This is a genomic window from Pedobacter zeae (assembly GCF_014196715.1).
Classification (GTDB): domain Bacteria; phylum Bacteroidota; class Bacteroidia; order Sphingobacteriales; family Sphingobacteriaceae; genus Pedobacter; species Pedobacter zeae.
On the sequence record NZ_JACIEF010000003.1, the window covers coordinates 115,344 to 173,014 of the forward strand.

Genomic DNA, 57,671 nt, shown 5'->3' on the forward strand with positions numbered 1-57,671 from the left:
AGTGGTTTTATGTATACTTGTTTTTATCTCTACCATTGGCATAGGTGGGTGGGAAGCCATCGTTTATAAAAACGGGAAATCGGGCGAAACTTCTGATTCGCCTTTGCCCCTCGCCCTTTCCATGATTACCGGCGATAACCGGTTCATGTACCACCTGCTGATTACCGTAGGCCTGTTCGGCTTAATAGCGTCGTTTCACGGATTGGTTTTGGCTGCGGGGCGTTCTACTTACGAAATGGGAAGGGTAAGAAGCATTCCGGCAATTCTGGGCAAAACCTCATCAAAATTCCAAACGCCTGCCAATGCGTTAATGGGTAATATGGTAATTGGGATCATCGCACTTTTATCGGGCAAAACAGCCGAAATTATTATCATTTCGGTATTTGGAGCGTTAACCTTGTATATCATCTCGATGATTTCGCTAATGGTGCTTAGAAAAAACAGTCCGGAAATGGCAAGACCGTTTAAAACACCGGTTTATCCGTGGTTTCCCATCATCGCCTTGATTATTTCCTGTGTTTCTTTTATCGCAATGCTGATTTATAATCTTAAATTAGGTTTAATTTATTCAGGCATTATTTTAGGTATATTTCTTCTATATAAAATCTTTAAAAAGGCAGATCAATGAGTACGGCCAAAGAAATTCTTGATTATGTAAAAAATCATCACTCCGGAAAAGTAAAATTAGCCGTAGCTGATATCGACGGCATTTTAAGGGGGAAATACGTTGCTGCAGAAAAATTTGCTTCACTGGTTGAAGGCCGTTTAGGTTTTTGTGATGTAACTTTTGGCTGGGATGCCAGCGACGCGGCTTATGATAGCGGAAAATATACTGGCTGGCATACCGGTTACCCCGATGCACAGGTTAAAATCGATTTAACTACCTTCCGGAAAATCCCCTGGGAAAATGATGTTCCTTTTTTTCTAGGTGATTTTATCGACGACCAGGAACGGGCAAATGAGGTTTGTCCGAGACAATTGTTTAAAAAACTGATCGCCGATTGTGAAAAAGAGGGATTCTTGCCTTTTTTTGCGCAGGAATTCGAGTGGTTTAACTTTTTGGAAACACCAGAAACCCTGCATGAAAAGGACTTTAAGCATTTAAAACCTTTAAGCCCGGGTATGTTTGGTTATTCTATTTTAAGGAGTAGCTACCAGAACGCATTTATGAGCGATCTGTTCGAACTGCTCAATAAATTTGATATCCCTGTTGAAGGCCTGCATACCGAAACCGGTCCGGGGGTTTACGAAGCTGCGATTAAATATGCTCCGGCCCTGCAGGCAGCAGATCAGGCCATTCTGTTTAAAACAGCTGTAAAAGAGATTGCCTATAAACACGGTATTTTAGCCACTTTTATGGCTAAAATAAGCGAAAATTTACCCGGTTGCAGCGGACACGTACACCAGAGCCTATGGGATAAAAACAATAACACCAACCTTTTTTATGATGAAAAAGAACCCGATAAGATCAGCAGGATCATGAAAAGTTATATTGCTGGCCAGTTGCACTGCCTGCCCGACCTCTTACCGATGATTGCCCCTACTATAAACAGCTACAAACGTTTAGTAGAGGGTGCCTGGGCGCCAACCACCGTAACCTGGGGAATCGATAACCGGACCACTTCACTACGCGCTTTACCAGGAAGCAAAAAGGCTTCACGTTTGGAAACCAGAATTGTAGGGTCAGACACCAATCCATACCTGGCCATGTCTGCCTGTTTAGCCGCCGGGTTGTACGGCGTTAAAAACGACCTGGAATTAACACAGCCTTTAACCAAAGGGAACGGATATACCGATTTATCAAATGGCATATTATCCCGTAATTTATTCGAGGCTACCCAAAAAATGAAAAATTCTGACCTGGCCAAAACCTTATTGGGTGCAGGTTTTGTTGATCATTTCACCATGACCCGCGAATGGGAATGTAAACAATATGCAAAAGTGGTAACCGACTGGGAACTGAAAAGATATTTCGAAATTATTTAACAAATTCGTCATGCTGAACCTGATTCAGCATCGCTGCAAAACAGAGAGAAATAAATTACTGAATAAAACAGAACCTCATGATATTTGATAAAATCCATCAGTTTAATTTTCCAACAACCATCCGTTTCGGTGCAGGTGCAGTAAAAGAGTTACCGCCTTACTTAAGCAAAAACCAATTAAAAGCCCCCTTAATAGTTACCGATCCTACCATTGCAGAACTCCCGTTTTTTAAAAGCATTATCGAAGATTTAAGAACCAAAAACATTTCAGTTGAGGTGTTTAGCGACATACACAAAAACCCGGTAAAAAGTGATGTTTACAAAGGTACCGATGCCTGGGATGCTACCCATCGCGATAGCATTATAGGCATAGGAGGTGGTGCAGCTTTGGATGTTGCCCGTGCCATTGTGCTGCGTGTTAACCACCGTGAAGATTTATTTAAATACGACGATTTAATCGGAGGCGATATTTATGTAACCAATGATGTACCCCATTTTATTACCATCCCAACCACATCAGGTACGGGGAGCGAGGTAGGCCGCAGTGCCATTATTGCCGATGATGAAACCCACCAGAAAAAAATCCTGTTCTCGCCAAAGCTAATGGCGCAGGTAGTTTTTGCCGATCCGGAACTAACGATGGATTTACCCCCGTTTATTACAGCAGCAACGGGGATGGATGCCCTAACCCATAACATGGAGGCTTATCTGGCCAAAAATTTCCACCCGATGTGCGATGGAATTGCCTTAGAAGGCATTTCATTGATTAAAGATTCGTTAGAACGCGCCACCAATAAGCCTGATTTAGAAAGCCGCAGTAAAATGTTAATGGCTTCGATGATGGGTGCCATTGCCTTTCAAAAAGGTTTGGGTGTGGTCCATTCGCTGGCACATCCCCTTTCTTCTCTTTTAGATACCCACCATGGCCTGGCAAATGCGGTTAATATCCCCTATGGCATGCAGTTTAATATTGCCGGTTTTGAAGACCGTTTTAAAAAAATTGCCCGGACACTCGAACTTAAAGAGGAAAATGGTGAAACTGTTGTAAAATACCTGTTCGATTTGAATACGAAAGTAAATATACCGCACAAATTGAGTGATATTGGCGTTAAAAATGAACACATTGAAACACTTGCCGATTTAGCCTATGCAGATTTCGCACATCCAAACAATCCTAAGCCGGTAAGCAGGGAAGATTTTAAACAATTGTACTTAAATGCGCTTTAGAGCAGGATTAAAAGATTATGTGATGTTAGGATTTTTACAGCTAATAAATTTAAAATATATTAATCAAAAATCGTTATAGTCATTCCGAAGAGAAAAAGATAAATCAGTGGAATTAATTAATATGTCTGATAAAATAATAATCGGTGTAACCGACTGCAGCAAATTCGACATCTATCGCAACTGGGTGCTATCATACCATAAAAACGTAGAAGTCATCCAGCTTGGATACAAACTTGACAATTTCGACGACATCAAAAAATGTGTGGGTATCGTTTTAACAGGAGGAGAAGATGTTCACCCCCGTTTTTACAATCAGCCGGAGTATTATCCTTATTGTTACGACGATGATATCGATGAAAAACGTGATGAGTTTGAATTTAAGGTTTTAGCTTATACCGAAGCCCATTCTATTCCTGTTTTAGGCATTTGCAGAGGTATGCAGGTAGGCAACGTATTTTTTGGCGGCACCTTGATTCCTGATATCCCATCATGGGGAAAATTCGATCATTCGAAAATGCACGATAAATCAGACCGTTATCACGAAATTATAGTAAATCCTTCTTCATGGCTGAACCAGATTGTGAATACCGATAAAGGATTGGTCAACAGTAACCATCATCAAAGTACCGATAAAACAGGAAAAGGATTGGTCGTGAGCGCAATTTCTCCGGATGGGGTTACCGAAGCCATGGAACGGCTGGAACCGGGAGGAAAATCATTTTTACTGTTTGTACAATGGCACCCTGAGCGTTTGAAAGATCAAAACAGTCCATTTAGCAAAAATATACATGAGGCTTTTATTAACGCAATAAAATTAAATATCAACCACAGCTAAAAAGGATAAACACAGATAAATATCGCTAAGATATTTCGTACTAAACTCTATAAAATCTATGTTCATCTGTGAAAATCCGTAGTAAGAAAATTAGAAATATGCAGATCATCAACCCCGCAACGGAAGAAATTATTACCAGTTTGGAAGAAGATCATTCCTCTACACTTCAGCTCAAATTCGATGCTTTAAATAAAGCGCAAGCGCTATGGGCAAATAAAACACTGCAGGAAAGGATGGCCGTGATCGCGAAGTTCAGTGATTTATTGGAAGCCGAGATCGAAACACTCGCATTGGTATTAACCAACGAAGTAGGCAAACCTTTACAGCAGTCGCGTAATGAGATCAATGGCGCAAGAACCCGTATTAAATGGATGCTGAGTAATGCCGAAAAATATTTGAGTGATGAAGTGATGGTTGATGAACCTGGTTTAAAAGAAATCATTAAATATGAGCCATTGGGGGTAATCTGCAATATTTCAGCCTGGAACTACCCTTACCTGGTTGGTGTAAATGTTTTTATCCCGGCACTTTTAGGGGGCAATGCAGTAATGTACAAACCATCAGAATATGCTACTTTAACCGGACTACAGATCGAAAAACTACTAAAAAAAGCGGGTATACCTGATCCGGTTTTCCAGGTTGCCATTGGTGCCAAAGAAACAGGATCGGCCTTATTGGAAATGAATTTTGATGGCTATTTCTTTACAGGCTCTTACAAAACAGGAAAATTAATCTATGAGAAAGTAGCATCCAAAATGGTTCCCTGCCAGTTGGAGTTAGGTGGAAAAGACCCTTTGTATGTTGCGGATGATGTTGTTGATATAACCACTGCTGCGATTGGTACAGCTGATGGCGCTTTTTATAATAACGGGCAAAGTTGCTGTGCTGTTGAACGGATTTATGTACATGAAAAACATTACCAGGATTATTTAAATGCCTTTGTTACCGAAGTTAAAAGCTGGAAAAGTGGTTTGCCCACAACAGATGGTACTTATATTGGTCCCTTAACCAGGAAAGAACAAATTTCGGTTTTGGAAAATCAGGTTGTTGATGCCCTAAATAAAGGTGCAAAATTATTAACGGGTGGTAAAGCGATTGAGGGGAAAGGTTATTATTTTGAACCAACCGTGTTAACCGATGTTACGAACGATATGCTGGTAATGCAGGAAGAAAGTTTCGGGCCAATTATAGGTATTATGAAAGTAAAAGACGATACTGAAGCCTTAATGATGATGAAAGATACCGATTATGGATTAACTGCTTCGGTTTACACAGCCAACCGGGCGCGGGCAGAAAAAATACTCTCCGAGCTTGATGCCGGTTCGGGTTATTGGAACTGCTGCGACCGGGTAAGTGCAGCCTTACCCTGGAGTGGCAGGAAATACTCAGGTATTGGCGCTACTTTATCGCATCAGGGATTAAGGGCTTTTACCAAAACGAAAGGTTATCATTTAAGGGGATAAAATATGGGAGAAGATAGAGATAATCAACTTATCGAAGGGGAAATAGCCGATTATTTGTTAACCGATACCGGGATACTGGTTTCGTACAGTAAAAGCGTTTTACGTACTGTAGAAAATATTTCTGCCAACGTTGCACTGGTTAAAAAAATTACCGGGAATAAGAAAGTTCCGGTGTTAATTTATTTGAAAAATTCGCCGGTTCCGGATAAAGAAACGCGCAAATTTTCGACCGGACAGCTCCCCCAGATTTATACTGCCATGGCCATGGTTTCTAAACCAGGTTTGGCGCAGTTCATTATGAGAATTCTTTTTAATTTTCAAAACCCGCCCATACCGATAAAGTCATTTACAGATGATAAAAAAGCGATGGAATGGCTAACGCAGTTTTTGTAAATTAAAAAAGATGTCATCCTGGGCATGTCGAAGGACATTTCTTTTAGAATTAACTAACTATGAGACAAAACAACTTTCCCGCAGATCAAAAAAATTCGCAGATGATGACTTTCTGCGAATTTTGATGGAGTCTTCGACTCCGCTCAGACTGACAAACTCCTAATAATATCATAAATTCAACTACGATTTTTATCCAGCGCTATACGCTCCGCGCTTGCTTCTTGCACATTTCCTTCCATGCAAATGCCATCCATTAAAATCTTTTTTAATAAATTGCGGATTATACTTATCCGGTTAATCCGCTTTAATTATTTTAATGAAAAAACTATTCCTGATTATCTCCTGCTGTTGCATTGCGACCAGCATATACGCTCAAAACATTGTTACAGAAACCGAAACCGGCGATGCTGAAAGCATGGTTGCCCAAACACCGATTGCCATTATTCCGGAACCCGTTTCACTGGTAAAAAAAGCGGGAACCTTTACCTTACCCGAAAATGTAATTATACAAACGGCTAAAAGCGGAGAGTTAAAGCAGTCAATCGCTTATTTATCAGACCGGATTACCACCGCTACAGGGAAATTTGTAAGCACGGTAGGCAATTCGAGTCACCCAACCATTAAACTGATTTTAAATACGCAAGAAGATGTTCAACTTGGTAAAGAAGGCTACAAACTCAATGTGAATCCTACCCAGGTGGTGATTACCGCAAACCAGCCGGCTGGTATTTTTTATGGCATACAATCTTTGCTTCAGCTTTTTCCTGCCGAAATAGAGAGCAAAGAACTGATGAACGATGTTAAATGGAAGGTACCCTGTGTTGATGTGGTAGATTATCCGAAATTAGGCTGGAGGGGTTTAATGTTCGATGTGGCCCGCCACTTTTTCACCAAAGAGGAAGTAAAACGGTTTATCGATGATATGGTGCGCTATAAGTTTAACCTGCTGCATTTGCACCTGGCGGATGATGAAGGTTGGCGCATTGAAATTAAAGGCTTGCCTAAACTGACCGAAATTGGTGCCTGGAGTGTTAAAAAAACAGGGACCTTTGGCGATTTTATCCCGCCAACACCTGATGAACCCCGTAACTACGGCGGTTTTTATACCCAGGAAGATATTAAAGAACTTGTTCAATATGCCCAGGAACGCTTTGTAAACATATTGCCCGAAATCGATGTGCCGGGGCATAGTTTAGCGATTATCGCTTCTTATCCCGAGTTATCCTGTACCCCTGATGCAGTGAATTATAAAGTACGCTCTGGCGAAAAAATTATGGACTGGAGCCGTGGTGCGCCGCCAATTGCTTTGGTTGATAACACCCTTTGTCCGGCAAACGAGAAAGTTTATGGCTTTTTAGATACTGTAATTACGCAGGTGGCCAAGCTTTTCCCTTTCGAATACATCCACATGGGCGGCGATGAGGCTTCGCACAATTTTTGGGAGAAAAACGACCAGATTAAAGCTTTAATGCTTCGCGAAGGCTTAAAAACCATGCCACAGGTACAGGCCTATTTCGAAAAACGCGTAGAACAGATTGTGATTTCGAAGGGCAAAAAATTTATGGGCTGGGATGAAATTCTTGAGGGCGGTGTATCGCCAACAGCAGCAGTAATGAGCTGGAGAGGAATGAAATATGGCATCCAGGCGGCTAATGAAAAGCATAACGTGGTCATGAGCCCAACCGATTTTGCCTACCTGGATTACATGCAGGCAGACCAGATTACCGAACCAAAAGTATATGCTTCGTTAAGGTTAAATAAAGCTTACCAGTTTAATCCTGTTCCGGCAGGCGTAAATGCACAGTATGTTATTGGAGCACAGGCCAATCTTTGGACGGAGCAGGTATTTACTTTCCGCCAGGCAGAATACATGGTTTATCCACGTGCATTTGCCATTGCAGAATCGATCTGGAGCCCGATTGAAAAGAAAAACTGGACAAATTTTGTTGACCGTACGCAACAACATTTTAAACGTCTGGATTTTGCAGAGATTAAATACTCACCAGCCATTTACGATCCTATTTTTACCGTAAAACGCAGTGCTGATAAACAGCTGATGATAGAACTGACCACAGAAATAGATGGCTTGGATATCTACTATAGTTTTGATAACTCTACCCCCGATCGTTTCTACCCGAAATATACCGCCGCATTGCAAGTACCTAAAGATGCGAGCATGTTACGGGTAATTACCTACCGCGGCAAACAGCCTATCGGAAGATTAATCAGCATGCCGGTTTCAGATTTACAGAAAAGGGCTAGGTAAAATGGGAAAAGAAATAGAGCGTAAGTTTTTAATCGATCATCAAAAATGGGATAACCTGGGCAAACCGGAAGGAAAACTACTTAGGCAGGGTTATCTGCTCACGGATAAAGATAAAACCATACGGGTAAGGGCAACTGAAAGCAAAGGGTTTTTAACCATAAAAGGTCAAACCATTGGTGCCACACGATCGGAGCATGAATATGAAATCCCTGTTGCCGAAGCCATAGAATTATTGGATAACTTTTCGGTTTCAGAACTTTCCAAAACACGCTATGAAATTACATTTAACGGTAAACTTTGGGAAGTGGACGTATTTTTAGGCGACAATAAAGGCCTTATAGTTGCCGAAATTGAACTGGAAAGCGAGGATGAAACTTTCGATCTTCCAGATTGGGTAGGCGTTGAAGTAACCGGAGAAGAAAAATATTATAACGCTAACCTGACCACCAGGCCTTTTAAGCGTTGGGCTTAGATTTTATTTGAACAGACCTTATAGGCTCCTGAACCTATAAGGTCTTAATTTTTTTTATTTAGCCAATGGCACGGCTGCATTGGGCTTGATGATGCCTTTCAGCTCTACATCGAAAACCAGTGGCGTGAAAGGATTAATTGGCCCGCCGCCATTTTCGCCAAAACCTAATCTGGAAGGCAAAATCAGTTTAATTTTACCACCTACCCCAATCAGTTGAATTCCCTGTATCACGCCCTGTGGCAACTGCCCCAGTGGTAAACTACGTGGTACATATTGTACATTTTCGGAGAAAATTCCAGCTTCTTTTGCAATTTTGGCATTCGAAGTATCGAAAACATTCAATGCTCCGTTTGACTTTTTATTGGTAAACTGGCCGGTATAGTCCATTAACACCGTATCTGTTAAAGTAGCCCGTTCTGAGTTGCCCGGAGCATAAATTACATATTGCAAACCAGATGGAGCAGTCGTTACTTTCAGGTTGTTCTCTTCTACGTATTTGGCTATTTTAGCAGGTTCTACCCTTTTATTTTTCTCGTTTAAGGCCCTGTATTCTGCTTCGAAAAACAGTCTTTTCTTTGCTTCAAAAATAGAATCAGGATCCTTTCCTTTATGCAAAACCTTTTCAATCTTAATGGTAAAAGAAGCAATATTCGATTTTAATCCTTTTGGTTTCGGCTGACCTGAATATTTTTCCATTGAATCTAAATTCAATTTAAAAATGGCGCTATCGCCCTCTCCGAGCAGTTTCAGTCCCGAAGCCAGATCACCTTTGAACATAGACTTGCTGATCGCAAAAAAAGCGGGACGCTCATTGTCGTAGGTATTTACCATCACCGAATCCGGATTGGTATTGGTTTCTACGGTTTGGACACCGTTTAACTTTACATAATCACCATCCTGAATTTTTGGCTTACCTTCACTTTTATAGATCTTGTAAGTCATATCTCCTTCGCCCTTTTCGAATTTGTTACAGGCAGATAGCCCTAACGCTGCTGCCACGAGAATAATTATTCCTTTTTTCATTTAACATTTTAATTAAAAATCAGCCTTTAATCCATTTTTCGGATGCCGGACAATTTTATTAGACCATACAAAGATAGGCTATAATAAGTTTTTAAGAATTTTTGCCAAGTTTTATTTTTTGGCTCTGCGAAAAAAAAGACAGGTCAAAAAAAATCCTGCTTAACTGAATAAGCAGGATTTACATACAGTTTAAGAAATTATTTCTTAACCGGAGCCGGAGCTACAGGAGCCGGAGCCGGTTTTCCTTTGATAATATCTTTAATCTCAAGATCGAAAGCAATCGGGCTGAAAGGCATAATACCAACCTGTGGTGCACCTTGCTCGCCATAACCTAAATTAGAAGGGATGATTACTTTAATTTTACCACCTTTACCGATTAACTGCAAAGCTTCGGTAAAACCCGGAATTGTACCACCAACCGGCATTTTTTGAGGGCCATAAGGTTTACCAGGCTTAAATTCGTTTTCTGCTTTAGCCAGTTTTTCATCACTTGTATCGAAGATTTTATATTTACCATCTTTACCTTTTTTGGTAACTCTACCGGTATAATCAATCAATACTGTATCGCCTAAAGCTGGTTTTTCTGCGCTACCTGGTTTTTCGATAATGTAGTGTAAACCGCTGGCAGTAGTTTTGGTGGCCAGTTTGGTATCTTCTAAATAAGCTTTCAATTTAGCAGGTTCTGCGGCTTTCTTTTTTTCTGAAGAAGCTTTGTAGTCGGCCTGGAAAAACTCTGTTGCCCTTTTGTTAAAGGTCGAATCAGCTTCGCCGGCTTTTTTCTTAAATACTTTTTCAACTTTTACCGTAAAAGTAAGGTATTTATCGTTTTTAAACTGCTCTGGTTTTGGTTGTTTGCTATGGAAAGCCATAGTATCCAGGTCGATTTTAAACGTAGCGCTATCGCCTTCGCCAAACAAAGTCAATACATCGTTCATATCACCGGCGTACATTTTTTTCTGCACAGGGAATACCGCCGGGGTTTCGCTATCGAAAGTGCTTGATAAAACAGAATCTTTACCGTTTTTCTGGATAAAGTTCATTTTAACGATATCACCTTCCTTGATTTTTTCGTTACCTGCTGAGTGGTGAATGGTATACAACAAGCCACCAGCTCCCTTTTTTTCTTGTTTACATGCCGCTAAGCCTAAAGTAGCTGCTGCTAGAATAATAATTCCCTTTTTCATTTATTAATTTGACTTTTTTAAGTTTTATTGTTTATTTCTTGCCCTTAGGCGATCAATTGTTCTTTATATTCTGCTAATATCGATTTAAATTCGTTAACTACATCAGTTAATTCTTTTTCTGATGCACCACCTGCGGCATTTCTATGCCCGCCTCCATTAAAATACTTCTTGCAGATTTCGTTTGCCGGGAAATCGCCGGTTGATCTTACAGAAAGCTTAACTTTATCTGTACGCTCGATGATCAAAGCGGCCAGGCGGATTCCATTGATTGACAGGGCATAATTTACCACACCCTCAGTATCGCCCGTTTCACTATGGTATTCGGCCAGCTCTTCTTTGGTAACCGAAATAATCGCAGTGTTGTATTCTCTTAAAACCTCCAATTTGTTTGACAGGCAATAACCCAGGAAGCGTAAACGGTTTTCGCTGGCATTATCATATACCAATTGATGGATTTTCCAATGTTCGGCCCCCAGATCGATCAGGTTTGCAGCAATGCGGTATACTTCTGATGTTGCAGATTCGAAACGGAAAGATCCCGAATCGGTCATGATACCGGTATAAAGACAAGCAGCTACATCTTTATTGATGCCGGCTTTATCTTCCAGCTGGTTCACAATAAAATCGTATACGAGTTGCGCAGCTGCACAGGCATTAATATCCCAATGGCGGTAATCGTCAAAATCCTCTGGCTCGAGGTGATGATCGATCATAACCTTTTTAGCACCTGCCGCCCTTACCAGTTCGCCCAGTTCGTTAATACGGCTTAGGGTATTGAAATCCAGGCAGAAAATAATCGACGCCTCATCAACCAGTTTTGCAGCCTGTTCCTGTTGTTCGGTAAAGATAATAACATCCCCGTTGTTCGGCATCCAATGTAGAAAAGTAGGATAATCGGTTGGGGTAATTACCTTTACGTGATGGCCTTTCTGAATTAAATATCCATATAAACCAAGGGACGAACCCATCGCATCACCGTCAGGTTTATGATGCGTAGTGATCACAATCCGTTGTGGTGTAGCCAATAATGTTTTTAATTCAGTTAGTGTAAGCATATATTTTTTGCGCTGCAAAGCTAAGTAAATTTAGATTAGGATTAAAGGATTTTAGGATTAGTAGCATCATCGTTCTAAAAGAGATGGCGATTAAGAAAGTTATATGGTCTGAAAAAGCTCAATTCGCCCTCTTAAGCTAATTATCTATTATAAAATCGATTTTCAAACCGAATCTATGGTGTATTGATTATTCATCAATTAAAACGTATTTTTGCAAAAAATTTGATATCAAAGCACGATGAGCACTAACAGAACTTTTACCATGATTAAGCCAGATGCAGTAGCAAATGGCCATATCGGATCGATCATTAACGACATTACCAATGCAGGTTTTAAAATCATTGCATTAAAATATACCAAACTTACAGAAGAAACTGCCGGTCAGTTTTATGCTGTACACGCTGAGCGTCCGTTTTACAAAGATTTAGTAAGCTTTATGTCTTCAGGGCCAATTGTTGCGGCTATTTTAGAAAAAGACAATGCTATTGAAGATTTCAGAAAATTAATCGGCGCTACCAACCCGGCTGAAGCCGCTGAAGGAACAATCCGTCAGAAATATGCAAAATCTATCGATGCAAACGCCATTCACGGTTCAGATTCTGATGAGAATGCAGAAATTGAAGGCAACTTCTTCTTCAAAGCTGACGAACGTTTCTAATTTTAAGGTACAGAACACTTATCTAAAACCCCGGATTTTCGGGGTTTTATTGTTTTATCTATTTTGTATCTTACGGCCTTTAAAATAATCAACACTATTAAATAAATAATGAAAAGAATTTTCTTAGCGGTATGTTTATCGGGAATCGCTGTTGCCTCTTACGCACAAACCAAAACAGCAGCAAAAAAACCTGTCGCCGAAAAAACTACTGCAGCCACCAAAACCTCAACATTTAAAGCTTCCGGCTTACATTCATCTTTAGATTCTACCAGTTATGCCTTCGGTACCTCTATCGGTGCAGGTTTAAAAACAACCGGCCTGTCTACCTTAAACTATGAGGTATTATTAAAAGGCTTAAAAGATGCATTTACTGGCAGTAGCACCGTTTTAACCCAGCAACAGGCACAACAATGCATTAACGAGGCATTATCTAAAGCATCATCGGCAAAATACAAAGCGGAAGCTGAAGCAAATAAAATTAAATACGCACCCATTATGAAAGAAGGACAGGATTTCTTGGAACAGAACAAAAAACGCGCAGGTGTACAAACAACTGCAAGTGGCTTACAATACGAAGTTTTAACCGCCGGAACAGGCGTTAAACCACAGGCTACCGATTCGGTATTAGTACATTATAAAGGTACTTTATTAAATGGCAAGCAGTTTGATAGCTCTTACGACAGAGGTGAGCCAATTTCATTTCCCTTAAACCGGGTAATTCCGGGCTGGACTGAAGGTGTTCAATTAATGCCGGCAGGTTCGAAATACAAATTTTATATCCCTTATAACCTGGCTTACGGCGAGCGCGGAGCAGGAGCAGACATCCCACCTTACAGCACATTGATTTTCGAGGTTGAGCTGTTAAAAGTGAACGGAAAATAGTTTGTGAGGTAATAATGGAAAAAGTTTGAAGGAAGATGTAAAATCGACCATCCTTAAACATCAAAGGCCGTCATTTTGAACGAAGCAAAGCGGAGTTCAGGTGACGGCCTTTTTTTGATCGTTTCTTTTAGATTCACGCTAAATAAGCCCTCTCTCAAAACTTTCTTGAACATTCAATGTTAGGTATTACAAATTAACATGAATATGAAAAAAGTATTTCCTTTAGCACTGATCGCATTTTTATGCACTACCTTAAGCAGTTGTGAACTCGTAGAAGGTATATTTAAAGCCGGAGTTTGGGTAGGCGTTATTGTTGTAGTGGTAGTGGTAGCACTGCTGATCTGGATTTTTGCCAAAATTTTCGGGGGAAGAAGTTAGTTGGGAGTTTGGACTCCGAGGCCTGAATTCCTGTTAAGATATAAAGGGCTTGAGTTTTAAGCTTTTGTCCTTTTATAATACCTTACAAAAACACCATTTCGGTAATCACCTCGCTGCCAACATGTTCATTTAATTTTTGGATGATTCCCTGGCGAACAATTATCAGTTCGTTTTTGATTACCGATGATTCTATCCTTAAAAAAAGCTTTTTGTCGTAAATGTAAATCTGTTTGGTACGGTTGGCAATAGCTGTACCCATAATTTCGGGCCATACCGATAGAATGGAAGTTTCATCGAACTTGCGGCGTATACGATACACATCCAGCATTTTGCTGATCGCATCTTTTAAAGTAACATCGTTAGGTTTACGCATTTTCTATAGTTCCATTATCAACTTCAAACAAAGTTACATCAACTTCTATTTTTTCAAAAATTGATTTTATTCTTTCTTTTCCGGTATCGGTAATAAATATCTGCCCGAAATCATGGTGAGAAACCATTTGCATCAGTTTCTGAACACGATGATCATCCAGTTTATCAAAAATATCATCCAACAACAGTAAGGGCTTAAATCCTTTGTTATTGGCCAGGTAGGCATACTGGGCAATTTTTAAAGCGATTAAAAAGGATTTCTGCTGGCCCTGTGAGCCAAATTTCTTTAAAGGCATTCCACTGATTACAAAAGCAAGTTCATCTTTATGAATCCCCGTGGTAGTCCGTTCCAATACGCGATCTTTTTCAACCGATTTCTTCAACAATTCTTCAAAAGTAGCCTCATTCAATTGCGATTGATAATTCAGCTCAACAACTTCCTTGTTTTCGGTAAGATAAGTATAATATTGGTTAAACAGTGGAATAAACTCATCCATAAAGGCCTTACGGATGGTGAAAATTTTATTGCCCGCTATAACCAATTGTTCATCCAGAATTTCGAGCAGTGCCGGATCGTATTTTCGGGTAATGGCAATCTGTTTTAACAAGGCGTTACGGTTCAGCAGGATGCGGTTATAGGTAATCAGCTGATCGAGGTAATGTGCATCGGTTTGCGAAATCACATTGTCGATAAATTTTCTTCGCTCCTCACTGCCCTCCATAATCAGGTTTACATCATAGGGCGAAACCATCACTACAGGAAAAAGCCCGATATGGTCGGCCAGTTTATCATATTCTTTTTTGTTACGTTTAAACTGCTTTTTCTGGTTGCGTTTTACCCCACAGGAGATTTTTTCGTTTTTTTCATTTCGCTCAAAATCACCCTGGATCATAAAAACCTCTTCATTGGTTTTAATCTGCTGGCTATCGATGGGGTTAAAATAACTTTTACACAGACAGAGGTAATGGATGGCATCGAGCATATTGGTTTTGCCCGAACCATTATTACCCGTAAAAACGTTTACAGTTTCCGAGAAATGGAGTTCTGCATCGCTATAGTTCTTGAAATTTAGAAGGGTAATGTTTTTTAACCACATAAATATGTCACAAATTTACCGTTTTTTAACCTCTTCACATCCAATGTTTAAAATTAACGTTAATTACATTTAAAAAAATTGTACTTTCATTGCAAGGAAAAAATTTACATGGTAGCACAAAAAATGTTAGAGGGGAATGTTCTCTGGTCGTACGAACATGAACTTACCGATAAAAAAAATGTAAGCTGGACCAAAAAAATAGCAGGGTTATTTTCGTTTTTAAAACCGCTGCATAATCACGAAGGTGATATTCTGTTGGCATCAAACGGTCTTTTTATTGAGGGCGATGAACAATTGGAACTCCCCTTATCCAATATAGAAGAGGTTTACATGGGTTTCGACGATGTTTTCCCTGCCTCATCAGCAAGAAACTTCGGATTATTCTGGCAACCCATCAGGATCAAATCGACCATAAGCCGTTCAGAAAGCCAAACCGTTTACCTGGTCATTAACCATACGGGCATCTTTAGCGACAACCAAACTTGGTTTAACACGCTGATTAACCTGCTGCGTTAATGGTGGTATACATTTTAATCTTTCCTGTCCTAAATAACTAATGTTTAATTAAATACTTCAAAATAAAGGTTGATACTTTGATTGAAAAATGTATTTTTGCAATCTTAAATTTTTTAAACAAACATGTCTACAACAGATAACCAGACAATTCAACCCACTAAAAAAGGTTCATTTTTACAAGAGAATAATAAAAGCTTACTGTTTATAGCAGGTGCTGTAGTTTTATTAGTTTTAATATATCTTTGGTATCAAGGCGTGTATTTAAAAGGTCGTGCTGAAGAAGCCGCCAGCAAAATGTACAAAGCTGAACAATTTGTTGGGGTTGATTCCTTATCGAACAAAGCAGTGAAAGGCGAAGGTGGTTACCCGGGCCTGGAGCAGATTGCTAAAGAATACGACAACACAAAGTCGGCAAACCTCGCCAATCTTTATTTAGGTGGCATCTATTTACGTAAAGGCGAGTACAAACAAGCCATCGAATCGTTAAGCAAGTACAGCGCTACCGGTAGCCCGATTGCAGATCCATTAGCTTTAGGCTTGCTTGGTGATGCTTACAGCGAATTGAAAGACTATAAACAAGCTGCCTCTTACTACAAAAAAGCAGCTGATAAAGCGAGTAAATTTACCTCGCCAATGTTCCTGAAAAAACTGGGATTGGTTAACGAAAGCCAAAACGATTTTAAAGGTGCAGTTGAGGCCTATACCAAAGTTAAAACCCAATATCCTGAAAGTGCAGAAGCACAATTAATTGATGCTTACATTGCCAGGGCTCAGGAAAAAGTTAAATAATCATTAACTGACTATATTTTATTAAAAGATCATCGGAAGGTGGTCTTTTTTTATGCACGCACTTGGCCTTTTATACCCTATAAGACATTTAATGGGCATATAAGCTTAATGTCTTATAGGGTTGACTTATCACAAAAAAGATCCTTCGCTACGCTCAGGATGACAATACATTTGGAGCGATGTGCATGAACAATTAACCATTTAAGCTCAAATGTCTTATAGGGGTTGAATCCGCTAGAAAATGTCCTTCACTGCGCTACCATTGACAGACCCCGTAGAAGAATCGTCTTTTCGAATGGAGCGTGCCGATTTTTCATCGATAGCGAAACGGAGAAATCTGTTCTATAGATTTAGCTTCGCTGAGCACTCCGTGGTTCTCGACTGCGTTGCACTCCGCTCGAAATGACGACACTTTGAGACCATTTATTCTATCCTCACCAAACAATAGACTCCTCTCCCACTAATCATTATTTTTTTCTGGAAATCAGGTGCAGAGGCTTTTAGGCTTGTGCAGTCCCGCTCTCCGTTCCTTCCGGTGAAAAACCGGAACCACTGTGATCGGGTTTAGGTGGCCCAGCCAGCAATACTATTTAGGGTTGCATCGTACAGAAAAAGGAAATTGCCTTTATCGACCTGTTTCATATCAGATGGTTTGTGAGGACACACCTCATGGACTAGGAAAAGGAAGTCTATATAAAACTACGCTATTCTACCCACAATAGGAGTATAAACACTGCCTTTTAGACCTGATTGAAATGCAAAGCCCACAGCTTAGCGAGGACTTGTAATAAAAAGCAGGACGAACATTAAAAAGCGCTACTGCAATTGCTCTCCCAGAAACCTTCTTTCTGGATTATCCGTGTCACAGCCAAACTATTCGTTAGTCTGAATTTTATTTTGGGATTGTTTCTTTTACTAAAGATGCTGAAATAAATTTAGCACGACGATTACTGTAAGCAAACTACTTATTAAAAGCCGTCATGGTGTGGGCTGGCCCAACGGTGACAAAACTTTTAATCAATTCTACACTTTTATCAATCAGTGCCGGCAGTTCCAATTGTTCGTTTTTATCGAATAAACCTAACACAAAATCTACCTGGCGGCCTTTGGGATAATCGTTACCGATGCCGAAACGCAGGCGCGCATAATTTTGCCCGCCACATACTTCTTCTATACTTTTTAAGCCGTTATGGCCAGCGCTTGAGCCTTGTAGTTTTAACCTGAGTTTACCCAATGGCAGGGCAAGATCATCAACAACAACGAGTACATTTTCGGGCGCTATTTTCAGCTCTTTCATCCAATAGTTAACAGCCTTACCGCTCAGGTTCATAAAGGTTGTAGGCTTAATCACATGCAGTTTTTTGCCTTTAAAGCTTACTTCAGCATAATAGGCCAAACGGAGATTATCAAAACTACCACCTAAACCTTTTACCAGTTCATCGGCAATATCAAAGCCAATATTATGCCTGGTATGTGCGTAATCCGGTCCGATATTCCCTAAGCCAACTATAAGATATTTCATGGGGCAAAGATAAAAAAAAGGTCCGAAGTCACGAGTCCGAAGTCGGGAGCCTATACCACAAAATTAATTAGCGGATTAATTTTAATGTAAAAAAAAAGCGTTCCGAATTAAATCGAAACGCTTTATCTTGAAATCAAGAAATCCTAAGAATCCTGATTACTTTTTACCTTTAGCAGCTTCAGTTTCTGCTTGTTTTAATGCTCTAGACATTGCAACTGAAACGATAGTATCTTCAGGAGTGTTAGTGATTACGTATTTATCACCTTTAAGGTCACGAACACGGAACAAGCTACCTACTTCTAATTTCTCTAAGCTTACTTCTACGTTTTGCGGCATGTTAGCTGGTAACGCTTTAACACGTAGTTTACGTAATTTCTGGATTAATTTACCCCCCATTTTAACACCTGGAGAAGTTCCTGTTAATTTTACAGGGATTTCCATTACGATTTCTTTCTCGTCGAACAACTGAAGAAAATCGATGTGTAATAATACATCGGTAAGTGGGTGAAACTGCGTATCTTTTACGATAGCTTTAGTTTTAACACCGTTAACATTGATTTCAACAAAGTTAACCTCCGGGGTATAAATTACATCTCTTAAATCAGCAATAACCACAGCTAAGTGTTGTTGCTCTTTTCCACCGTACAATACCGCCGGAACTTTACCTTCGTAACGAAGTTCCTTGGCATCGCGTTTCCCTACGTTCTCTCTTGGAGAACCGCTAATTGCGATTGTTTTCATTTTTTTATTTATTTAATTATGTATTAGTATCAAGTATTTAGCAGTTTGTATCGAGACTTAAAGCTTTCTACACCTTACTTCCTACCTTTATTATTCTTTTTTTGTTTGGCGATATGCGCTAAAACGCTAATCGCTTTACACTAAACCCTAAACAGATCACTAATTGATCCGTGCTCATTTACATTGGCAATAGCCCTTGCAAATAAACTTGCCGTACTTAGCACTCTTATTTTCGAACTTTCCTGTTTTAACGGGATTGTATCGGTTACTATCAGTTCAGTCAATACTGAATTTTCTACGGTTTCTACTGCTTTGCCTGATAACACGGCATGGGTACAAACCGCTCTTACGCTGGCAGCACCGTTCTCCATAATCAAAGCCGCGGCTTTTGATAGGGTGCCTGCGGTATCGCAGATATCATCGATCAATACCACATCCTGCCCATGCACGTCACCAATAATCGACATCGATTCGATTTCGTTGGCGCGTTTACGGCGTTTATCGCAAATAATCACTTCGGCATTAAAAAACTTGGCAAAAGTACGTGCCCTGTACGAACCGCCCATATCGGGAGATGCGATGGTTAAGTTTTTTAAGCCTAAGCTTTTGATATAAGGTACAAAGATAACCGATCCGTCCAGGTGATCAACCGGAATATCAAAGAAACCCTGTATCTGCGCAGCATGTAAATCCATCGTCATGATGCGGTGGATACCTGCCGACTTTAATAGATTGGCTACCAATTTAGCCCCGATTGCTACACGCGGTTTATCTTTTCTATCCTGACGTGCCAACCCATAATAAGGAACCACTGCTGTAATGTAATGCGCAGATGCTCTTTTAGCAGCATCAATCATTAACAAAAGCTCCATTAAGTTATCGCTTGGCTGGTAGGTAGACTGAATCAGAAAAACATCACTACCACGAACTGACTCATCAAAAGAAGGTTGAAATTCGCCATCGCTGAATTTATGGATGGTTACGCTACCAAGTGGTTTGCCGTAATGTTCGGCAATCTTAAGTGATAATCCCTTAGAACCTGTTCCGGAAAAAAGTTTTACCGGGTTAAACTGCAATGGCATGGTCCGTGTGTAGTTTACGGTTAAAAAAAATCGGATCATGTCTGTTTAAAACATGATCCGACATTAAATTTTCGTTGTCCGACCTGGATTCGAACCAAGACAAACGGTACCAAAAACCGTTGTACTACCCTTATACTATCGGACAATTTTTATCAAGGATATTCTCCTCGAAAGGGAATGCAAATGTAGGAACCTTATTTTAATTATGCAAGAGTGATTTTAAAATATTTTAATTTCTTTCCTGCCGTTCGTTGTTTGCGATACAAAGATAAAAAAATGATCGCATCTGATGCAACATTTTATTTTTTTATACGACTTTTTTTACTGCGAACCACATAAATCATTTATTATCAAAGACAAAAAATTAAACTATGAACTACACCAGGATCAACACCATTGGGGGCTGGCTTTGCTTTTGTATTGCGGCAATCACCTACATTTTAACTTTAGATCAATCCGTAAGCTTTTGGGACTGTGGCGAATTCATCTCCTCGGCCTATAGGATGGAGGTGGTGCATCAGCCAGGTGCGCCAATTGTGTCCATGATCCAAAAAATGTTCTCTCTACTGGCTTTTGGAGATAAAACCAAGGTGGCCTATTTTATGAATATTGCATCGGCGCTTGCAAGTGCGGGTACCATTTTATTCTTATTCTGGACCATTACAGCATTGGCAAAGAAAATCCTGGTTAAAAGTGGAGAAGACATGACCAAACAACAGATCATCAGTATTATCGGCTCAGGCTTGGTTGGTGCCCTGGCTTATGCTTTTTCAGATAGTTTCTGGTTTTCGGCTGTAGAAGCCGAGGTTTACGCCATGTCTTCGCTCTGCAGCGCCGTAGTGCTCTGGGGCATATTGAAATGGGAATCGCAGGCTGACGAGCCGAAATCAGACCGCTGGTTGCTTTTTGTAGCCTATATTATGGGGCTTTCTATCGGAGTACACATTTTAAACCTGCTGACCATCCCTGCATTAATATTTGTTTATTATTTTAAAAAGAACCCTTCGCCAACATGGCAGGGTATTGTAAAAGTATCTTTTGTTGCTATTGCAGCATTGGCCAGCGTGCAGTTTGGTATAATTCAGTATGTGGTATCGTTTGCAGCGGGTTTCGATTACTTTTTTGTTAATACCTTAAACCTGGGTTTCGGCACAGGTATATTAGTTTTTGCCATTTTAGTAATTGGCGGCTTGGTTTATGGCATCCGTTACTCGATCAGAAAGAATAAAAGAGCCTTAAACCTGATCTTATTATTTACCGTACTGCTTTTATTTGGCTACAGTTCTTTTGCCCTTTTGGTAATCAGGGCGCAGGCCAAACCCAACCTCAACAACTACAATGTAGATAATGTATTTTCATTTTCCAGGTATTTGGGTCGCGACCAATATGGCGACAGGCCTTTATTTTATGGAGAAAACTACAATTCAGAAAAAATCGATATTAAGGAAACCGGCAAGATTTTCCGTAAGGGAGATAAGAAGTACGAACCTGCCGGAACAAAATCAGCCTACGTTTTTGCCGATAAAACTTTAATGCCACGAATGTATAGCGATAAACCTGAGCATGTTCGCTTTTATAAAAATTACATGGGTTTTGACGATCAGCATAAACCAACATTGTTAGAGAACCTGCAATACATGTTCTCTTTCCAGGCCGGGCAGATGTACATGCGTTATTTTATGTGGAATTTTGCAGGCCGGAAAAACAATGAAGATGGTCAGTTAGGTGGCACAGATGGCACCTGGCTTAGCGGGATAAAACCGGTTGATGCAATGAGACTGGGCAGTCAAAAAAATCTGCCTCCATCTATTACCGAGAACAAAGCCTATAACAGGTTTTTCTTCCTGCCTTTAATTATTGGCCTTATCGGTGCGGTTTGGCATTTTAAACGCAACCAAAAAGATGCCGGCGTTATTGGTCTGTTATTCTTTTCTACCGGAATTGCCATCGTGCTTTACCTAAATTCTGTTCCGGTTGAGCCCCGCGAAAGAGACTACGCTTACGTAGGCTCATTTTATGCTTTTGCCATCTGGATTGGCTTAGGCGTGTTGGGGTTAAAAGACTGGGTATTTAAAAAATTAACACCAGCACGGGCAGGTATTTTTGCATCGGTTGTGGCCATGTTCTGTGCGCCGATCATCATGGCTAACCAGGGCTGGGATGACCACGACCGTTCGGATAGCCACGACGCAAGGGATATGTCGGTCAATTACCTTAAATCCTGTGCACCCAATGCTATCCTGTTCACCTATGGCGATAATGATACCTATCCGGTTTGGTATGCGCAGGAAGTAGAAAATATACGCCCCGATGTGCGGGTAGTTAACCTGAGTTTATTCACTGCCGATTGGTACATTGATGGGATGCGGAAAAAGCAGAACGAATCGGCCCCCTTGCCCATCACCTTAAAACCGGAACAATACGTGGAAGGTACCCGCGACATTATGTATTACCAGGATTATAAAATTGCGCAACACATTGAACTGAAAGAAATTTTAGATGTGTTGCTATCGGATAACGACGCCGATAAGGTAACCATGAACGACGGAACAAAATACAATGTATTGCCCACCAAAAACCTGAAATTAGCAGTAAGCCCGCAACAGGTTTTAGATACAGGTACGGTACCTAAAGAGGATGCAGGTAAAATTGCAGACAGCATGGAATGGACCTTTAACCAAAACTATGTAACCAAAGGAACTTTGGCATTATTTGATATTTTGGTACACAACAATTGGAAACGCCCGATCTACTTTACAGGAGCGATGCCCGATGAGCAGTATATCGGTTTAAACCAATACCTTTATTCGGAAGGGCTGAACAAAAGATTACTGCCGTTAAAACCGGATACAGCCATTACAGAAGACTATCAGCGCATCAACCTCAAACCACTGTACAACAACCTGATGAATGTGTATGCTTATGGAAATATTAAAAATGCAAATCACCTGGACAGGCAATCGTCTGATGACGTAACCAGGATCTCGAATATGTTTAACAGTGCCTTAAACGACCTGATCAACCAGGGCAAGATTGCAGAAAGCAAAAAAATGGTGAATAAATTCCTTGAAGTAATCCCCGATAAATTTTACAGCATGCGCCAGGTAATGAGTACTTATTATTTTACCGAAAGCCTTTACCGCTTAAACGATCTGAACCGCGCAAATGCAATGATCAAAAAAACGGCAGATTACGTTAATAAGGAACTGAATTATCTTGCTGATGTTTCAGAAAGCAAAAACCAGCTTGCAGCAGAGCAGGATGTACGTTTTTACCTGGCCTACCTGGGTCAGATGGTAAAATTAACCGGTGTTTTTAAACAAGACGGGCTAAGCAAAAGCCTTGAAAAAGAGTATAACGACCTGATTGCCCGTTTTACCCCCTATGCAACCGGTTAGCATAAAAATATTTTAAATTTTAACCCATAGGCAGTTTTTAGCATTCCTGCCTATGGGTTTTTCTTTTAAGAGAGATTAAAATCCTCGATGTGAATAGGCTTAGGCCGTTAAAAATTGTTAAATGAATCCAAAAAATTAACTGTTTTATCGACTAGAATAGTTAATTTCGGCAGCATTTTTATATAAAAACAATTTTAATATCATTATAAACAAACCGATGAATTATTCAAAAGTTAATAATATAGTAGGCTGGATCTGCTTTTTAATTGCTACACTCACTTATGTTTTAACCTTAGAGCCTTCTGCCAGCTTTTGGGATTGCGGTGAATTTATTGCGTCGGCATTTAGAATGCAGGTTGTTCACCAACCAGGCGCCCCGTTATTCTTAATGATACAGCGTTTTTTCTCTATTTTTGCAGGTGGGGATTTAACCAGAATTGCTTACTGGATGAACGTGGGTTCGGCTGTTTCGAGCGGAGCAACTATCTTATTTTTATTTTGGACCATTACCGCATTGGCTAAAAAAACCATTGTTAAAGCTGGCGAAGAACTTACAACCGGGAAACTCATTAGCATCATGGGCGCCGGCGCTGTTGGTGCACTGGCTTATACTTTTTCTGACAGTTTTTGGTTTTCGGCAGTTGAATCGGAGGTTTATGCACAATCGTCATTATTTACTGCGATTGTTTTCTGGGCCATCCTTAAATGGGAAGCACATGCCGATGAGCCAAGAGCCGACCGCTGGTTACTGTTTATAGCCTATATTATGGGCTTATCTATCGGTATCCACTTATTAAACTTATTAACCATCCCTGCACTGGCTTTTGTTTATTATTTCAAAAGAACTGATAAAGCCACAACCGGAGGTATTTTTAAAACCTTAATTGTTGGTATTTTAATTCTGGCTGTAATCCAATACGGTATTATTCAGTACCTGGTTTCGTTTGGCGCATATTTCGACCTGTTTTTTGTAAATACGTTGGGGCTTGGTTTTGGAACCGGTGTTTTATTCTTCGCGATTTTATTAATCGGCGCCCTGGTTTGGGGAATCCGTTATTCGATACAGCACCAAAAGAAATTATTAAACTTAGGTTTACTCTCTGCCGTATTGATCATATTTGGTTATGCATCTTTTTCGATGATTATTATCAGGGCAAAGGCAGATCCGAATTTAAATAACAGTGCACCTAAAGATGCTTTCTCTTTTTTAAGCTACCTCAACCGCGAGCAGTATGGCGACAGGCCATTATTATACGGACCTAATTATAATTCTGAAAGAACAGGGGTAGCTGAAGGCGGAAAAACCATTTGGAGAAAAGGTAAAGACAAATATGAAGTAGCTGGTAGGAAAACCGATTACGAATACAATAACAACACACTATTGCCACGTATGTACAGCGATGATGCCCGGCATGCGGATTTTTACAAAGAATGGATGCACTTAGATGACTCAAAAAACCCTAACCTGGTTGATAATATCGGCTTTTTAGCAAGCTACCAGATCGGTTACATGTACATGCGTTATTTCTTTTGGAACTTTGTTGGCCGCCAGAACGATGAGCAAGGTCAGGGCAGCGGGTTTGAAGGCGAATGGATTAGTGGCATTAAACCTATTGATAGCTGGTTACGTGGTGATCAAAGTCATTTGCCCCCATCAACTGTTGACAATAAAGCATACAACCGTTTCTACTTTTTACCTTTAATAATGGGTATTATTGGTGCTTTATGGCACTTTAAACGCAACCAAAAAGATGCAGGTGTAGTGGGCTTGTTATTCTTCTTTACCGGTATCGCAATTGTATTATACTTAAACCAAAAGCCTCTTGAACCACGTGAAAGGGATTATGCCTACGTAGGCTCTTTTTACGCTTTTGCCATATGGATTGGTTTGGGTGCCTTAGCGCTTAAAGAATGGGTATTTAAGAAAGTAAGTCCAACGGCAGGCGCTATTGGCGCAACGGTTATCGGTTTACTCGCTGCACCGGTTATTATGGCCGAGCAGGGTTGGGATGATCATGACCGTTCTACAAAACTGGTTCCGCACGATATTGCTTTAGATTACCTGCAATCCTGCGCACCTAATGCCATTTTATTTACATACGGCGATAACGATACCTATCCACTTTGGTACATCCAGGAGGTAGAAAATGTACGCCCGGATATACGTATTGTAAACCTGAGTTTGTTTGATACCGACTGGTACATCAATGGCTTACGCCAGAAACAAAACGAATCGGCACCGTTGCCGATTACGATGAAACCTGAGCAATATGTGCAGGGCGAACGCGATGTAATGCCTTATGATGACTATAAACTTGCAGGCAACATCGAATTAAAAAACGTAGTTGACTTATTGTTATCGAACAATGATGGCGATAAAGTAGCTATGCAGGATGGATCGAAATCTAACTTTTTACCAACCAAGAACCTAAAAATTACGGTAGACCCGCAGCAGGTAATCAGTACCGGAACCGTTCCGGCTGCAGATGCTTCTAAAATCACCACCGAAATGGCCTGGAAGTTTAACAAGGGTTATGTTACCAAAGGTACTTTAGCCATGTTCGATATCCTGGCCCATAACAACTGGAAACGCCCGATTTATTTCGCTTCAACCGTACCTTCCGATCAATATAATGGTTTGGATAAGTATTTATATAGCGAAGGTTTAGCTTTGCGCTTATTGCCACTTAAAGCTGACACGACAGCATCTGACGATAAACCAGAGCAGTTAAACACACCTGTACTCTACAACAATGTGATGAATAAATTTAAGTGGGGCAATATGAAAACCGCTAAATATTTAGATCCGCAATCATCAGATGATACTTTCATTTTTACCAATATTTTCAGCAGTTTAACCGGTAGCCTGATTAAAGAAGGCAAAATTGATGAAGCTAAAAAAGTTGTAGATAAATATTTTGCCGTAATGCCAACGGATAAATTCTTCGGCATACGCACGGTGGTAGTAAAATTCTACATGGCCGAAAATTTATATAAACTAGGTGAAACGGCAAGGGCCAATGATATTTTCGAAAAATCTGGCGATTACATCAGTAAGGAATTAAACTACCTGGCCGATATTTCTCAATCAAAAGGTTTAACCGGATCGCAGAATATCCAGACCGGTTTATACTATCTGGACCGAATGATTAAAACGAGTAAAGCTGCTGGTCAGGATAAGTTGAGTGAGAAATTGCAGAAAACATTCAACAGCTTGGAAGGCAGGTTATCGATATTTTTCCCGCAACAAGGTCCGCAATAATAAAAGGGTCTGTAAACACATGAGCAAGCAGCTGCATTAATTTGCAGCTGCTTTTTTTGTTGCTTGAACTACCAAACCGCAAAATAGTTTTACGATTCCATCGTAAAGAAGCGGAAATTGTTTCTAAATCGTAAATACGACCTGCTATTTACACGCTCGTTAGAAACGAGCATGAGCATGATTTTTGAAACCTGAGAGGTTTATAAGCAAAAAAAAATCCTGTTCAGCATTACCGAACAGGATTTAGATTTTATTTTTATTAGGATTATTCGTTTACTACGCCCATTTCACAGAATTTCTCAATTCTTTGCTCAATCATCTTATCGGTTTTTAATTTACCCAAAGCGGCCAAATCTTTTACGATATACTCTTTTAATGTTCTGCCCATCAGTTCCGGATCCTGGTGCGCACCACCTAAAGGCTCAGGAATGATTCCATCAATTAACTTATTACTGAACATATCGTCGGAAGTTAATTTGAGGCATTCGGCAGCTTTTTCTTTAAAATCCCAGCTTCTCCATAAAATAGATGAACAAGACTCAGGCGAAATAACCGAATACCAGGTATGTTCTAACATATAAACTTTATCGCCGATACCGATACCCAAAGCTCCTCCCGATGCACCTTCTCCTACAACGATGCAAATAATAGGCACACGTAAGACAGACATTTCCAATAAGTTTCTGGCAATCGCTTCCCCTTGTCCGCGTTCTTCGGCTTCCAAACCCGGGTAAGCACCCATGGTATCGATAAACGTAATAACCGGTTTATTGAATTTTTCGGCCAGGCGCATTAAACGTAAGGCTTTGCGGTAGCCTTCCGGATTGGCCATACCAAAGTTGCGGTACTGGCGCTCTTTGGTATTTTTACCTTTCTGATGACCAATCACCATTACGGTTTGGCCATTTATAGAAGCAAAACCGCCAATAATTGCTTTATCATCTTTTACCGTTCTATCGCCGTGCATTTCAATAAAATCATCACAGATCATATTGATATAATCAAGGGTTTGCGGACGATCCGGGTGACGGCTCATCTGAACCTTGTTCCAACCGGTTAAATTTTTATATAAGTTGTTGGTAGTTTCATCTAATTTACCATCAAGCTCGTCTAAAGTGGCAGACATATCTACCTTGGTTTTTTCGGCAACTTGCTTAACCTTTTCTATCTGCTGAACTAAGTCGGCAATAGGTTTTTCAAAATCGAATGATGTTTTTATCTGCTGCATAATTGAACCACAAAAATAAGTAATTATTTTTAGTTTGTAACCAACAGTTTTTTGTTTGCGTTTTTACAAGCATAAAATACATCAGCAGGTTAACAGAGGCTTATCATTTGGAAGGCAATCACAGAGATACTCTGGCCTGGTTCCGTCCTGCTCTACCTCCTGCCACGAAAGGCGGCATCCCTACGATCATCCTGGCTTCTGCAACTGTGTAAGGTTTCTGTGCCATTGCCCTCAAATGTGCTGTCATGAACAAAAAAAGATGTCAGGTAAAGCGGGACTAACATTCATTATTGTGCTGCAGCTGCGCTCCTAATAAATTGAAAAGCAATAGCAAAGTGTAGAAAATTCTGTCTGTTTTTGATTTGGAAAGCAATTGCAGTGATACTTTGGCCTGGTTCTGTCCTGCTCTACCTTCTGCCGCGAAGGGCGGCATCCGTACGATCAGGTTTATTTTATCCTGGTTTCTGCAACTATGTAAGGTTTCTTTGTCACCGCCCTCAAATGTACTGTCATGCTGAGGCACGAAGCATCTCGCCCCGATGAAACAGGTGCTTCGTACCTCAGCATGACATGAACAAAAAAAGATGTAAGGTAAAGCAGGACTAACATTCATTATTGTGCTGCAGCTGCGCTCCAAAAAACCTAAAAGAGCCAATAACTTTAAGTCCTGTTTGTTGCCAACGCTAAATCTTAAAACTTAGCTGCCTCACCAGCTTTAGGCAGGGCTTTTTTAATAAATTCGCGAATGTGGTTATTGGCTGTTTTTAAATCATCTTTACGCAGGTACATCATGTGTCCGCTCCGGTAACCTTCCCAGCTCATACGATCCTGAAGTTTACCGGCAGCATCTAACTGCCACATGCTATATTTAGCATTAAAATAATCGCAGGCACCATCATAATAGCCAGATTGTACCAATAAATGCAGGTAAGGATTTTGTGCCATGGCCTGACGGAGGTTATCGCCTGTTTGGTCTCCGGTTTTATCCCAGGGATACACGGAACCGAACATATTGTATTTTAAATCGGTTTTGTAGTTAAGCTCGTTGCGGATATACATGTTAATGGCAGGGGTAAAAGAATGCAGCCAGGATGTTAGCTCTGCATTATAATCCGGACCTTCGCCGGCGGACATTTTATCTATACCGCGGTAGCGCGAATCCAATCGCCCAACTGTAAAACCTTTATCCCTTAACAGTTCTTTCCAGAAAAAATCGGTTGGTACGTTGAGGTTATAATCTAAAATTACCTTTTCAGAAAGTCCCGAATAACGGGCCATTTTAACCGCAATGGCTTTCTTTTTATCCGCACTGAGCATGCCACCCTGCGAAATTGCCGGGATGAGCTCGTTAATGGTAAAAGTTTCTACCTCGGGCAACATTGCTGTTAAATCTTTTCCTTGTAAATCGCTGGCCAGGGCTTTATGGTACCATGCCGTTGCGGCAAAGTAAGGCAAACGCAAAGCTGCATCAACAGGACCGCTCCGTTCAATACCTAATTCGGTTGGCGATACCAGCACCACGCCATTTAAATACATCCACTGGCTGTTCTGCAGCTCTAAAGCAAGGCCCGAAACACGGGTTGTACCATAACTTTCGCCGATTAAAAATTTTGGCGAAGCCCAGCGGTTGTTCCGGGTTACAAAAGTATTGATCCACTCTGCCAGATACTTAATATCGGCGCGTACACCAAAGAATTTATTGGTTGGAATATCTTTGCTCACCGCCCGCGAATACCCTGTATTAACCGGATCGATGTAAACAATGTCGGCCACGTCTAAAATAGAATATGGATTTTCTTTATAACCGTAAGGCTGTACCGGATAACCCTCATCATCAATATTTAACACCACGGGGCCGGTATAGGCGATATGCATCCATACTGAAGCCGAGCCTGGCCCACCATTGAAAGAAATGACCAAAGGCCTTTTATCGCGGTTTTGAACATCACTGCGTTCGTAATAGGTGTAAAATAAGCCTGCAATTGGTTTTCCGTCTTCATCCCATACAGGAAGTGTACCTGTGATGGCCTTGTAAGGCACCGCCTTACCATCAATATTTACAGAATGATTGGTAACCACCGAGCTTTCTACCTTGATAAGCCTTTCATTAGCTGAGGGTTTCGCTTCATCTTTAACTGTAACCTGCGTAGTGGTTACCGTTTCTTTGGATTGGCTTTTATTCGGTCCGGGTTGCGCATATGCCAAAGCGCTTACGCTTAAACATGTAGCGAGTATTAATTTGAATTTCATTGTTTTGATTTGGTTCCTAAATATCAAACTATTGTGGCGTTTATCAAAAAAGCGCATTAGAAATGTTACCATAAAAAAACCAGCAAGTTTTTAGCCCTGCCGGTTTTGCAAAAAACTGCCGCAATGAAGCAGTAGACTCTTTATTTAAGCTCGCAACTTAAATTACAACCGCTTCTGCACTTGCATCTCCAATCTGCCAGCCTATAGTTGGGTTTCCGGTAACCAATACATGTACAAAATATTCATAATAAGACCCGGCCTTGTAACCTTCAAAAGTATCGGCATAAATTGGACCTGAGGAGTGAGACACCGATGTTAGCGGAACATTGCCCTCTCCCTGTATGCTTACCGTAATGCTGGAATAAACCTGTCCCGTGGTATACTGAAGTGTTGCCACTGCAGACAGGCCGTTACTGGTAGTGAAATTTTTTGTAACTGTTACTATACCCCTACGCATAACCTTTTTAGGAGAAAGGGTTACCCTTCCGGGTGTAAAACTACTGAACAGGCAAACTGTAACAGCTAAAGAAGCCACGAGTAAAGCAATTGTTTTTTTCATTTTCTTTTGTTTAAATGGGTTAACTATTATTAAAAATTATGATGTATAGCGCCAGAAAATACAACTACAACCTTTCGTAGAGATAAAAGTTAATAACCGCTAATTACGGGTGATATAGTTGCCTGTTAATTAAAGATAATGCTTTATGGAAAAGATATTTCCCCAAATCTACACGCAAACGTTTGACTGATAAGCAAATACCAGACTACAAAGAATCTATCACTTTAATTCCCGAATCTCATTGTCTGACAGGACCCTGTTCCAAATTTGTAATTCGTCTAACTTTCCTTTAAATCCACCCACTGTTTGAAGCGGGAAGAACAAAGTTTCCGATTTACGCATTTTCGTTTTGTCTTTATCTGTAAACACAACCCAGTTATCGTACAATCGCTTTTCGGGTTTGCCATTTACATAAAGGCTGGTGCCCTTATTGGTTCCGGTTATCACGATATGTGTCCACCTATTTTCAGGTACGGCATAGCCAAAATCAATATCATAACCTTCTCTTGAAAAGCCAAGTTTGCCGGTACCTGTCTGTCTTAATTTTACAGTGGCGTTAGGCGATCTGAATAATACTGCATCATCCAAATTGTTATTGGCAGGGTTTATCCAAAACGAAATGGTATAATTATAGCCTATTTCTGTGTATGGTAAACTGGCATAACTATCTTTTCCTGAAAATGACAAGGCATTTTTTGAATATCCTTCCAAGTAAACTGCTCCCCTGGTTTTAATCTGATGATCTTTTTGATCAAAGTTAAGCCGGACTGTAAATGGCGCATCGTTTCTAGATAACTTTCCCCTTATATTTAGGGAAGGGCCTTCTCCTATTTTTTTACTCAGAGCATTAAAATCGTCGAACTTTAAAGTCGTGTTACTGCCGCCCCACATCTTTTGTGATAATACCTGCATGGCAGGGAATACCCTGTTGTGTACATCTTTCTCCGTAATGCCATTGCCTACAATATCATTCCATACCGCAAAAGACCCACCTAATATAGTTGGATCGCCAGGTTTAAACTGAACATTGCCTATCATAGAGGGTGTCCATTTGTTATAAAGATTTTTAATATTCAGATAATCGTAATAATAGCCGGCCGCAGGTACAATATACAACCACCCATCTGGAGTGCTGATTTGCTTATAGCCCAGTTTTTTCATTTCAACAGGATTGGCATAGCCATTATACCAGGTATTCATCACTACATCTTTAACTTTTACAGGTGTAGTGCCTTTGGCATGTGTTAATGCTCCCCAAAGCCTAACCTCTTTTCCAAAACTTTCTACATGCTTAATCATGCGATCGGTAAAAGCCCGAAAAGCCTCTGCGTCTTTTTTAGCATATTCATCTGTACCGATGTGAACCGCCTTACCGGTAAATACCGGCGTACTGCCAGAAATATACTCTTTAAATATATTTTCCATAACGGTATAACTAAGCGGATTATGCAAATCGAGATGGTCCATACCATACGCCTTACTGCCAATTTCGGGAACCACTTTGGTAAAGGCCAATGCATGTGCCGGTGCATCGATTTCCGGAACAATACGAACGGCATAGTCATCAGCCAGCTGTTGCAATGCGATAAATTCCTTTTTACTATAAGATCCATCTTTTGCGGTTAATCCTGGATAGGTTGTATTTTCTAAACGGAAAGCCGAATAGGTATCGGACCAATTATCGTTGAAATATTTTTTAAAACCATTATCATTTAAGTGGATCTGAAAATCGTTCAATTTGTAATAAGACATAAATTTCACATAATCTCTTAAAAACTGCAGGCTAAAGAACTTGCGCCCCACATCCAGCACAAAACCACGCACTTTAAATTCTGGATAATCTCTTGCCGATCCTTTCGGAATAACATTTTTCTGCTCCAACAGTTGCAGCAAGGTTCTCGTTCCCCAGAATAATCCCTGATAGTTTACGGCACTAATGGCAATATACTCATCTGTATTAAAGTAATAGCCTTCTTCGCCAATGCTTTTGTCTTTTGCATTTAAGGTTAAAAAAATGTCCCCTTTCTTAGGCTTACCTTTTGCAATTGACAGGTTAATACCTACCTGGTCTTTCAGCTCTTGTTTTAATATACGTGCAGCGCTTTGCAACTGTTTTTCATTCGCTGTATTCAAAACTATTCTGCTGGTTGCGGTTAAAGAAAAATTGCCTTTACCGCCATGCCATTCCCGTAAAGCGGGGATTACAAAAGGCTGTGGGTTAACCCCTCCATCCGAGAATTTTCCAGGCACCATGATCTGTTTAGACACATCGTACTTTATCGAATCGCTAAGCTCACTGATCAACTCGAAATATAAGCTCACATTTGTTGCAACCAGGGGGATAGTTATGTTTCCGGATCCATCAATAATGGGTTCGCGGTTACTCCCCTTAAATACCAACGAATAACCTTTGGGGCTTTGGGGGAAAATAACTTTCTTATCGCCAACCCTTATTTCTTTAATATCAGGTACGGATTGAATAACCGTACTGTCGGTTTGACCGAATAAAAGACTTTGGCTGACAACAACAAAAGCAATGGTAATCAGAATGCTTTTCATGTGTAAATGGTGAATGGTTATAATTGGTGTTTAGGTTATTCCGTTAAGCACATTACAGTTTTAATGCTGAAAATAATGTGCTTATGAGTTAAAGATAAACTAAACTTCTTTATACATTCAAGCAAGTTTTGCGCAAACGTTTGATGAAAATACAACAGAAAATAATGAAACAAAAAAGCCGACACTGCATAAGCAATGTCGGCCAGTAACCGGGATGATATAAATTATTTATCCCACCAAACCCTACCGGTCAGATTATCTCCGCCTGGTACAGCTGCAGAAGCGGCCTTGTAGTTAACACCATTCTTGGTTGCCTCTTCTACTGGATACGGGAAACGGCGGGGAATAGTTCCATTGGTAGCATTTCCGGGGTAAACCACAGGGTTTAGTGCCGGGAAACCTGACCTGCGCCAATTAGACCAGGTTTCGTAAAAATCTAACATGGTACATGTATGCAACCAGTATTGGGTATTGATCATTTCTAATCCGTTTGCTGGAATATACGGATTGGCGATAGCGTAGGCATCGGCTATTGTGCCCGATATGGCCAGGCTAGCGTCGTATTGTGATAAAAAAGTAATACCGGCAGATAAACCATTGGCATAATGAGCCGCCGCAGATCCGCCGATTGCCCATCTTTGTGCTGCTTCTGCCAATAACAATTCACTTTCGGTATAGGTTAAGATAAAAGTTACCCCGTCTTTCTTAATCATTGCCGGGTTTGGTGATGAATAAGCAGCAAAAGTGGTATAGGAAGCATCTTGCCTGATATCTCTGCCTGCTATACCGCTCAGGTCTTTTCCATTAGGCATTCCTTTTTGTAAAAGCGGATCGGAACTGTAATTAGGATTTTGTGTTTTACTGTTTTCATCAAGATAAAGACCTGTAACCGCAACTTTCCCTAAACGTGGATCGTTCGCTGTTTTTAATTTATTAATAAATGTCTGCGACCACTTCACATAATAATTTTCTTGTCCGCCATCTCCGGCCAGCACCTGACTATTACGATTCTGGGTTACTCTTGCACCTGATACATCATGTTTAACAAGGGCATTATCATCGTTACTGATCATCGTTTTACCAATAACTTTTTGAGCATAGGCCTTAGCCGTATTTTCATCTACTTTGGTTAAACGCATGGCTATACGTAACAATAATGTATTTCCAAACCTTTTCCATTTATTGATATCTCCTTTGTAAATGGCATCTCCTGTAACCTTATCTCCATTAACATCCAATGCGTTTGTTGCTTCTTCTACTTCTTTTAATAAATCGGTATAAATTGCCTGTTGTTTATCATATTTAGGGGCTAAATTGCCTGTATAATAACCTTGCCCTGCTTCCGAATACGGTGTATCGCCATATAAATCTGTAATACGTTCAAAGATCAGCGCTTTCCACAACCTGGCCACCTGCCGAACGTTATTATATTTAGGAGATCCTTTTGTAAACTCAACAATATCTACAATCGGTTTCACCTGCTCTACGTAGGCCCCAACAGTGGTGCTGCCCCAGTATGCTGCGGTGTAACCCTCATTAAGTAAATATTTATCCCCTGCCCAATAACTCAGCACGGTAGAAAGTCCCTGCATCATGGTTGATGAATAAATGAGGTTTCCTCTCCAGGTATCGTAAGCGAAATCGATACTCCCGGTGTAAGTAAGCTGAGCAGTGGTTAAAGTATAATTGGGATCAAAAGTTGCCGCTCCATATGCAGAAGGGTTGGTATTGATATCCTCGAAATTTTTGGTACAACCCGAGATCATTAAAGTGCCGATACAAAGTAACAGGCTATATTTTTTTAATATGTTTGTTTTCATTGTTCTTTCTGTTTAAAATTAAAGCTTAACACTAAGGTTTACACCAAACGTTCTAACCGGCGGTACACCCCCCAGTTCCAATCCCGGAAAAGTAGCATTGTAACTCGATTCAGGGTCGATATTATCCGTCTTTTTCATCAGGATAAATAAGTTGCGGCCAACAAGACTTACATTTAATCCATGTATCTTGTTATTGAACATTTTGGCAGGAAAGTTATACCCCAGGGTCATCTGTCTGAACTTTATGAAACTGGCATCCTGTACAAATTTATTTGACACGTTATCTGCAGAAAGCTGATAATAAGCTGCAGCAGTATTTCCTAAAGCCTCACGGTTTTCAAGTGTGGCCTGGTGTAACCCAAATACGTAGCCATAATAATCGGTAGCTGAAAATAATTTTCCGCCCCATTTACCATCAATCAGAAATGATAATGTTGCCCCTTTATAATTAAACTCGTTATTCCAGCCGGCAAACCATTTATTATAGGCAGAGCCATATGCAACAAGATCTCCACGTTGGGGGGCACCGTTTGCGCCGAGCATGATATTGCCAGATGCATCGTGCTTATAATCATAAGCCATTACCTGAGAGGCTGCTTTGCCCGGAATATTCTGTAAAAAGCCAACCCCAGATCTTGAGGTGGCAATAAGATTTGAAGTCACACCATCTGCGAGCGAGATTACTTTGTTATCGTTATACGATCCGTTTAAAGAAGAAGTCCATACGAAATCTTTGTTTTTTACTACCTGACCAGACAGCAACAGCTCCACCCCTTTATTTTCTATTTTGCCCGAGTTCAACACCGCACCACTATAACCTGTTGAGGTAGATGTGGTTACAAAAGTAATTTCATCTTTAGATATTTTTTTGTACCAGGTAAAATCAAGGTTTAAACGGTCTCCAAAGAAGCGCATTTCCGTTCCGATCTCCAATTCTGATGCTTTTGAAGCCTTTAATGCAGAATTAGGAATATTTACATTCGAAATGGTACCCAATGGCAATCCGTTCAAAACCTCACTTCTCAAACTATAGGTCAACAAAGTTTGATAAGGATCAGTGGCCTGGCCAACTACCGCGTAACCTGCCCTAACTTTACCAAAGCTTAAGAATGATGGTTTCCAAACTTCTGAAAAAACAAATGAACCACTAATGGAAGGATAAACCACATTCAACTTATTGTCTTTACCAGGTGTTGCCAGTGTAGAAAACCAGTCGGTACGTCCGCTACCGGTTAAATACAAAATATCTTGATAGGCAAGTTCAAGTGTACCGTATACCGATTGCGTTTCGGCTTCGGATGTGACATAAGCCACTGATTTATTTTTAGCATTTAAAATGTTGTAAACACCTGCTACGGCAAAATCGGTACCACTATTGGTCGTTTGAGTTATATTTGTTCTGCGGTAACTGCCACCAATATTTGGCGTGATCGAGAAATCTTCGTCTACTTTAAAGGGCTTGCCGATTAATACATCGACGTTAACATCTGCAAATTTGGTTGCCTGCTCTACAATTTTACCTGGAGCATAATAAGCTGTACCTGAAGGCACTACATTTTTATAGGTGTCATTATAAGCATCACGACCTGCACGGCCTTGTAAAAACAAACCATTATCAAAAGTATAGCGGGCATTAAAAGAGCTGATCAAACGTTCGCGTTTGGTATCGTTTACAAATTCGTTTGCCGCAAACCATGGATTGGTGGCATAGGCATTGCCTTTATTGTACTGAATTTCATTTCCATTTGCATCTTTCCATGGATCGAGGTTTTTTACACTTACACTGGTTGGTAAAAAAGCCACATTATAATTGGCATTACCTGCACCATCTGATACCATCGGCCTGTTTTTGGCCTGCTCCAGAATGTAATTCATGCGGGCATCAATGGTTAAGCGTTTAATTGGGTTAAAGGTACCTACCAGGTTAAAAGATTGCCTGTTTAAACCAGAATTAGGCACAACAGAAGTATTGTGTACATCGTTGGCAGATAACCGGATAGAGCCGCCATCAAAACTTTTATTTAAAGCCAGGGTGTTAGACCATGTGCCTCCGGTGCGGTAGAAATCTTCGATATTATTTTTCTGTGCAGTATAAGGCCTGCTTACCCCATCAAACTGAACCACGTTAGATCCATCTAACCTGGCACCCCAGCTCGATCCACCAACCTGTGCAGCAGCAGCGGCATCAGTTGGCTTTACACCATTGGCGCCCTGTCCGTAAACGTACTGCCAGTTGGTTCTGTCCATTACTTGCTCTGCAACGTAATTGGTATTAAATTCGATGCTATTGCCTTTTCCGCTTTTGGTGGTGATCAGAATTACCCCTGCTTTTGCACGGTAACCATATAATGCTGCCGCCGCAGCACCTTTAAGTACTGAAATACTTTCAATATCATCCGGATTTAAATTTCCAACCGCATCCCCAAAATCAGGTGCATTATCATATTGGCTACCAGAGTTGCCATTGGCATTTAGGTTATTTAAACCTACCGGTTTATTTTCCATCGGTACACCATTAATTACATATAAGGGCTGGTTGGTTTGGCTTAAGCTGGAAACCCCGCGAATGGTTACGCTGGTTGCTGCGCCAGCACCTCTTGATGTGGAACTGATATCTAAACCGGCCACTTTACCTACTAAAGAGTTGGCTACATTATTTTCTCTGGCCTGCGTTAACGTTTCGCCACTTACCTGTGTAACCGAATAACCTAATGCTCTTCTTTCTTTTTTGATACCCAACGCGGTAACCACTACATCAGTAAGCTGTTTGGTATCCTCTGCGAGTACGATATCGATACTGTTTTGCGTGCCTATAGCGATTTCCCTGGTCTGAAAACCTGCATAAGAAACCACCAAAACTGCATTTTCGGGGGCATTTAATACGAATTTCCCATTTATATCGGTAGAAGTGCCAATACCCGTTCCTTTAACCCTCACACTTGCCCCGGGTAAAGCCCCTCCAAGGGCATCTTTTACGGTTCCGCTAATAGGTACTTCTTTATTTTTGCTGATTACGATTAAGCCGCCTTCAGAAACAGAATATTTCAGGTTCGTTCTGTTTAAAATGGCTGCCAGCACATCCGTAACCAAAGTATTGGTTACCGTAATGCTTACGTCTTTATTTACCGGAACGTAAGAAGAACTGTAAACAAAATGGTAACTGCTCTGCTGTTCAATAATCTGTAAAACCCTGGCTAGCTTTGTTTTTTTAACATCTAAAGAAATTTTTTCCTGAGAAAAAACCGATGCCGAAACATTAAGACAGGTAATGAAAACCATAATACAGGCTAGTTTCATTAGCATAATGAATTTTAGAAGCGCTTTATATTTTGGGCGCCCTTGCAGTAAGTAATAATAAATCATATTTTTGTTTTTTTTGGTTGCATAAAGTTCTTGGCAGCAATCTGTTTGCGCATAAACTGCCATTAATTAATCAAAAGAGAAATTGTTAAGGGCGGTGCTCCAACACCGTCCTTTTTCTTCCTATTTCGAGATGGTTACCTGTTTTCCTTTTATCTCATATTTAAAATTATTTTCAGCTGCTTTTAAAGCATGTAAAACTTCTTCGATGCTTTCGTTTGTAATGGTTGCCGTAAAACGGTATTTTTCTATTGAGGGATCTGTAAATTTAATTTCAACGTTATACCATTTTTCTAAAACATTCTTAACCTCATCAAAATCCTGATCGTAAATTTCGATCCGGTTCTGTGTCCAGGCTGTTTCTACAATGGTGCTGTCTTTAATCTTTGTGTAATGGTTAATGGTAATTTCGGGCCTTAAAGTAGCATGCTTAAGCAATTTACTTTTCTGCTGCTGAACCACACTCTTATAAAAAGTAACTTTCTCACTGGGTTTTAAGGTAATGGTTCCACCGTTACCATTTACCCCTTCCATTGTAATTAGGCCACGGATTAAAGTGGCTTCTGATGTTGTTTCATCAGGATAAGCCTTTACGTTAAAAGCGGTACCCAATACATTGATGTTAAAATCGGTTGTATGCACTTTAAAAGGTTTGTTTTTATCATGAGCCACATCAAAAAAAGCCTCCCCTGTTAAGGTAACTTCTCTGTATTGATCGTTAAAACCTCTGGTAACCTGTAAAGTGCTTTTGGCATTTAGGAGTACTGTAGTTCCATCCTGGAGCTTAATTTTTTTACGCTCGCCGCTTTTTGTGGTAAAGGTATAAACCTCCTGCGCAGCATTTCCTGTATTGTTGTGCTTAAAGTATGTGTTATAAACCAATACTGAACCAAGCACTACAACTAATGCCGCCGCAATTTTAAGCCACAAATAACGGTTCAGTTTAACCACTTTCTCTTCAGGAAACATACTTCCCCTTAAAATCTCGGTCTGTTTATTTAATGGGCGTTTATTCCCGCTCAATATCACGTAAAGTTTTTTTGCTTCTCCAATTACTGCAGCCTGCTCGGGGTGGGCATTAATGTACTTTTCCCAATATCCAATGCAAAGCTTATCGGTCCCGGCACAATATTGCTGGAAAGTGCTATCGACAAGAAAATCTTCTGCATTGAATTTACTTCTATCAACCATTATCATTTGCCTTTTATATATCAGTGTCCAAAAGCTTTACTTTTTCCTAAGAAAATTTTAACTTTTTTTTAATGTGGCGAAATATGTGCCCTGAAAGTGGATTTAATAAAGAAATTTAATTTGCAGAAATGCAGATTAAAAGATACAAAGGAGTTGATCCGCTCCCGGTTCAAGCGGTTTTATATTTTTTGGAAAGCAATTACAGAAGCGTTTGGCTGTGATAGTCCTGCTATCCGCTTTATCTCACTGCGTTCGATGTCCGCTTCTATCAGGTTTAGGTGGCGCAGCCTGTCTTACTATTTGAGGTTGCAGGGTGCAGAACAGGCACCAGGAGCACAAAGCCTCCTATTCCTAAACCCGGTAGTAACGAAAATCCTTTTTATTGCTTAAAACAATATTTAACTATACCGTTTATCTGCAATAAAAAGATTGGAGTGGATAACGGGACTACAGCACCTACGGAGCTTGGAATGTTCGTTTTCAAAATATAAAACCCAACTATTAAAATAGCAATTGCTGCAAACGGAAGGCTTACAAAAGTTTTTAGATAAATTAAAGTAACCGTTAAAAGCTCTCTCTATTCTGCTGCGCTGCAATCGGGATAACGAAATGCGGAGATTTACGCATTAAATTCTTTCCTCAGGATTTTAAGCGCATCGTAAATGGTATTATATGCCGTTTTTATGGTCTGGTTGCTTTGTTCGGCAATCTGCTCATAGCTTAAACCTTCAAAAAATTTTAAATGGATGAGCTGTTTTTGCTTAAAGGTGAGTTTTTCCAATGCATTTTTGAGCTGATGCTGAACCAGTTCGTCGCTTTGCACCTTAACAATAAACTCTTCGTAGCTCATTTCCATCCAATCGCCATCGGCCCCGGCATTAAAAAGCGCATCGTTAATTTTACGCTTTCTTTCTAATATTCTGAGCAATTTGCGCTTAAGAAAGGTCCGAAGGTAGGCCTCAACATGATCTACACGGGTTAGGCTTTCGTGTTTCTCCCAAATGGTGGTAAAAACAAGATCTGTAGCTTCACTGGCAGTATCGGCATCGGCACAAACCCTGATACCGAAATTGACGAGCGGGTAATAAAGCGCTGCGTACAGATCAAAAAACGCATCTTTATCGCCAATCCGTAACCGTTCCCATAATAAGTGATGCGTTAGTTTACTGCTCATTAACCTGTTAGTTGTTATCACAATATTAACTAAAAACAACAAGATTATACCTGCAGATTGTTGAATCTAAAAAAAAACTCCCAGGTTTCGAAAACCTGAGAGGTAGACATTACTTTTGAGAGGTAGACATTACTTTAAAGCCGTTTTACTGTAAATATGATATTCACCCGGCGACAGCGTTCTGTTATAACTATTAGAGGCAAGGTTAATACTGCTTCCGACCGCATCTACCCAAACTCCCGACGAACCAAAATCAATATTGGCCGTCTGGCTCACTACATCAAAATTGCCTACTACTACAACGGTATTTGCACCTTCTGTTAATCTGATGTATTTAATTCCCCCGGTAAGACTATAAGCAGAGTTTGCTGAATTAAAAATACTGTTGTTCTTTTTCAGCCTGATAAACCTGGCATAAGCATCGTACAAAGCTTTACGGTCCGGATCTGCGTAATAATCCCACTTAATGGGCTTTTCTCCTGTTCTTCCATTAAAATCGATGTTAATATCGTAACCCAGTTCTCCAAACTGCCAGATCATCTTTGGCCCGGGAATGCTGAAGAGGAAAGCCGCGGCCAATTCTTCCCTTTTTAATGAGGTGGCCAGATTCCCCTTAATCATATAATTACCTGATCCATTGCCATAGCTGATATTTTTAAAATTCAACCTTTCCTCATCATGACTCTCAGCATAGCCAACTAAATTCTCTGATTTGGTAAAACCATGATTGGCATAAAAACCCCACTGAAAATCAGAATTATCTAACCAACCCATGGTTGCTTCGTTCATGTTGTAATTCATGTTGTTCCAAAGCATCATGCCATCATCGGCCAAAACTTTTTCTTCTGATTCTTCGGCAAAATGTTCTAAAATCACATAAAAACTGGGATCTAAACTTTTGATGTAACCGTTATAATCTTTCCAGATGGCGATACGACCGGCATCGTATAACCTGAACTGTGCATCACTGGTTGATGCTTTCTGAGTAAACCCTTTGGAAAGATCGAAACGGAAGCCATCAATTTTATATTGCTGCATCCAAAATTTCATTACATCTTTCGAGAATTTTTTGGTGGCCAGGCTTTCATGGTTAAAATCGTAACCCACATTAAAAGGATGTTTGGCATCAACATTAAACCACGGGCTATTTGCAGTAGGTTTTGAACCATCGAAATACAATTGCACCATAGGCGATTGGCCAAAAGAATGATTTAATACCATATCCATAATTACGGCAATGCCACGGCCATGACATTCATCGATAAAATTTTGTAAAGCCGCTTTGGTACCATAATATTTATCGGGAGCAAAATAAAAAGAAGGGTTATAACCCCAGCTTAAATTCCCTTCAAATTCATTTACCGGCATTAGCTCAATGGCGTTGATGCCCAAACCTGTTAAATAATCGAGTTTGGCCAAAGTTGATGCGTAATTATGCCCGGCAGTAAAATCGCGGATAAGCAATTCGTAAATTACCAGGTTATCTTTAGCGGGGCGGGTAAAGCTGGCATTTTTCCAGGTATAAAGTGGCTGATTAGCTTGCATAACACTTACAATTCCTGTTGTTTTACCAGTTGGATAGACTTTTAAATTTGGATACGTTGCTGCAGTAATGTATTTATCGTTATCAGGATCGAGTACTTTTTCGCAATAAGGATCGGCAACCTTTAGGTTTCCATCAACATAAAACTGATAGGCATATTCAGTAGTCGGATTTAGATTATCAACCTGAATCCACCAATAATTTCCATCAGGTGTATTTTTCATGGGTAAGGCAGTGGTAGACCAATCGTTAAATTCACCAATCAATGAAACTGATTTTTTATTGGGTGCATACAAGCTTACAATAGCCGAGGTTCCGTTGTTGATAAACACCACGCCATCTTTAGCGCCTGCAGGTAACGTTGCTGTTTGGGTTAGTGGTGTTGGTTCTAAGCCAGCATCTGTTAATGCTTTTTTACAGGCAGTATTAAACGCTGTTACCAATAGCAACAGGTAGATAATTTTTTTCATTTGGTTAGGGATTTTAATTTATATTATTGCGGGGCAACAAGCAATCTTAAGACGATCGTAGTAATTGCTTCATGACGCGCAATTCTATCAGCCTGTGTCCTCACAGACCGAAATATCATTAATGTGGTTAATGAGCTGTAAACACACAGCCCATTGATATCTTATATTGTGACCTATTTATATCTTATTGGCCTGCTGGGACAGAAACCAAGAATGGTTTATACCGATCTATTTTCTTCTACTTCCAGTTTTGAAGCCAAAACTTCGTCTGTTTTCTTTGGTTCACGGATAAATACATAACAGATTACAGCAGCTAAAATCATTAAGCCACCACCCAGTTGAACTGCCAAAAGCCTGTCGTTATGGAGTACATTACGCATTAACCAACCGAAACCTAAGGAAGCAATAATCTCCGGCAATACAATAAAAAAGTTAAAGATGCCCATGTAGATCCCGATTTTATCTTTAGGTAGCGAACCGCTTAACATGGCATAAGGCATGGAAAGAATACTGGCCCAGGCAATGCCCACCCCCGTCATACACAGATATAACATATTTTTATCATGTACCCATGCCACACTAATTAAACCGGCGGCCCCGCAGATTAAACACAGCGCATGTGTGGTTTTACGGCCAAGCGCATCGGCAATTTTGGGAAGTATTAAAGCGAAGAGGAAGGTAACCACACTGTAATAGGCCAAGGTTAAACTGCCAAAATCTGCACCCTGTGCATAAACGGGATCAGCTGCATCCTTACCACCAAAAACATTAACGGCAACGGCCGTGGTATAGTAAAACCACATTAAAAACAAGCCTGGCCAGGTAAAAAACTGCACCAAAGATACAACCTGCATTCTTTTGGGCATATTCCTCAGGGCATTAAAAATTTCGCCTGCACCGCCACCAAAACCTTTATTGCTTTCTTTTACCTTTTCTTTAAAATCCACATCCTGCGGCGGGTATTCTTTGGTGGTAAGCACCGTCCATAATACCGCAGCAAAAAAGAAAAATGCACCGATGTAAAACGAAAATTTTACGTTTTCCGGAATAGTTCCCTGCTCCGCTGTATTGGTAAGGTGGAAGATATTGTTCATGATCCACGGTAAGGCCGAAGCCACGCTGCCGCCTAAACCAATCATCATGCTCTGCATAATAAAACCCCGGTTAACCTGGCTATCGGGTAATTTATCGGTAACAAAAGCCCGGAAAGGTTCCATCGCAATATTTCCAAACACATCCAGAATCCAAAGTAAACCAGCGGCCATCCATAATGCACTGCTATGTGGCATAAAAATTAAAGCAATACTACTTACTACAGCCCCAATCATAAAATAAGGTCTTCTCCTGCCCCATTTTGGATGCCAGGTACGATCGCTTAAATAACCAATAATGGGCTGCACCAACAGGCCGGTTAAAGGTGCTGCTAAAAATAATAATGGTACCTGATCGGGATTGGCGCCCAGGTTTTCGTAAATACGCCCCATATTGGCCCTTTGCAAATCCCAACCGAACTGGATCCCGAAAAAACCCACACTCATATTGATAATTTGTGCCAGGGTTAATTTGGGGTTTTCGAATATTGTTTTTAAGCTCATTTTGTTTCGTTTAAGCGCTTAGCGCGGGGGCGCATGGCGTTCTAATTTGGTTTAATTAAATTAATTTCAATGCCATTCATCTGTAAATCGCCAACGCGGGGCGCCAGACACTCGACACAGACTTTCAAAATTCAATCACCTGAGCGCTAACCGGCGCCAAGGTTACGGGTATGCTTGTTCCCGGTGGGATATTCAATTTTTTATCGGTCATGAGCTCGGTAACCGGAACTGAAGATTTTACTTTTAAAATCTGATCCGGGATTTCGATATTGGCGGTTAAAGTTTGGCTCCGGTCGAAATTGGCCACCACCAACAAGCGCTGCTTGCCGGAGTACCGGATAAAAGCGTACATGCGGTTATTCATGTTTCCAGTTGCAGGCACTTCATAAATCCCGCCATTGATGACGGCATCACTTGTTGAAGTTACTTTGAGTAATTGCTTGTAATAGGCCCTTAAATTTTGCTGAGCAGCATTTAATTTCCGGCCGTCGAACAAACCGCCGTTCATCCACTTCTGGTGATTGGGAACACCCCAGTAATCGAAAATTGTGGTGCGGTTATCATCGCCACCAAAACCCTCCTGTCCTTTCCCCGGTTCTCCAACTTCCTGACCGAAGTAAAGCATCACCGGGCCGCCGCCAAGCGTTGCCGAAACCACCATGGCCGGTAAAGCCAGTTCGGCCTTGCCCGCAAATCCGGCTGATGCAATGCGTTCCTCATCGTGGTTTTCTAAAAAACGTAACATGCGATTGCCAAAACCAGCACTCTCTTTCTGCCAAACCAGACTAATATCTTTTACATCCGCGTTAGGTTCATTCCTCATCAACTTTTTTAAGCCATCATACAAACCCACTTTATCGTAAAGATAATCGAATTTACCTTCGTCTAAATATTGCCTGTACACTTTTGGATTGTAAGCCTCTCCGATGAAAATCAGGTCGGGATTTACTTTTTTTAGCTGTGGAATTATCCAGTTCCAAAAAGCAATGGGCACCATTTCGGCCATATCGCACCTGAAGCCATCTACCCCCTTATTGGCCCAAAAGGTTAAGATATCACGCATTTTTAACCAAACCGGCGGAATGGGATCAAAATATTGTTTTTCGCCATTCTGGTAATCTATGCCATAATTCAATTTAATGGTTTCGTACCAATCGTCGTATTTAGGCTTTGCCGAAAATACATTGTTGCCGGTTGCTTTTGCAGGATTTTCTTGAAACGGGGCATCCTGATGTACGGATAGTGGTGTTTTTTGTGCACCCGCAGGAACCACCAAAGCCTGGCCCGGGATATAATAAAAATCGTTCTCAGGACTAAATGCCCGGGTTACATCGTCTTTAGCCCCAAAATCAGTTATTCCTTCAGGTTTTGCATAAGAATGATAGCTCCGGGCAACATGGTTGGGTATAAAATCGATCAACACCTTCAAATTGCTGTCGTGTGTTCTTTTAACCAAAGCCTCAAATTCTTTCATCCTGTTTTTAACATCAACGGCTAAATCGGGGTCTACATCGTAATAATCGCGGATAGCATAAGGCGAACCGGCCCTTCCTTTTACCACACTGGCATGATCAACCTTGATTCCATAAGCCGAATAATCGGTCAGGCTGGCGTGGGCAATAACGCCTGTATACCAAACATAATTTGCATGAAGCTCTTTTATACCATCGAGTGCCTTAGTGGTAATATCGTTAAACTTACCCGAACCATTTTGCTCAATGGTACCGTAAGGGATATTGGCAGTGCCTTTATTCCCGAACAAACGGGGCAACAACTGGTATATAACGATCTGTTTATCGTTCATGTGGGTATACTGTTTTTGTGCAAAGGATGGTATTGAAATAACTAAAAAGAAAATTGCCATTATATAAACAACCGCTTTGAGATTGCCCTGCTGCTGCTCCCCGTAATGATTATTCATCGGGGAAGTGGCATTTTCCATTTTATATTTTACCTCTACAATCATACCAACTCGGTATTATTTACCTCAATTTCGGTATTTCCTGTCAATTTATATACCTGGCTTCGGATACCGATTTCCAAATCGATGGAGGCATGGTTCTTAATGCTGATACCGTTTTCGGCAATGTTGATTTTTAAGGTTGCCCCCCTGAAACCAATGGTAAACGAGAACGATTTCCATTGTTTCGGCAGGAATGGGTTAAACTGCAGTTTACCATCTCGCACCCGCATTCCGGCAAAACCTTCAACCACACTCATCCACGTACCTGCCATCGAGGTAATGTGCAAGCCATCTTCAGTATCGTTATTGTAATCATCAAGGTCTAAACGTGCCGTGCGCAGGTAAAACTCATAAGCACGTGCTTCGTCGTTCAATTTAGCGGCTAAAATACTGTGTACGCAGGGCGACAATGAACTTTCGTGCACGGTACGTGGCTCATAAAAATCGAAGTTGCGTTTCAATGTTTCCTGGTCGTAATCTTCTTCAAAGAAATATAAGCCCTGCAAAACATCGGCCTGCTTAATAAAACACGAACGTAAAATCCTGTCCCAGCTCCATTTTTGATTTATCGGTCTTTCGCTTGCCGGCAGGTCCTTTACCAAAGTCTGTTCTTTATCCAGATAACCGTCCTGTTGTAAGAAAATGCATAATTTTTCATCCTGTGGATAATACATTTTCTCAATGATATCGTCCCAATCGGCAAATTCCTTTTCATCGAAATTTAAGCTTTTTAAAAGATGCCTGTATTTTTCAGGTTGCTGCGTTTTTACTATTCCGGCGGCTTCGGTGGCATATTTCATGCACCATGTAGCCATAACATTGGTATACCAATTGTTGTTTACGTTGTTCTCATATTCATTAGGGCCAGTTACACCAAGCATTACATATTGTTGTTTAGCATCGCTCCAGTTAACGCGTTGTTTCCAGAAACGGGCAATACCGATCAATACTTCCAGGCCGAAATCAGAAAGATAACTTTCATCGCCAGTGTAGCGGATGTAATTAAAAATGGCAAAGGCAATGGCCCCGTTACGATGAATCTCTTCGAAAGTAATTTCCCATTCATTGTGGCATTCTTCGCCGTTCATCGTTACCATTGGATACAATGCGGCACCGTCTTTAAAACCTAATTTCCCGGCATTTTCTATGGCTTTGCCCAATTGTTTATGGCGGTAAACGAGCAGGTTTTTACTTACTTCCTGTGGAGCAGTAGCGAGGTAAAAAGGCACACAATAAGCTTCTGTATCCCAATACGTTGAGCCACCGTATTTTTCTCCTGTAAAACCTTTCGGACCGATATTCAAGCGGTTGTCTTTACCGGTATAGGTCTGAAAAAGCTGGAAAATATTAAAACGGATCGCCTGTTGAGCCGAAACATCGCCCTCAATAATGATATCGCTTTCTTCCCATTTAGTTGCCCAGGCTTTGCTTTGTTCTTTTAACAAAGTATCAAAACCTTTGGCTGAGGCTTTGGCAATTACCGATTTTGTTTCTTTTAAAAGCGATTCTTTTGGGTAATTCTCGGAAGATAAATTCGCCGCGATTTTAACCAGCGTGATCTCCTCGTTTGCTTCAACATCCAGGGCAAAAACTTGCCCGACAAATTTCTCCTTACGGATGGCATCCGGACTGATACTTAATTTCTCTGCATTTTTATATAGCTCCACATTACTTCCTGTACAAACTTCAAAGGCAGTTTTCTTTGTTCTGAGTTTGATATAAGCTTCCGTTCCTGAAATTTCATCTTCAATTTTATCCCAGAATTTTTCATCATAGTTGCTGTCCTGATTTTTAACATCGCCATCAATAAAGGGCATTAATGTTAATCTGCCGTCGAAATTTAATGGGGTAATGCTGTAACGGATGGCGCCAACTTCATCATCGGCGATGCTGCAAAAACGGGTCGATTTAACTTTTAGCGTTTTACCGCTTTTTAATTCGGCTGTGAAAGTACGCTCTAAATACCCCTCATGCATGTTTAGTACACGTTTAAAACCGCTTACCTTAGCTGTTGCCAGATCGAGAATTTCATCCTCCAGTTTTACTTCGATTCCTACCCAGTTTGCCGCGTTTAATACTTTGGCAAAATATTCCGGATAACCGTTTTTCCACCATCCCACACGGGTTTTATCCGGGTAATAAACACCTGCAACGTAATTTCCGGGCAGGGTTTCTCCGGTATAAGTTTCTTCAAAATTGGCGCGCTGGCCCATACGTCCATTACCCAAACTGAAAATACTTTCCGAAATTTTATTTAAATGTGGATCAAAGCCTTCTTCGATAATATTCCACTCATCTGCTTTAATGTAATTTTTCATAACTAGTATTGAGTAGTGAGATATGAGATTTGAGACAATGCCCTCAACCTAAACCCTACACCTTAAACCTATAAATTCTCTAAATCGTTAACTTTTAATTTATCTAATCCGCTTACAACCAGATCGGCCTGGCCAAGCACACTTTTTTCGCCGATACCGATGGCTTTCATTCCACCTCTTTTTGCAGCCTCTACACCGGCAACGGCATCTTCAAAAACCACACATTCATCGGGTTTAAAGCCTAAAAGTTCGGCTCCCTTTAAAAATACCTCAGGATCGGGTTTTGATTTGGTTACCATATTGCCATCCACAATCTTATCAAAGAAATGGGCCAGATCTGTTTTTTCTAAAATAATTGCCGAGTTTTTACTTGCCGAACCCAAAGCTAATTTGTAACCGGCTTTATGAATTGCGGTTAAGAAATCGACCGTTCCGGGTAAAACTTCTGCAGGTGTCATTTTGGTAATCATGTCTACGTACCAGCCGTTTTTTAAGGCAGCCAGTTCTTCTTTTTCGGTATCGGTTTTTTCTACCCCGCCCCAGGCCAGAATTTTGTTTAAGCTTTCTACACGGCTAACACCTTTCAACTGCTCGTTCTGTTCCTCCGTAAAATCGAAACCCATCGTATTGGCCAGGCGTTTCCAGGCTTTATAATGGTATACCGCCGTATCAACCAGTACACCGTCCAAATCGAATAAGCAAGCCTTTATTGAGGCAGATAATGAAAGGTGGGAAGCGGAAGGTTTTGAATGATTTTTATCTTGCATCTTTGTTATATTTTTTGGTATCGGGTAGTGCATGTCAAGTAGAGGGTATCAAGTAACAAGTAATCAGTAGCTAGTGGTGAGTATCTAGTAGTAAGTATTTAGTAGTGAGTATCTAGTAGTGAGTATCTAGTAGTGAGTATCTAGTATATAAAAATGTAATCTTAAACCCTTCAACTTTAATTTTTTACCTTAATTCTAATACCAACGTGGTTTTAGCGGGCACCTTAATATTTTGAAAATTGATGTTTTCGCCGGTAATAACATTTTTAGCTGCTGTAATACCTGCCGTTCTTTCGGCGAAGCGATCGGTATTTAATATTTTTTCTTTTTCTGTATTGTTTATAATAACCATTACCGTGCCTTTTGGTTCTGTATTGTAACGGAAATAAACATAAAGATCATCCTGCGGAACAAACTGCATCAATTTACCGGTTTGAAGTGCAATGCTGTTTCTTCTGAAACTGGCCAGTGTTTTAACAAAATTGAAAGCCTCATTCTCTTTGTTGGTCCGACCATCTGCCACAAACTTATCTTTTTTGTCTCCCTCCCATCCACCAGGAAAATCAGAACGGATCAAACCATCGGGATTAGAGAAGTTTTTCATCAGGATTTCGGTACCATAATACATTTGCGGAATACCACGCATGGTTAATAGGATGCTCATCCCCATTTTGTATTTATCGAAATCTTCGCCAACCATCGAGTAAAAGCGGCTCAAATCATGGTTATCTAAAAAGATGCAATTGGTATTTGGATTTTTATAAAGAAAATCGTGTGCCAGGGTGGCATACAAACGGTTAATTCCATCTACCCAACCGTTCTTGCCATTTATCCCTTCGTAAATCGCATCTTTTAAAGTAGCATCGGTAATGCCCTGCAAGTGGGTATCAAAGCCGCGATTAACGGTGTTACCACCAGTAAAAAAGGCCTGGTTGGCCACAGCAGTAACCAATGTTTCGCCAAAAACAGATAAATGCGGGAATTCTGCCTGAACTTTTAAAGCCCAATCAGCCATATAAACCGGATCGTTATATCCGTAAGTATCTAAACGCAAACCATCAATGCCGGCATATTCGATCCACCAGATGTGGTTTTGCGTAAGGTAATTTTGTACATAAGGATTACGCTGGTTTAGATCGGGCATTGTAGGCACAAACCAACCATCGAGCATCTGTTTACGGTCTGCCGCCGATGCATGTATATCCATTAAAGTTTGATCGCGGTAGCTGGTTTGGGTATATTTTGGCCATTGGTTTAACCAATTTTTCATTGGTAAATCTTTATAAAACCAATGGTGGGTACCGATGTGGTTGTGCACAACATCTTTAATCACCTTCAGTCCTTTAGCATGGGCAATTTCTACATATTTTTTATAAAGTGCATTTGTTCCAAAACGTGGATCTATTTTATAATGATCGGTTACGGCATAGCCGTGATAGGAAGCTTGCGGCATGTCGTTTTCTACCTCCGGGGTCATCCAAACGGTAGTTATCCCCAAATCTTTCAGGTAATCGAGGTGGTTAATTACACCTTGAATATCGCCGCCATGCCGGTAGTACATGCTATCGCGGTTTAATGCTGTTTCAGTTAAACCCTGAACCACATCGTTACTTTTATCGCCGTTCGAAAAACGATCGGGCATCAGCAGGTAAATAAAATCTTTGTTGGTTACGCCCTGAATCCTGCCCGCACTTTTATCGCGATTTTTTAATTCGTAGGAGTAAGTCAATATCTTTTTCCCATTAACCATAAAGTTAATCGGGAATTTCCCGGCTTTAGCTGTTGGAGCAACTGTTAAATCGAGAAATAAATAATTTGGGTTTTCTACTTTATTAACCTTAACGAGTTTAACCCCCGGATAAGTTAAGGCCACAGTGGTATTGGCAATGTTTTCGCCATGTACCAATAATTGCAGTTTTGGGTTGTGCATACCGGTAAACCAAAACATTGGTTCGATACGCTCGAGTGTTTGGCCGAAAAGGCTATTGAAAGAAAGGATAAGCAAAAGCGCAAGGGTGCTGCTTATCTTTCTAAAAAAAGTATTAGTATGAGCATTAAATAGCAATGGAAATTTTGTAAGGGTTTGAAGTCTGATCATGCTAAAACTTAAAAATACCCTACAGCAAAAAATACTGCAGGGCGGTATGTATAACAATTAGTTTTTAACCATAGTGGCTTTTTTGGCCGCCACATCTAAAGTAATGGTATAAGTGCCGGCAGTGGTAACGGCAATATTATCGCCTCCGTTTGTCAGCGTACTTAAACTACCACCCAGGTTTGTACCCCAATCATGGGCAAACCTAAATTTGAAAGCCCCGGTGGTTAAAGTGGTTTTAATGGTATAAAAGTTCGCCTTACCATCATTGGTTACTTTCATATCGGTATCATTGCCCCAGCCACCTGCGGTAGCGTCGCCAATAATCGACCATTCTTTCGGAACGCCGATGGTATAAGTACCCGCATTCAGGTCAACGGTCACCTGTTTCACCACGGCATCAGTCGATTTAAGGTTATCGCCTGCGCTGCTGCTGATTTTACCCCCGCCTGCATCGCCATAAGCTACATCCCATTTTTTTGCCGGGGTAACTTTAAATTCGAGGTTACCAGGGGTAAAGGCGATCATGCCGGTATAAACGCCATTGCTTGAAACCGAGATCAGACTATCGGCAGTGGCAGGATTCCAGCCCTGATATGCGCCGGGAACATAAACCCATGCCGAGGCCAGATAAGGCGTAGCGGTTAAGGTGATTACGTTTGAGTAGGTTAAATCGTTAACTGCCGCACCTGATTTTAGCCTCACCTCGATCTGTGCTGTAGTCCCTACCTTTCCACCCAGTGCCAAAATCATATTGTTAACCTCGGTAATGGTTGGCGCATAGGTTTTAGTAGTTACGGCTATTTCTCTTACCGGAGAAAAGTTAGTGCCTTTTAAACCAAACTGTAAGCTGGTGTTTACCGGCACCACATATCCGGTTGAAGTGGCAAGCGGATAACTCAAGGTAAATGCCACCTGTGCGGCATTGGATTGTACCAGGTTAATCGTGGTTGCCGATGTTGTTAATGTTCCGGCAGGGCTAATGTTTGAAACGGTCTGGGTTTCGTCTTTTTTACATGACCACAGCGAAACCGCCATAAGGCCAACTGCCAGGGTTTTGAAGAATATCGATTTCATCTCTTTAAGATTAAAAATTAATAACCAGTATTTTGAACCAGATTCGGATTTGCAATCAGATCTGCTAAAGGCAGCGGATACAAATTACGGTAGGCTGGTAAAGATGCCCCGGCCTGTACTCCGCCTTTAAAAGGCCACAGATAAGTTGCACCTGTAAATTTACCATAGCGGACCAAGTCAGTACGGCGATGGCCTTCCCAGTATAGTTCGCGCGCACGTTCATCTAAATAAAAATCCGTCGTCAGTGCCGCTACCGACACATTTCCACTGGCATTGCCATAAGCACGCTGACGCAAAAGATTCACATAAGTTAAGGCTTGTGCAGCACTACCACCAGAACCTCCACGGGCTACAGCTTCGCCATAAATCAAATATTGCTCGGCTAAACGGAATAGTGCAAAATCAAGTGAGCTGAAAGTTCCGTTCAGAGAGCGGCCCATTGCACCGGCAGAGGTTACGTTCTTGAACTTCGTTACACGTAAACCATCCGTAAATTCGCCTACAGCATCAACATTTCTTTTTGTTCCAAAAAACACCCCACGTTTATCCTGGCTTCCATTGGCATCAGGAAAAAGTGCCGGCAAGTTTTGCCTGGTCCTGTTACCACCCCAGCCGCCATTGGGTACCCCGTAAGCTGTTGGATTCATATCGCCATTAATGGCTGCATTAATAATAAAGGTAGTTCCGCCATAATTGGTACCGTTAATGCCGTCATAGTTAATGGTAAGAATATTTTCGGTATTGTTCACTTCATTATCTGCTTTGAACAAATCCATGTAGTTTGCTTTTAAGCTATAGCCTGCATTGATCACCTTGCTCGAATAGGTAATGGCCTCGGTATATTTGGCTGTTCCGGTGTATACCTGAGCGTTTAAGTATAACCTTGCCAATAAAGCCCAATCAGCCCCTTTATCGGCACGTCCGTACTCATTGGTGCGCGCATCGGCTAAATCGCCCTCAATGGCTTTCAGTTCCGATTCTACATAGGTAAATAAAGCGGCCCTTTGAATCTGTTTCGGGTTTACCTTACCAATGGCATCATCCTCGGTAATAAAAGGAGGGTTTCCGAAAGCATCCATCAATACCCAATATTGATAGGCACGTAAGAAACGGGCCTCGGCACGGTAACGATTAATCGCGGTAGCATCGGCTCCCGTGATATTTCTGCTGGCTAATTTCTCTGGTGTACTTTCGCGGAGAAACTCATTACAGAAAGTGATCTGCAGAATGCTCCTCGAATACAATCCACGCAAAAACTGGTTGTCTGGACTTGGTGTACCGTAATCCAGTTCTGGAATGCCCACATCGCCCCAGGCACAGATGGCCTCATCGGTTACCAGTTCCTGTGAAGTCCAGAATAACCTCAAGAAATCGGCAAAACCCGCATTCAAACCGCCTACATCGCTATTATCTGATCCGGATGGACTGGTAAGTGCATAGGTTGCATATAGCTTAACTAAGCTGTTTTTATAACCTGCCGGCGTTGCATAAACATTCTCGGCAGTTACATCATTGGTAGGCCTCAGGTTTAAATCTTCTTTTTTACAGGCATTTAAACTGATTGCCAGAAAACCCAATGCCAATATCGTTTTAAATGAATTTTTCATTTTTCTATTTCTTTGTTCAGTATTAGAAACCAACATTTAAGCCCAAAGTATATGTACGTGGACGAGGGTAAAGGTTATAATCGATACCCGAAACCAGTTCCGGATCTATTCCCTTGTATTTAGAAACCACAAACACGTTTTGGCAGTTTGCGGAGATGCGCATATTAGCATTTCCGGTTTTCGACAGTTTACCAACATTATAAGATAAACCCAGGTTATCCATTTTCAGGAAAGAGGCATTTTTGATAAAATAATCGCTCAGGTACTGCACCCCTGAACTTCCTGAGAAGTTGGTTACATATAAATCTGAAGTGGAGTTATTCAGAATTCCCTGGGTACTCAATACGTTATTTCTAATGCCAAAGTTTGACGAAATATTGTCGTAAACATAATTACCGATATTGGCTCTTAACACGGTGCTTGCTGTCCATTTTTTATAAGTAAATGAGGTATTGAAACCCAGGATTACTTTAGGATCAGGTGATTTATAAAAATACTGGTCTGCGGCAGAAATGCTACCATCGCCGTTCAGATCCTGATAAACACCTTCAAGTGGTTTGCCATCGGCATTGTACACCTGTTTATATACATAGAATGAGCCCGGTAACTGGTTAACCGCGTTGTATTTCAGGTGGATACCTGTACCCCCGGTAATGTCACCAGCATCAATCTTGAAACCCGAATTTGGGTTTAAGGTCAGGTTGGTTACCTCTCTTTTATTGTATGCGGCATTGATTCCCAGTTCCCAACTTGTATTGGCTGTTTTAATGGCCACATAATTTAAGCTTACCTCAGCACCACGTACATCCATATTACCCACATTGGTGGTTAATACGTTGGTGAAGTTGGTTCCTACCGGAATAGTTACGGTACTTAACAGATCCTTGGTTTTTTTATAGTAAACATCAATGCTTCCATATAACCTTCCTTTTATAAAACCATAATCCAAGCCGGCATTGTAAGTAGTGGTGGTTTCCCATTTCAAGTCAGGATCGTAACCCGCCGGACTGTAGTAGCTGTAGAAATTATTACCAACCTGGTATTGGCCATTGTTTGTGCTGGCGTAATATTTAGAAAGGTAATCATAGTTGCCGATACCATCTTTATTACCGGTTTCCCCATAACTTAAACGCAATTTCAGATCTGACAGGGTTTCGCTATTTTTCAAGAAATTTTCACCGATAATTCTCCAGGTAAAACCTACTGATGGGAAATAACCCCAACGGTTGTTCTGGGCAAATTTAGAGGAAGCATCGGCCCTTATGGTACCTGATAAGATATATTTCTCGTTCAAAGTATAGTTGAAGCGGCCGTAATAAGAAAGCAATTTGTTCTGCTCAACTGAAAAAGGGAAAACAGGTGTAGTTAACAGTTCTCCGGTACCTTTATAGGTAGCGAAGTTGTAATTGGTAACTGCATCGTCGTAATAACCGTAACCAGCAGTTACATCAAATTTACTTTTAATGCTTTCTACGGTTTTGGCGTAACTTAAATAGGCTTCAGAAAATTTGTTCATCTCGGTGTTTAACCGGTTTGAATATGATCCGCTGGTTGATGCGCTCTGTGCCGCATAAGTGGGCACGATGGTGCGGCCATAACCTTTTGAATAATCATAACCCAGGTTTACCACTGCATGTAATTCGGGTAAAAAATGGAAAGAATAATCCAGTTTCAAGTTACCAAAGCTTCTTGCAGCGTTTCCACGGTTATCCTGTTGCCTGATTAAGGCTACCGGATTGCGAGGGGCATTAGGATTAGGCACACCGGTGGAGCTTAGCCATTCGAAATACCCGCCATAGTTATTGTTGGCATAAACGGGTTGTGTAGGATCGAACTGAATTGCTGCGCCAATAGCACCATCGTTGGGATATTGCGACTGGCTCAAAGAACCTTTTAAGTTCAGTTCGGCTTTGAGGTGATCGGTGAAAAACCGAGGCGCAACAGATATGGCACCCGTAGCCCTTTTCAACTTACTGGTAATCACCACCCCATCCTGATCAAGATAGCCTGCAGATACACGGTAAGGCACACCTTTTAAAGATCCGGCAATACTTAAATTGTTATCTGTAGAGAATGCTTGCTGATAAATTTCATTTTGCCAATCGGTATTGGCTGTACCCAGCAATGCTTTTTGGGCAGCGGTACCATTTGCATTGACAAAGGCCCGCACCTGATCGCCGGTAAGTACATTTACTTTTTTGGCAACGCTTGCAATTGAATTATTGGTACTGAAATTGATTACAGGCTCTCCGGATGCCCCTTTTTTAGTGGTGATCAGGATTACCCCATTAGATGCCCTTGATCCATAAATGGCCGTGGCATTTGCGTCTTTTAAAACGGTAAAGGTTTCGATATCATTGGGATTGATCAATGATAACGGACTTGGTGCATTACCAATGCTGTTACCGCTGAAAGGCACTCCATCAACCACGATCAAAGGATCATTACTGGCATTGAGGGAGGCACCTCCACGGATACGGATAGTACTACCGCCACCTGGTGCTCCACCGCCCGAAACAATGTTTACACCCGCTACCTTACCCTGGATCAATTGCTCGGGTGTGGTAATGGTACCTTTCTGGAAATCCTTGGCATTTACCGTAGTGATTGAGCCTGTCAGGTTTTTCTTTTCTGCAGTACCATAACCGATTACCACCACTTCGTTCAGTTTTTGGGCATCCGGCACCAATTGAAAATTAACCGTGGCGCCTGCTGAAATGCTTACGGCTTTATCAAGGCTCTGATAGCCTACAAAACTTGCAGACAGTGTTATCGAACCGTTTGGTAATCCTGCTAGTTTGTAATTACCGTTAGCATCGGTTGATGTACTTCTTGTTGTTCCTTTAACAACTACAGAAGCACCAGGTAATGGTTGGCCGGTTTCGTCGAGCACCTGACCAGATACCGATCCGGTCTGTGCTTTTACCATTAATGCTGAAAAAACCAACAGCACCCAAAGCCCCTGTTTTAACAGGTAAAATACTCTCATATCTGAAGCTCGTTTAAGTTTAAAAATTTGGTTAAATATTATAGTGATTTACACAGAGGCCTAATTTACAGCTGTTAATGATATTTCAAAATTTATTTAAAAAATAAATTTCAGACCAAAATTTAGCGAAAAAAATCAGGATAAAAATTGGCTTTTTGGCGATGGTAAAAATCCATACAGGACAAATATTAAAATTATAATATCCTAAAAATCAATAAATTATAATTAATAATTTTTTATTTAAAGTGTGAAAATTACACTAAGCAATTTTTAAGGCTTTTTTCGGGAACGTTCCCGAAAAAATTGGAGAAAATTCCGGTTGATTTTCGGGAACGTTCCCGAAAATCAGTCAGAATTCTGCGTATTTTACACTAAGTGAAGATTTTTTTTGAAAATTTCTGACCAAAAACGGGCTCATTTTTTAAGCCGTTTTTTAGTCATTTCTGGTCGAATTCCGCTTGATGATTTTAGATGTTAAAACCACCTCATTTGACGGGCTTTTATCG

At 40.8% G+C, this 57,671-nt stretch carries 41 protein-coding genes (2 of these 41 cut by a window edge); 15 read left to right on the plus strand and 26 right to left on the minus strand.

The window, feature by feature from the left end:
* The 8 genes from eat to GGQ60_RS13525 all read left to right on the plus strand — a co-directional run.
* Window positions 1-628, plus strand: the final stretch of a protein-coding gene (gene eat / locus GGQ60_RS13490; protein WP_183765146.1) for an ethanolamine permease. Its footprint begins 689 nt before the window's first position; only the last 628 of its 1,317 coding nucleotides appear in the window; the start codon falls outside the window, past its left edge; its stop codon occupies window positions 626-628.
* Window positions 625-1,986 (plus strand): glutamine synthetase family protein, encoded by a 1,362-nt coding sequence (locus GGQ60_RS13495; protein WP_183765150.1) that lies wholly within the window; start codon window positions 625-627, stop codon window positions 1,984-1,986. The genes eat and GGQ60_RS13495 overlap by 4 nt, the downstream gene beginning before the upstream one ends.
* A gap of 77 nt (window positions 1,987-2,063) precedes the next feature.
* Window positions 2,064-3,212, plus strand: a complete 1,149-nt coding sequence (locus GGQ60_RS13500) for an iron-containing alcohol dehydrogenase (protein ID WP_183765154.1) — start codon at window positions 2,064-2,066, stop codon at window positions 3,210-3,212.
* Window positions 3,213-3,333: 121 nt separating this feature from the next.
* Window positions 3,334-4,047, plus strand: a complete 714-nt coding sequence (locus GGQ60_RS13505; RefSeq protein WP_183765156.1) for a gamma-glutamyl-gamma-aminobutyrate hydrolase family protein — start codon at window positions 3,334-3,336, stop codon at window positions 4,045-4,047.
* 68 nt (window positions 4,048-4,115) lie between these two features.
* Window positions 4,116-5,510 (plus strand): aldehyde dehydrogenase family protein, encoded by a 1,395-nt coding sequence (locus GGQ60_RS13510; protein WP_373284799.1) that lies wholly within the window; start codon window positions 4,116-4,118, stop codon window positions 5,508-5,510.
* A gap of 3 nt (window positions 5,511-5,513) precedes the next feature.
* Window positions 5,514-5,903 (plus strand): DUF7793 family protein, encoded by a 390-nt coding sequence (locus GGQ60_RS13515; protein WP_183765162.1) that lies wholly within the window; start codon window positions 5,514-5,516, stop codon window positions 5,901-5,903.
* Between the two features lie 316 nt (window positions 5,904-6,219).
* Window positions 6,220-8,169, plus strand: a complete 1,950-nt coding sequence (locus tag GGQ60_RS13520) for a beta-N-acetylhexosaminidase (protein WP_183765166.1) — start codon at window positions 6,220-6,222, stop codon at window positions 8,167-8,169.
* A 1-nt stretch (window position 8,170) separates the two neighbouring features.
* Window positions 8,171-8,641, plus strand: a complete 471-nt coding sequence (locus tag GGQ60_RS13525) for a CYTH domain-containing protein (protein ID WP_183765169.1) — start codon at window positions 8,171-8,173, stop codon at window positions 8,639-8,641.
* 54 nt (window positions 8,642-8,695) lie between these two features.
* Here GGQ60_RS13525 and GGQ60_RS13530 read toward each other — a convergent pair whose 3' ends face one another.
* The 3 genes from GGQ60_RS13530 to GGQ60_RS13540 form a co-directional block, all read right to left on the minus strand.
* On the minus strand, window positions 8,696-9,664 hold the full coding sequence (locus GGQ60_RS13530) for an FKBP-type peptidyl-prolyl cis-trans isomerase (protein ID WP_183765172.1): 969 nt from the start codon (window positions 9,662-9,664) through the stop codon (window positions 8,696-8,698).
* Window positions 9,665-9,861: 197 nt separating this feature from the next.
* Window positions 9,862-10,848, minus strand: coding sequence for an FKBP-type peptidyl-prolyl cis-trans isomerase (locus GGQ60_RS13535; RefSeq protein ID WP_183765175.1), 987 nt, complete (start codon window positions 10,846-10,848; stop codon window positions 9,862-9,864).
* Between the two features lie 44 nt (window positions 10,849-10,892).
* Entirely contained in the window at window positions 10,893-11,903 is a 1,011-nt protein-coding gene (locus GGQ60_RS13540; RefSeq protein ID WP_183765178.1) for a DHH family phosphoesterase, read from the minus strand.
* A gap of 238 nt (window positions 11,904-12,141) precedes the next feature.
* Between GGQ60_RS13540 and GGQ60_RS13545 the strand changes: the two genes are divergently transcribed.
* The 3 genes from GGQ60_RS13545 (at window position 12,142) to GGQ60_RS13555 (ending at window position 13,821) form a co-directional block, all read left to right on the plus strand.
* Entirely contained in the window at window positions 12,142-12,561 is a 420-nt protein-coding gene (locus GGQ60_RS13545) for a nucleoside-diphosphate kinase (RefSeq protein ID WP_183765182.1), read from the plus strand.
* Window positions 12,562-12,669: 108 nt separating this feature from the next.
* Complete coding sequence (gene bamJ / locus GGQ60_RS13550) at window positions 12,670-13,443, plus strand: BamJ family beta-barrel-assembly machinery protein (protein WP_183765185.1); 774 nt, start codon at window positions 12,670-12,672, stop codon at window positions 13,441-13,443.
* A gap of 204 nt (window positions 13,444-13,647) precedes the next feature.
* Window positions 13,648-13,821 carry a hypothetical protein gene (locus GGQ60_RS13555; protein WP_229685115.1) on the plus strand — a complete coding sequence of 58 codons (174 nt, stop codon included), beginning with the start codon at window positions 13,648-13,650 and terminating at the stop codon, window positions 13,819-13,821.
* Window positions 13,822-13,903: 82 nt separating this feature from the next.
* Here the strand turns inward: GGQ60_RS13555 and GGQ60_RS13560 are convergent, their stop codons facing one another.
* Window positions 13,904-14,194 carry a DciA family protein gene (locus GGQ60_RS13560; RefSeq protein WP_183765191.1) on the minus strand — a complete coding sequence of 97 codons (291 nt, stop codon included), beginning with the start codon at window positions 14,192-14,194 and terminating at the stop codon, window positions 13,904-13,906.
* Window positions 14,187-15,290: a DNA replication/repair protein RecF gene (gene recF / locus GGQ60_RS13565; RefSeq protein ID WP_183765193.1), complete on the minus strand. Its 1,104-nt coding sequence runs from the start codon at window positions 15,288-15,290 to the stop codon at window positions 14,187-14,189. Before recF ends, GGQ60_RS13560 begins: the two co-directional genes overlap by 8 nt.
* Before the next feature lie 108 nt (window positions 15,291-15,398).
* Between recF and GGQ60_RS13570 the strand changes: the two genes are divergently transcribed.
* Window positions 15,399-15,806 carry a hypothetical protein gene (locus tag GGQ60_RS13570; protein ID WP_183765194.1) on the plus strand — a complete coding sequence of 136 codons (408 nt, stop codon included), beginning with the start codon at window positions 15,399-15,401 and terminating at the stop codon, window positions 15,804-15,806.
* A 123-nt stretch (window positions 15,807-15,929) separates the two neighbouring features.
* Complete coding sequence (locus tag GGQ60_RS13575) at window positions 15,930-16,595, plus strand: tetratricopeptide repeat protein (RefSeq protein WP_183765195.1); 666 nt, start codon at window positions 15,930-15,932, stop codon at window positions 16,593-16,595.
* A 961-nt stretch (window positions 16,596-17,556) separates the two neighbouring features.
* Here GGQ60_RS13575 and pth read toward each other — a convergent pair.
* The 3 genes from pth to GGQ60_RS13590 all read right to left on the minus strand — a co-directional run bounded on the left by pth (window position 17,557) and on the right by GGQ60_RS13590 (window position 19,940).
* Complete coding sequence (gene pth, locus GGQ60_RS13580; RefSeq protein WP_183765196.1) at window positions 17,557-18,117, minus strand: aminoacyl-tRNA hydrolase; 561 nt, start codon at window positions 18,115-18,117, stop codon at window positions 17,557-17,559.
* A 156-nt stretch (window positions 18,118-18,273) separates the two neighbouring features.
* Window positions 18,274-18,858: a 50S ribosomal protein L25/general stress protein Ctc gene (locus tag GGQ60_RS13585; RefSeq protein WP_183765198.1), complete on the minus strand. Its 585-nt coding sequence runs from the start codon at window positions 18,856-18,858 to the stop codon at window positions 18,274-18,276.
* Between the two features lie 140 nt (window positions 18,859-18,998).
* The gene (locus GGQ60_RS13590; RefSeq protein WP_183767182.1) at window positions 18,999-19,940 is read right to left on the minus strand and encodes a ribose-phosphate pyrophosphokinase; all 942 of its coding nucleotides are present in this window, start codon (window positions 19,938-19,940) and stop codon (window positions 18,999-19,001) included.
* Between the two features lie 371 nt (window positions 19,941-20,311).
* Here GGQ60_RS13590 and GGQ60_RS13595 point away from each other — a divergent pair, with 371 nt between their 5' ends.
* Window positions 20,312-23,338, plus strand: a complete 3,027-nt coding sequence (locus GGQ60_RS13595) for a glycosyltransferase family 117 protein (RefSeq protein WP_183765200.1) — start codon at window positions 20,312-20,314, stop codon at window positions 23,336-23,338.
* Window positions 23,339-23,555: 217 nt separating this feature from the next.
* Window positions 23,556-26,600, plus strand: a complete 3,045-nt coding sequence (locus tag GGQ60_RS13600) for a glycosyltransferase family 117 protein (RefSeq protein ID WP_183765203.1) — start codon at window positions 23,556-23,558, stop codon at window positions 26,598-26,600.
* Window positions 26,601-26,865: 265 nt separating this feature from the next.
* On the opposite strand, the gene GGQ60_RS13605 is transcribed toward GGQ60_RS13600, so the two are convergent.
* From GGQ60_RS13605 to GGQ60_RS13690, 18 genes are all read right to left on the minus strand, one after another.
* The gene (locus GGQ60_RS13605; RefSeq protein ID WP_183765206.1) at window positions 26,866-27,828 is read right to left on the minus strand and encodes an acetyl-CoA carboxylase carboxyltransferase subunit alpha; all 963 of its coding nucleotides are present in this window, start codon (window positions 27,826-27,828) and stop codon (window positions 26,866-26,868) included.
* A gap of 690 nt (window positions 27,829-28,518) precedes the next feature.
* A complete protein-coding gene (locus GGQ60_RS13610; RefSeq protein ID WP_183765209.1) occupies window positions 28,519-30,078 on the minus strand; it encodes a S10 family peptidase in 1,560 nt (519 codons plus the stop codon).
* A gap of 157 nt (window positions 30,079-30,235) precedes the next feature.
* Window positions 30,236-30,637 carry a hypothetical protein gene (locus GGQ60_RS13615; protein WP_183765212.1) on the minus strand — a complete coding sequence of 134 codons (402 nt, stop codon included), beginning with the start codon at window positions 30,635-30,637 and terminating at the stop codon, window positions 30,236-30,238.
* Window positions 30,638-30,856: 219 nt separating this feature from the next.
* Complete coding sequence (locus tag GGQ60_RS13620) at window positions 30,857-33,196, minus strand: glycoside hydrolase family 20 protein (RefSeq protein WP_221235968.1); 2,340 nt, start codon at window positions 33,194-33,196, stop codon at window positions 30,857-30,859.
* A 224-nt stretch (window positions 33,197-33,420) separates the two neighbouring features.
* Entirely contained in the window at window positions 33,421-35,016 is a 1,596-nt protein-coding gene (locus GGQ60_RS13625) for a SusD/RagB family nutrient-binding outer membrane lipoprotein (RefSeq protein ID WP_183765215.1), read from the minus strand.
* A gap of 18 nt (window positions 35,017-35,034) precedes the next feature.
* Entirely contained in the window at window positions 35,035-38,313 is a 3,279-nt protein-coding gene (locus GGQ60_RS13630) for a SusC/RagA family TonB-linked outer membrane protein (RefSeq protein ID WP_229685116.1), read from the minus strand.
* A gap of 186 nt (window positions 38,314-38,499) precedes the next feature.
* Window positions 38,500-39,567, minus strand: a complete 1,068-nt coding sequence (locus tag GGQ60_RS13635) for a FecR family protein (RefSeq protein WP_183765222.1) — start codon at window positions 39,565-39,567, stop codon at window positions 38,500-38,502.
* A 619-nt stretch (window positions 39,568-40,186) separates the two neighbouring features.
* The gene (locus GGQ60_RS13640) at window positions 40,187-40,741 is read right to left on the minus strand and encodes an RNA polymerase sigma factor (RefSeq protein WP_183765225.1); all 555 of its coding nucleotides are present in this window, start codon (window positions 40,739-40,741) and stop codon (window positions 40,187-40,189) included.
* Between the two features lie 129 nt (window positions 40,742-40,870).
* Entirely contained in the window at window positions 40,871-42,754 is a 1,884-nt protein-coding gene (locus GGQ60_RS13645; protein ID WP_183765228.1) for an alpha-amylase family glycosyl hydrolase, read from the minus strand.
* A gap of 218 nt (window positions 42,755-42,972) precedes the next feature.
* Window positions 42,973-44,349, minus strand: a complete 1,377-nt coding sequence (locus GGQ60_RS13650; RefSeq protein WP_183765232.1) for an MFS transporter — start codon at window positions 44,347-44,349, stop codon at window positions 42,973-42,975.
* Window positions 44,350-44,473: 124 nt separating this feature from the next.
* Window positions 44,474-46,315, minus strand: coding sequence for an alpha-amylase family glycosyl hydrolase (locus GGQ60_RS13655; protein ID WP_183765241.1), 1,842 nt, complete (start codon window positions 46,313-46,315; stop codon window positions 44,474-44,476).
* Window positions 46,312-48,630 (minus strand): glycoside hydrolase family 65 protein, encoded by a 2,319-nt coding sequence (locus tag GGQ60_RS13660; RefSeq protein ID WP_183765243.1) that lies wholly within the window; start codon window positions 48,628-48,630, stop codon window positions 46,312-46,314. The genes GGQ60_RS13655 and GGQ60_RS13660 overlap by 4 nt, the downstream gene beginning before the upstream one ends.
* Window positions 48,631-48,698: 68 nt before the next feature.
* Window positions 48,699-49,397, minus strand: coding sequence for a beta-phosphoglucomutase (gene pgmB, locus GGQ60_RS13665; RefSeq protein WP_183765245.1), 699 nt, complete (start codon window positions 49,395-49,397; stop codon window positions 48,699-48,701).
* Window positions 49,398-49,581: 184 nt separating this feature from the next.
* On the minus strand, window positions 49,582-51,495 hold the full coding sequence (locus tag GGQ60_RS13670) for a glycoside hydrolase family 13 protein (RefSeq protein WP_183765247.1): 1,914 nt from the start codon (window positions 51,493-51,495) through the stop codon (window positions 49,582-49,584).
* Window positions 51,496-51,552: 57 nt separating this feature from the next.
* A complete protein-coding gene (locus GGQ60_RS13675; RefSeq protein WP_183765249.1) occupies window positions 51,553-52,569 on the minus strand; it encodes a pullulanase X25 domain-containing protein in 1,017 nt (338 codons plus the stop codon).
* Between the two features lie 17 nt (window positions 52,570-52,586).
* Complete coding sequence (locus GGQ60_RS13680) at window positions 52,587-54,176, minus strand: RagB/SusD family nutrient uptake outer membrane protein (protein WP_183765251.1); 1,590 nt, start codon at window positions 54,174-54,176, stop codon at window positions 52,587-52,589.
* Window positions 54,177-54,198: 22 nt separating this feature from the next.
* On the minus strand, window positions 54,199-57,165 hold the full coding sequence (locus GGQ60_RS13685; RefSeq protein WP_183765253.1) for a SusC/RagA family TonB-linked outer membrane protein: 2,967 nt from the start codon (window positions 57,163-57,165) through the stop codon (window positions 54,199-54,201).
* A 433-nt stretch (window positions 57,166-57,598) separates the two neighbouring features.
* Window positions 57,599-57,671, minus strand: partial view of a LacI family DNA-binding transcriptional regulator gene (locus tag GGQ60_RS13690; RefSeq protein ID WP_183765255.1) — the 3' portion only. Its footprint extends 941 nt past the window's final position; only the last 73 of its 1,014 coding nucleotides appear in the window; its start codon lies beyond the right edge, outside the window — the gene reads right to left on this strand; its stop codon occupies window positions 57,599-57,601.

Excerpts from the sequence above, each read along its gene's own strand:
- GGQ60_RS13495 (WP_183765150.1), top strand. The coding sequence starts at position 625 with ATGAGTACGGCCAAAGAAATTCTTGATTATGTAAAAAATCATCACTCC.
- GGQ60_RS13500 (WP_183765154.1), top strand. The coding sequence starts at position 2,064 with ATGATATTTGATAAAATCCATCAGTTTAATTTTCCAACAACCATCCGT.
- GGQ60_RS13505 (WP_183765156.1), top strand. The coding sequence starts at position 3,334 with ATGTCTGATAAAATAATAATCGGTGTAACCGACTGCAGCAAATTCGAC.
- GGQ60_RS13515 (WP_183765162.1), top strand. The coding sequence starts at position 5,514 with ATGGGAGAAGATAGAGATAATCAACTTATCGAAGGGGAAATAGCCGAT.
- GGQ60_RS13520 (WP_183765166.1), top strand. The coding sequence starts at position 6,220 with ATGAAAAAACTATTCCTGATTATCTCCTGCTGTTGCATTGCGACCAGC.
- GGQ60_RS13525 (WP_183765169.1), top strand. The coding sequence starts at position 8,171 with ATGGGAAAAGAAATAGAGCGTAAGTTTTTAATCGATCATCAAAAATGG.
- GGQ60_RS13530 (WP_183765172.1), bottom strand. The coding sequence starts at position 9,664 with ATGAAAAAAGGAATAATTATTCTCGTGGCAGCAGCGTTAGGGCTATCT.
- GGQ60_RS13535 (WP_183765175.1), bottom strand. The coding sequence starts at position 10,848 with ATGAAAAAGGGAATTATTATTCTAGCAGCAGCTACTTTAGGCTTAGCG.
- GGQ60_RS13540 (WP_183765178.1), bottom strand. The coding sequence starts at position 11,903 with ATGCTTACACTAACTGAATTAAAAACATTATTGGCTACACCACAACGG.
- GGQ60_RS13545 (WP_183765182.1), top strand. The coding sequence starts at position 12,142 with ATGAGCACTAACAGAACTTTTACCATGATTAAGCCAGATGCAGTAGCA.
- bamJ (WP_183765185.1), top strand. The coding sequence starts at position 12,670 with ATGAAAAGAATTTTCTTAGCGGTATGTTTATCGGGAATCGCTGTTGCC.
- GGQ60_RS13555 (WP_229685115.1), top strand. The coding sequence starts at position 13,648 with ATGAAAAAAGTATTTCCTTTAGCACTGATCGCATTTTTATGCACTACC.
- GGQ60_RS13560 (WP_183765191.1), bottom strand. The coding sequence starts at position 14,194 with ATGCGTAAACCTAACGATGTTACTTTAAAAGATGCGATCAGCAAAATG.
- recF (WP_183765193.1), bottom strand. The coding sequence starts at position 15,290 with ATGTGGTTAAAAAACATTACCCTTCTAAATTTCAAGAACTATAGCGAT.
- GGQ60_RS13570 (WP_183765194.1), top strand. The coding sequence starts at position 15,399 with ATGGTAGCACAAAAAATGTTAGAGGGGAATGTTCTCTGGTCGTACGAA.
- GGQ60_RS13575 (WP_183765195.1), top strand. The coding sequence starts at position 15,930 with ATGTCTACAACAGATAACCAGACAATTCAACCCACTAAAAAAGGTTCA.
- pth (WP_183765196.1), bottom strand. The coding sequence starts at position 18,117 with ATGAAATATCTTATAGTTGGCTTAGGGAATATCGGACCGGATTACGCA.
- GGQ60_RS13585 (WP_183765198.1), bottom strand. The coding sequence starts at position 18,858 with ATGAAAACAATCGCAATTAGCGGTTCTCCAAGAGAGAACGTAGGGAAA.
- GGQ60_RS13590 (WP_183767182.1), bottom strand. The coding sequence starts at position 19,940 with ATGCCATTGCAGTTTAACCCGGTAAAACTTTTTTCCGGAACAGGTTCT.
- GGQ60_RS13595 (WP_183765200.1), top strand. The coding sequence starts at position 20,312 with ATGAACTACACCAGGATCAACACCATTGGGGGCTGGCTTTGCTTTTGT.
- GGQ60_RS13600 (WP_183765203.1), top strand. The coding sequence starts at position 23,556 with ATGAATTATTCAAAAGTTAATAATATAGTAGGCTGGATCTGCTTTTTA.
- GGQ60_RS13605 (WP_183765206.1), bottom strand. The coding sequence starts at position 27,828 with ATGCAGCAGATAAAAACATCATTCGATTTTGAAAAACCTATTGCCGAC.
- GGQ60_RS13610 (WP_183765209.1), bottom strand. The coding sequence starts at position 30,078 with ATGAAATTCAAATTAATACTCGCTACATGTTTAAGCGTAAGCGCTTTG.
- GGQ60_RS13615 (WP_183765212.1), bottom strand. The coding sequence starts at position 30,637 with ATGAAAAAAACAATTGCTTTACTCGTGGCTTCTTTAGCTGTTACAGTT.
- GGQ60_RS13620 (WP_221235968.1), bottom strand. The coding sequence starts at position 33,196 with ATGAAAAGCATTCTGATTACCATTGCTTTTGTTGTTGTCAGCCAAAGT.
- GGQ60_RS13625 (WP_183765215.1), bottom strand. The coding sequence starts at position 35,016 with ATGAAAACAAACATATTAAAAAAATATAGCCTGTTACTTTGTATCGGC.
- GGQ60_RS13630 (WP_229685116.1), bottom strand. The coding sequence starts at position 38,313 with ATGAAACTAGCCTGTATTATGGTTTTCATTACCTGTCTTAATGTTTCG.
- GGQ60_RS13635 (WP_183765222.1), bottom strand. The coding sequence starts at position 39,567 with ATGGTTGATAGAAGTAAATTCAATGCAGAAGATTTTCTTGTCGATAGC.
- GGQ60_RS13640 (WP_183765225.1), bottom strand. The coding sequence starts at position 40,741 with ATGAGCAGTAAACTAACGCATCACTTATTATGGGAACGGTTACGGATT.
- GGQ60_RS13645 (WP_183765228.1), bottom strand. The coding sequence starts at position 42,754 with ATGAAAAAAATTATCTACCTGTTGCTATTGGTAACAGCGTTTAATACT.
- GGQ60_RS13650 (WP_183765232.1), bottom strand. The coding sequence starts at position 44,349 with ATGAGCTTAAAAACAATATTCGAAAACCCCAAATTAACCCTGGCACAA.
- GGQ60_RS13655 (WP_183765241.1), bottom strand. The coding sequence starts at position 46,315 with ATGATTGTAGAGGTAAAATATAAAATGGAAAATGCCACTTCCCCGATG.
- GGQ60_RS13660 (WP_183765243.1), bottom strand. The coding sequence starts at position 48,630 with ATGAAAAATTACATTAAAGCAGATGAGTGGAATATTATCGAAGAAGGC.
- pgmB (WP_183765245.1), bottom strand. The coding sequence starts at position 49,397 with ATGCAAGATAAAAATCATTCAAAACCTTCCGCTTCCCACCTTTCATTA.
- GGQ60_RS13670 (WP_183765247.1), bottom strand. The coding sequence starts at position 51,495 with ATGATCAGACTTCAAACCCTTACAAAATTTCCATTGCTATTTAATGCT.
- GGQ60_RS13675 (WP_183765249.1), bottom strand. The coding sequence starts at position 52,569 with ATGAAATCGATATTCTTCAAAACCCTGGCAGTTGGCCTTATGGCGGTT.
- GGQ60_RS13680 (WP_183765251.1), bottom strand. The coding sequence starts at position 54,176 with ATGAAAAATTCATTTAAAACGATATTGGCATTGGGTTTTCTGGCAATC.
- GGQ60_RS13685 (WP_183765253.1), bottom strand. The coding sequence starts at position 57,165 with ATGAGAGTATTTTACCTGTTAAAACAGGGGCTTTGGGTGCTGTTGGTT.